Below are 55,261 nucleotides of genomic sequence, written 5' to 3' on the forward strand. Positions count from 1 at the left end.
CGAGGCGACGGGGCGCGCGGGACCGGTCCGCCGCGCGGCCGCCGAAACCGGTCTCGCGGAGGGCGCGTCTCGAAGCGCCGACTACGGCGACGCGCTCCGGGCGGTCGTCGGCCCGACGCTCGCGCGCTCCCGCGTCGACCCCCGCCCCCCAGCCGACGGGCGACTCGTCGGGACGACCGACCTCGACACCGGCGCAGTCGCCCGCCGGTACGAGTGCCCGCGCGGCCCCGTCTACCACCTCACGCCGCCCGAATCGACGCTCGACCAGCGCGCCGCGCGCACGCTCGAAGCCGCCCACGACCAACTCGCCCGCGGCGCTGTCGATGCCGGCCCGCGCGCGCCGGGGCGCGCCGTCAGACTCGTCGCAGAGCCGGACGACCCGGTCGAGACGCTCGCGGCGATTCTGGCGAAGCACACCGCGGGCCACGGCGTCCTCGACGACCTGTTTTCGGACCCCGCGGTCTCGGACGTGTACGTCTCGACGCCCGCCGACGAGAATCCGATTCGCGTCGTCGCCGACGGCGTCTCGATGCCGACGAACGTCCGCCTCGCGCCCGACGGCGCGGAGTCGCTCGCCTCTCGCCTGCGGCGCGTGAGCGGCGCGTCGTTCTCCCGCGCCGACCCGACGCTCGACACCGTGGTCGAGGCCGGCGGCGCGAGCGTCCGGGTCGCGGGCGTGACCGCGCCCGCCAGCGACGGTCTCGGGTTCGCGTTCCGCCGTCACGACGAGACGCCGCTGACGCTCCCCGCGCTCGTCGCCAACGGAACGCTGTCGGCCGACGCCGCGGCGCTCTGCTCGCTCGCGGTCGAACGCGGTGCGTCAGTCCTCGTTGCCGGCTCCCGCGGGGCCGGCAAGACGACGTTCCTCGGGTCGCTCCTGTGGGAGCTCCTGCGCGACGTTCGCACGGTTCTCATCGAGGACACGCCCGAGCTTCCGGCGTCGAGCCTGCTGGACGCCGGCCGCGACGTGCAGACGCTCCGAACCGATACGACCGGCGGCCCGGAGCCGACGCCGCAGGAGGCGCTCCACGCGGCGCTCCGACTGGGCGACGGCGCGCTCGCGCTCGGTGAAGTTCGCGGCGCAGAGGCCGCCGTCCTCTACGAGGCGATGCGAGTCGGCGCGAACGCCAACGCGGTCCTCGGAACGATTCACGGCGACGGAGCCGCCGACGTGCGCGAGCGCGTCGTCTCCGACCTCGGCGTCCCGGCGTCGTCGTTCGCCGCCACCGACCTCGTCGTCACCTGCGAACACGCGGACGCACACCGCGTCGCCCGCGTCGAGGAGGTCCGCCCCGTCGGCGACGACGCGGCGTTCGAGACGCTGTTCGAACACGACGGTCGCGCCCTCGAACCCACGGGGTCGGTCGCGCGCGGCGACAGTCTCGCGGTCGAATCCGTGGCCCGCCCCGGCGAGTCGTACGCGGACGTGCTCGACGCGCTCGACGCCCGCGCCGCCCACCTCGATTCGCTCGCCGCGACGGAACGGACGACGCCAGACGACCTCGCCGCGGCCCGCGCGGAGCGTGGTTCGGGATGCTGAACCCGGACACGACCACGAGCGCGAGCGCGGACTCCGGTGCGAACCACTTGCTTCACTCGGCCGCGACGACGCTCACGCGGCTTTCGCCCGACTCCATCGACGCCGACCCGAGCGACGAGCTCTGCCGGTCGCTCGCGTTCCTCGGCTCGAACCTCGCCCCCGAGACGGTCGTCGCCGCGGGCTACGGCGCGGCCGCCCCCGCCGGACTGCTCGGCGGACTCGTCGCCCTCCTCGCTCGGCTTCCGACCGTGACGGTCGTCTTCGTCGCGCTCGCGGCCGCGCTCGGTGCGGCGCACGCGATTCACACGCTGCCGGTCTGGCTGGCGACCCTCCGCCGGACGCGGGCGCTCGGAAACGCGCCGGAACTCGTCGGTCGCATCGCGCTCCGGATGCGCGTCGAACCCTCTGTCGAGCGGGCCAGCGCGTTCGCCGCGCGCGGCGGGGACGACCCGCTTTCGGCCTCACTCGCCGCGCACACCGACCGCGCCCGCGGGACGCCGACCGCGGGGCTCTCCGAGTTCGCCGACGCGTGGCGCGCGTGGTTCCCGGCGCTCGACCGCTCGACTGCGCTCCTGCAGACCGCCGCGGACGTTCCCGCCGGCGAGCGCGACCGGGCGCTCGACCGGGCCCACGAGGTCGTCCGCGAGGGGACCCGCGACCGCCTCGCCGACTTCGTCGGCTCCGTCCGCGGGCCGGTGACGGCGGTCTACGCCTTCGGCGTCCTGCTCCCGCTCGCGCTGGTCGGCGCGCTCCCGGCGGCCCGCGTCGCCGGCGTCGGCGTCACCGCCGCACACGTCGCCTTCGTCTACGACGTGGCGCTTCCCGCGTGTCTCCTCGCCGCGGTCGGGTGGGTGCTCGTCCGCCGGCCGGTCGCGTTCGCGCCGCTCTCGGTCGATGCGTCTCACCCCGCGGTCGACGACCACCGCCACGTCGGCATCGTCGGTGGCGCAGTCGCCGGTGTCGTCGGCTTCGTCGCCGCCGACGCGCTCGTCGCGCCGTGGCTCGCGCCGCTCGCCGCCGGCGGCCTCGGAACCGGGACCGCGCTGTTCGTCGCGGCCCGCCCGGTCGTGGCGCTCAGAGCCCGCGTCCGCGCGGTCGAAGACGGCCTCTCAGACGCGCTCTACCTCGTCGGCCGCGCCGTTAGCGAGGGCGAAGCCGTCGAATCCGCGCTCGCCCGCGCGGCGACCTCGGTCCCGGGCGAAACCGGCGACCTGCTCGACGAAGCCGTCGGCGTCCAGCGCCGCCTCCGCGTGGGCGTCGTCGAGTCGTTCTGCGGCGAGTACGGCGTCCTCGAATCGACGCCGAGCCCACGCGTCGCGGGCGTGGCGACGCTTCTCGGACTCGCCGCCAGCGAGGGCCGACCCGCCGGTCGCGCGATCGTCTCGATGGCCGACCAGCTCTCGGCGCTCTCCCGACTCGACGCCGAGGCCCGCCGCGAACTCGCGTCCGTCACGGAGACGCTGTCGAACACGGCCGCCGTCTTCGGGCCGCTCGTCGCCGGCGCGACCGTCGCGCTCGCCGACGGGATGGGCCCCGCGAAGTCGCTCGACCAGACGGCCGTCGCCGCGCCGCTTTCGACCGCCGACCTCGGGCTAGCCGTCGGCGCGTACGTCCTCCTCTCGGCGGTCATCCTGACGACGCTCTCGGTCGGCGTCGAACACGGCCTCGACCGTCATCTCGTGGCCTCTCGCGTCGGCCGCGCGCTCGTGTCGGCGACGACGACGTTCGCGCTCGCGTTCGCCGCCGCGGGAACACTCGTCTGAGCCGCAGCGAGTTCGTGCTGAGGTTTATATACTCGAACGGGACCACCCCGGTCTATGCTCGACGCACCGCTCGATACGCTCTACACGTGGGCCGCGCTCTCGCTGGCCGCGACCGTCCTCGTCGGGGCGGTCGCTGGCCTCCCGACGACGCCCGCGCCCGACGCCTCGGGAGTCGCCGACGCCGTCGACGCCGTGGCCGTTGCCGAGTACGACGCGACCGCCGAACACGACCTCGAAGCCGACGCTGTCCGCCTCGGCGCGCACCGAATCGGTCTCCGAAACGACGGCGGCGCGGCACACGCCACGTTCGCCTTCGGCCCGGTGACGCCGGCGACGCCCGACTCCCGACTCGGGTCGGTCGCCGCCGGCGCGTCCCCGAGCGCCGCCTTCGACTCGCCCGCCGCGTTCGCCGCCGCGGCCGAGACCGCCCGCGACCGGAACGCCTCGTGGCACCCCGTCAGCGAACCGCTTGTCGTCCGCCACATCAGTTGGGAGGGAACGGATGTCACCGTCGTCTCGGCGTAGGGCGCAGACCTCGCCCGTCGCCGCGCTCACCGCGCTGTTCGTCGTCTGCGCGGCGATTTCGGGCTACGCGACGGTCCTCGACGACTCGTTACCGACCGCCGACCGCGACCTCGCGCCCGCGACGCTGTCGAACGTCGAGTCCGCCCTCGCCGACGACTCGGGCGTGGTCGTCAGTTCGCGGCTCTCGGACGCGCTCGACGCCTGTCCGGACGGGTTCTCGTGTCGCGTCGTCGTCGCGGTCGACGGCGACCGCCGCGCTGTCGGCCCTGATTCGCCAACCGACGCCGACGCCGACGCCGATTCGACTCGCGTCAGCGTCCGCGTCGAACCCGGTCGCGTCGGCTTCGGAACGCTCCGGGTCGAGGTGTGGCGATGACCGACCTCGTCTTCGACGTGACGGTGTGTCTGTTACTCGTGAGTGCGAGCGTCGGCCTCGTCGTCACCGCGGACGCCGGCGCGAGTACAAGCGCCGACCACGCCGCTATCGACGCCGACGGGGTCGCCTCGTCGCTGGCGACGAGCACCGCCACGGTCAACTACTCGCTCGCCCCCGGCGTCGAAGTCGCGGACCCGTCGCTCCTCGATGCCGGCGGCGTCGACCCCCGCGAACTCGACCGGACCGCCCACGGCAGTCTGGCCGGTCTCCTCGCCCGCGCGACGCTCGGTGCGACCACCATCGACGGCGTTCGCCTGACCCGCGCCCGCGACGATTTCCGGACGCGGACCGCCGCTCGCGTCGCCTCCGAACTCCCGACCCGCGGCGTCTCCGTCGCCGTCGCATGGACGCCGTTCCCCGGTGCGCCGGTCCGCGCGACCGACACGCTCGGTCCCGAACCGCCGTCCTCGACGACGGTCCACTCCGCGACGCTCGACGTGCCCAGCGGGTTCCCCGCGGCGCGAGACGACGCTGTCGCCGCCAGCGACGACGGCTTCGACGCCGTCGCTCGCGTCGTCGCAAATCGAACCGTCTCGGGGCTGTTTCCGCCCGCGCTCGCTCGCCTCGCGCTCCGCGGCGACGAACCGGTTTCGACGCTGATGACCCATCGGTACGAACGGGCCGGGGCGCTGGTGAACGCTTCCGTCGCGCCCGAGGTCGCCCGCGAGGAGACTCGCGTCGCCAACGCCGACCTCGCGGCGGCGCTGGCCCCGCGCTTCGCCGACGCGATGCGCGCCCGGTACGACACCCCGCGCGCCGCCGCCGAGGCCGTCTCGGTCGGACGCGTCACCATCGTCGTCAGGACGTGGTCGGCGTGAGGCTCGCCGACGACGACCGCGGTCGGGTTCCCTTCGCCCTGCTCGGCGTGTTGCTCCTCGTCGGGAGCGCGACGTTCTCCGGCGCGCTCGCGGGTCACGACCCCGTGGCCGACCGCCGGGTCGACGACGCGATGGACCGCGCGACCGCACAGGCCGACGCCGCCGTCCGCGCGGCTGTCGGCGACGCGGCGCGCGAGGCCGCGGCGAACCCCGTCACCTCGCCCGCGAACACGACCGTCGGACGACTGCTCTCCGAGGAGCGCCCCTTCCGCGACTATCTCAGGCTCCGCATCGCTCTCGCTGCGACGGAGCGACTTCGGGCCGTCTCCGTCGCCCGCGGCGGCGTGAACGCGACCGCGAGCCTGCCGCGACCGACCAACGAGTCGGCTCTCCGCGAGGCGATGGACCGCGTCTCCATCTCGGGCCGCGAGAACGGCACCGTCCTCGTCGCGACCGTCGACAACGTCTCGGTCGAAGTCGTTCGCGGCGGTCGCACCGTCGCCACCGAGTCCGTCACCGCGACGGTCGGCGTCCGAACGCCCGTCCTCGCGCTCCACGACCGAACCGAGTCCTTCGAGTACCGTCTCGACGCGAACGCGCTGGACGGCGGGACGCTCGACGCGACGGTGACGACGGCGCTGTGGGCGTCGGCGTGGACTCGCGGTTGGAGCCAGTACGCCGGCGCGCCCGTGGACAACGTCGTCTCGAACGACCACGCCGCGCTGGCGACGAACGCCGGCGTCCTGCTCGCCGAACAGCAGGCGTTCGGGGCGACTGACGCCGACGCCCGCGGGGCGACCGGTCGCGCCGCCGTCCACGCCGGTGCCCAGAGCCTGCTCTCGCAGACCGGCGTCCCTGCCGCGCCCGAACTGGCGAACGCGCTCCCCGCACCCAATCCGTCTGCCGAGTCAGCCGCGAGCGAGGTTCCGACGAACCGGACCATCAACGCCTCCGTCGGCTCCGCGGCCGACCACGCGCTGGTCGGCCTTCTCGACGGCCACGGCGACGCGCCCGCTTACGACGACGTGGTCGCGGACGCGCACCGGGCCGCAGTCGCAGTCGAAGCCGACGCGACCGTCGTCGCCCGGAGCGACGACCCGCCGGTCGACCTCGGCCGCGAGTGGGACCTCGTCGAGACGACGACCGAGACGGCGTCGTCGGTCGAGACGGTGGCGACGCGAACGCCGGCGCTCGAAGCCGACACAACCGTCGTCGTCGCCGGCTCCCGAATCGTGACGACGAGCGAGACGACCACCCGAACGTGGCGGCGGGGTAACGAGACGTTCCACACCGACGAGACGACGGAGACGAAGACGCGCGTTGACCTCGCGGCCGTCGTCGACCCGACGGACCTGTCCGCCCCCGCGCGACCCATCGACCCGGCGGTCGAACCCGGCGGCGCGCTCGACGGCGAGAACTTCGCCGCGGCCGCCGCCGCCGCCGAGGACGCGGTAGCGACCCGCGGCGGGTTCGACGACCTCGCCCGCGACGTTGCCGAGGGGGACGCGCCCGAATCGAATTACGCCACCGCACCGACGGCTCCCGGCCTCGACGGCTGGATTCGCGCTGACCTCGTCGCGCTCGCCGACCACGTGAAAAACCGGAGCGTGACGGTGTCTGCCCGGCGGGTCGCCGCGGGCGAGCTGAATCCCGCCGCAGAGCTCGCGTCCGACCTGCGCGCCGACCGCCGCGAGCTCGTCGGCGCACCGGCCGCCTACGACGGCGTCGCCGACCGGGCGCGAGTCGCGGTTCGCGCCGCCTACCTCGACCGCGTGCTGGCGGCGCTCGACCGCCGGGCGAACCGGACCGCGGCGGCGACCGGCGCGGCCGACGACGCGAGCACGGACGCAGCTATCGGGTCGCTCTCGAAGGCGGTCCGTGCCGAGGAGGTCGCCCGCGCGGCGCTCGGTGAGACGCGAGCAGACGGCGCGAACGGAACCGGCAACGAAACCGGCGTCCGGTTCGTCCCCGACGCGGACCCGATGTACCTCTCGCTCGGCGGTCTCTCGGGGGCCGCGATTCCGACCGTCTCCCGCGGCGGCACCTACCACTCGCTCGTCGCCCGCAACACCAACCTGTTCACGCTTCCCTACGGCGATGCCGCAGACACCGTCCTCGAACCGGTGTTCGGCGCGAACCGCCGCGTCCCGCTCCGCGTCGCGGCCCGCGCGCTGCTCGCCGCCGACTCGACGCTCGCGGCGACGAACGGGACGAACGAGACGCTCGCCGACCGGCGCGACAGGCTCGAAACCGCGGTCGACCGTTCGACCGTCCCCGCCGAAGAGGCCGCTGAGGACGCGCTCCGCGTGCACACCAACCGCTCGGTGACGGAACGCCAGCGGATTCTGGAGCGCTCGCTCGGCGCGTGGGACGACCCGGCCCACCGGGCGCTGGCGGTCACGAACGGCTCCGCGGCGCGCGCAATCGCCGTCGAGACTGCCGGGGCGGGAACCGTCGAAGCCGACCTCCTCGAACGACGCCTCGACGAGGCGTTCCGAACCGTCCGCCGGGACCGCTCGACGACGGTCTCACAGCGGCTCACGAACCGGACCGTCGAGACGACGCGAACCGCCCGCCAGCAGGCCCTCGCCGACATGGCGACCGATGCGGCGATGAACGCCACTAAGGATGCGGTCGCCGACCGCGTGAACGACACGCTCGACTCGCGGTTCGGGAAGTCGTTCAAGCGCGTCCCCGCCGGGATGCCGGTCGCGCCCGTCCCGGGGTACTGGTACGCGACGGTCAACGTCTGGGACGTGTCGGTCGCCGGCGAGTTCGCGCAGTTCCGCGTCCACGCCCGCGGCGACGCCGAATCCCTCACGTACGCCCGCGACGGCTCGACCGTCGCCCTCGACTGGGACGACGACGGCGTCGCGGAGACGCTCGGCCGCGGCGACCGCGTCGCGTTCGACGTGGAGACGGCAATCGTCGTCGCGGTACCCCCGTCGGGCGTCGGCGTCGGCGACATCGACGGCGACGCGGACGAGCGTTCCGAGGGCTGGGCGGGCGGTCCGGGCTGTACCGTCGCGGCCGACTGCCGCGCGACCGAGTAGCCGCCAATACGACCCGAGTGGCAACCGTTTTGCCGCCGGAACGCCCAACCCGCGGTATATGTTGCACGACGCCGCCGCGGAGCCCGGAACCCTCTCGGCCGACGAGTTGCGAGCCGCCTACGAGGACGAGATTCGCCGCGCAGTCGACGCTACAGGGCCGGAGACAGCCGCCGAGGCCGCCGGCGTCTCGGAAGCCGCGCTCTCGAACGGCGTGTTGGACCTCACGCTCGAACAGGCCGCCGCGGTCCTCGAACTCGCCGACGACAACCCCGACGCCGACGCCATCGTCTGGGAGTTCCGCGACCACCTCCTCATGGGCATGACGAGCGGCATCCTCGACGTTGACACGCTCGCGTCCGAGGTCGACCTCGACCTCTCCGGACAGGAGATTCAACAGGCAATCGAGGGTCGCACCGCCGCCACGCTGAACGAACTGGCCGCCATCCACCACGTCATCGCCGTCCGAAACGAACGATGAACGTCGCCATCCTCGGCTGTGGCTACGTCGGCCTCGAACTCGCCCGCACGCTCGTCGCCGACGGCCACGACGTGTGGGGCGTCCGCCGCTCCGACGACGGCCTCGCCGCCATCGAAGCGACCGGCGCGGAGGCGGTCCGCGCCGACGTGACGGACGCCGACTCCCTCGGGGCGGTCCCCGACGTGGACCACATCGTCTTCGCCGCGAGTTCCGGCGGGCGGGGGGCCGACGCCGCCCGGACCGTCTTCGTCGATGGCCTCCGAACGGCAATCGACCACTTCGCCGCCCGCGACTCGCCGCCCGAGCGCCTCGTCTACACGTCGAGCACGGGCGTCTACGGCGACCACGACGGCGACTTCGTGGACGAGTCCACACCGCTCGACCCGACGACCGACAAGACGCGCGTCCTCGCCGAGGCCGAGCGCGTCGCCCGCGAGCACGCCGCCGAGCGGGGAATCGAGGGGACCGTTACTCGGTTCGCCGGGCTCTACGGTCCCGACCGCTACCGACTCGACCGCTACCTGACCGGCCCGGTCACGGCGGGCTACCTCAACATGGTCCACCGGGACGACGCCGCGGGCGTCGTCGCGTACCTCCTCGAAACCGGCCGCGCCCGCGACGACACCGTCCTCGTCGTCGACGACGAACCCGTCTCGAAACACGAGTTCGCGGATTGGCTGGCCGACGAGTGCGGCGTCCCGCGCCCCGAAAAGCGCACGAAGGAAGAACGCCTCGACGCGGGCGACCTCTCGGAGGCCGCTCGCCGCCGCATCCTGACGAGCAAGCGCTGTTCGAACGACTACCTCCGCGAACTCGGCTATTCGTTCTCGTATCCGACGTATCGGGAGGGCTACCGGGCCGCAATCGACGCCTACCGGGCGGGCGACGACTGAGCGTATTCGCGGCTCGATAGGTTCGAACCGCCGAAATTCTGTCAATCAGGACAACTCGATTAGGGGGAATATTCATACGGTAGGCCCCGGTCGTGTTGTGTATGTTCGGTCCGGTGGGGCAGTTCGACACGGGTGCTATCTTCGAGTCTATCGACTCGTTCGTGCGCTCGCACCCCGAAATCGCGGCGGCGCTCGTCGTCGCGCTCGGTGCCCTCGCGCTCGTCGTCTACGCCGCGATTCGGTTCAAGCGGCCGATGGGCACGCGCTTCGCCGAGGCGCTGGAGGACGTCGACGAGGTCGCCGTCCTCATGCACCCGAACCCGGACCCCGACGCCATGGCCGCGGCAATCGGTGTAGCCTGTCTCGCAGAACAGGTCGGGACCACACCGACAATCCAGTTCGCCGGCCAGATTCGACACCAGGAAAACCGCGCGTTTCGCACCGTTCTCGACCTCGACTTAGACCCAATCGACCACGTGAGCGACCTCGCCGCCGAGGCGGTCGTCCTCGTCGACCACAACTCCCCCCGCGGCTTCGCGGGGGCCGAGGGCGTCCTCCCTTACGCCGTCGTCGACCACCACCCCGGCGACGGGACCGGCGAGGCGTTCACCGACGTGCGGACCGACTACGGCGCGTGTTCGAGCATCATCGCCGAGTACTTCCGCGACGTGGGCGCGAAACCCGTCCCGCCGGACATGCACGCCAGCGAGGTGAACGCCTCGTACACCGTCCCGTCACAGGTCGCGACGGGCCTCGTCTACGGGATTCTCACGGACACCAAACACCTCACCGCGGGCTGTTCGGCCGCCGACTTCGACGCCGCCGGCTTCCTCTTCCCCGGCGTCAACGAGGACCACCTCGACCGCATCGCCAACCCCGAGGTCTCCCGCGAGGTGCTGGAGGCGAAGGCGCGGGCCATCGCCGGCCGCGACGTGCGCGGTCCCTTCGCCGTCGCCGACATCGGCACCATCTCGAACGTCGACGCCATCCCGCAGGCGGCCGACGAACTCATCCAACTCGAAGGCGTCACCGCGGCGGTCGTCTGCGGCGAGCGCGAGAGCAACGTCTACCTCTCGGGGCGTTCCCGCGACGACCGAGTCCACATGGGCCGGACGCTGGAGGCCGCGCTCGACCACTACCGCGGGGCGAGCGCCGGCGGCCACGCCCGGATGGGCGGCGGCCAGATAATCCGCCCCGACGCCGTCACCGACGGCGGCAACGGCGAGTCCATCGCCCGCGACGAACTCCTCGAACACATCTTCGAGGCGCTGTCGGGCGATATCTAATCCGCAGACCGCCGTCCCGGACCCGGACCGGTGGCCCTTAACCGTCGGCCGCCATAGGCCCGCCCATGGCTACAGGACGGGCGACGTGGGCCTACCGCGACCGGTTCGGCGACAGTTTCGGCCGCACCTTCTACCGCCGGTTCGGCCCCGGCGTCGTCTCCAGTATCGGCATCGGAACCTACCTCGGCGAGCCGACCGACGCGGTCGACGACCGCTACCGCGAGTCGCTCGTCTCCGCGCTCGAACACGGCGTCAACCTCATCGATACCGCGTCGAACTACCGCCACGGCCGCGCCGAACGAGTCGTCGGCGACGCGGTCCGCGGGGCCGACGTCGACCGCGACGCCGTCGTCGTCGCCTCGAAGGCCGGGTTCGTCCCCTTCGACCGCGAGCGCCCCGACGACCCCGGCGCGTACGTCCGCGAGACGGTCCTCGACGCCGGTCTCGCCGACGCCGACGAACTCGCCCACGGCAGTCACACCATCGCGCCCGCCTTCGTCGACGAGATGGTCGACCGCTCGCTCGACCTGACGGGACTGGACCACGTCGACTGCTACTACCTCCACAACCCCGAGACGCAACTGGCAATCGCCGACCGCGAGACGGTGTACGACCGCGTCGAGGCCGCCTTCGAGGTCCTCGAACGCCGGGTCGCCGGCGACGACATCGGTCGCTACGGCGTCGCAACGTGGGAGGCGCTCCGGGTCGCGCCCGACCACGACGCGTACCTGTCGCTCCCCGAACTCGTCCATCGGGCCGAGCGCGCGGCAGAAACCGTCGGCAACGACGAACACTCGCTCGAAGCGATTCAGCTCCCGTTCAACGTCGTGATGGCCGACGCGTTCACCGTCGAGGCCCACGACACCGACGCGGGCGAGGCGATGAGCGCGCTCTGGTACGCCCACGAACACGGCCTGCACGCCTTCACGAGCGCCAGCCTCGCGCAGGGCGACCTCGCGGCGGAGATTCCGGCGTCGGTGAACTCGGTGCTCGCCGGCGACACGGCGGCCCAGCGGGCGCTCAACTTCTCGCGGAGCGCGCCCGGCGTGACCGCGGCGCTCGTCGGCGCGTCGTCGGTAGCACACGTCGCGGAGAACATCGCGGCCGGCACGTTCGACCCCCTCGGGGCGCGGACGTTCGATTCGGTGTTCGAGTGAGCGGACGCCGGTGCCCGTCGAGCGCCCGCAGTCGGTCGGTTCGTCTTATCTGAGCTCTTTCCACTCGCGCCCGCAGTCGGCGCAGATGCGAAGGGAAAACACCTCGTCCGGGTCGTTCTTCTTCTTCAGCGACTCGCCGCACTCGGAACAGGTCAGTCGTCCGTAGGTATCCTTCTCCAACTCCCCGTCTCGAAGCCCCTTCCGCGTTGTCTTCATAAGCGTCCGTTTGTGCAACGAACATAAAAACCCGACGACGACCCCCCGTTTTCGTCCCGCACGACGCCCCGACGGCCTCGTTCAGTCGAAAGTGTTGTCACCTCGCGGCGCGCGCTTTCGTCCGTGTCACGTGGCCGCCTCTTCGGAACCCTCTGTGGGATGGTGCTGCTCGTCAACCTCGCACGGGTCGTCTTCGCACCGCTTCTCGGGGAGTTCATCACGTTTTTCGAGGTCGACCGCGCCACCGTCGGCATCGTCGCCACCCTCGTCTGGCTCGGGAGCGCCGCCCTCCGCGTCCCGACCGGCTGGCTCCTCACCCGCGTTCCGAGACACCGCGTGGTGCTCGGGACCGGCGTCGTCCTCGTCGTCGCCTCGGGCGTGACCGCCAGCGCGACCACCGTCGAGACGCTGATGATTGGCGCGGTCTCGATGGGTCTCGCCTCGGGCGCGTACTTCGTCGCCGCCAACCCGCTCGTGAGCGAACTGTTCCCCGACCGCGTCGGCCGCGCGATGGGCATCCACGGCACCGCCAGCCAGCTCGCGGCCGTCGGCGTCGCCCCCTTCGTCACGCTCGTCCTCGCGGTCGGTCCCGACCTCGTTCCGCGCCTCCCGTTCGTCTCCGCGGCGTGGCAGCTCGTCTTCGTCTGCGTCGGCCTCGCGGCCGCCGCCGTGACTCTCGCGCTGTTCTTCACGGCCCGCTCGACGGACCTCCCCGACGCGGGCGCGGCCGACCGCGACCTCCTCGGCGCGGCCCGCACCGAGTGGCGCGTCATCCTCACCGGCATCGTCATCCTCGGCTTCACCGGCTTCGTCTGGCAGGGCCTGTTCAACTTCTACGAGCTGTACATGGTGTCGAAGGGGCTGCCAGCCACGACGGCGCGCAACATGCTGACGGTCATCTTCGGCGCGGGCGTGCCGGCGTTCTTCCTCTCGGGGCGACTCGCCGACAAACTCCCGCGTATCCCGTACATCCTCGGCGTGCTCGTCTCCTTCGTCGTCTCGGTGTTCGTCCTCACGATGACGACGAGCCTCGTCGGCCTCCTCGTCGTCACCGCGGTCGTCGGCTACGTCATCCACAGCCTCTTTCCGGCGCTCGACGCCTACCTGCTCGACACGCTCCCCGACGAGAGCCGCGGGAGCGCCTACTCGGTGTACTCGTTCGGCATGATGATATTCCAGGCCAGCGGGTCGGGCGCGGTCGGCACCCTGACCGACTTCGGCTACGCGTTCGACGAGGTGTTCTTCTGGTTCTCCGTTGGGCTGGCGGTCGTCGTCACGGGCCTCATCGCCTTCCAGCGCGCCGGGCGCATCCCGAACTGAGCGGCCCGGCGGCGGTCGAACGAAGTCGGCAGACGACTCGGCTCTCGCCGCACTTTTGCTCGCCCGGTCCCACGACCGACACGATGGAGTACGTACAAGAGCGGGTCACGACGCTCCACGACCTCTCGGGCGCGGTCCCCGACGCCCCGACCGACCGCGCCGCCGTGGTCGTGCCGATGACGGAGCGGGAGTACGCCGGCCTCGCCGCCGAGCGGGTGCTCTCGACGCTGGAGTCGCTCTCGCCCGCGCGGGTCGTCGTCCCCCTCCGCGCGCCCGCCGACCGGGTCGCCCCGTTCGCCGACTGGCTCGACGAGTACGACCTGCCGCTCGACGTGCTGTGGTGCGACGGTCCCCGCGTCGCCGACCTGCTGGACTCCCACGACCTTGACGGCGAGCGCGGCAAGGGCCGCGACGTGTGGCTCGCGCTCGGCTGCGCCGCCCGCGAGGAGTACGTCGTCGTCCACGACGCGGACACGAAGACCTACGACGAGCGCTACGTCCCGCGGCTCCTGTTCCCGCTCGCGCACGGCCACGACTTCTCGAAGGGCTACTACGCCCGCGTCGAGGAGGGGCGGCTCTACGGCCGGCTGTTCAGGCTGTTTTACGCCCCGCTCGTCCGGGCACTCGAGGACGAGACCGACGCACCAATCGTCCGGTATCTCGACTCGTTCCGGTACGCCCTCGCCGGGGAGTTCGCGGCCACGTCCGACCTCGCGTTGCAGATGCGGTCGCCGCGGAAGTGGGGCCTCGAAGTCGGCACCCTCGGCGACGCCTTCGCCCACGCCGGCTTCGACCGGAGCGCGCAGGTCGACCTCGGCGAGTACGAACACGACCACCGCTCCGTGAGCGGGCCGACCGGCCTCTCGGACATGAGCGAGTCCGTCGGGCGGACGCTCCTCAGAGCGGTCGTGGAACACGGCGGAAGCGTCGAGTTCGACACGCTCGCCGACCGCTACCGCGAGGCCGGGAACAGACTGGTCGAGCAGTACGCGGCCGACGCGGCGTTCAACGGCTTCGACTACGACCGGGGAGACGAGCGCGAGCAGGTCGCCACCTACGCCGAGGCCATCTCGAAGCCCGGCGAGGACACGCGGCTCCCGGCGTGGCGGGACACCTCGCTGTCGCCCGACGAGGTGCTTTCCGCCGCGAGCGACGACCTCGACGACGTCCGGGAGGCTGCGGGCCGATGAGCGAGGCCACCTACGACGACCTCGCGGGCGTCGTCGACCTCTTCGGCGCGCTCACCCGCGAGGAACTGGAGACCGCGCTCGACGAACTCGCCTTCAAGCAGGGCCGCGAGACGGACGGTGACGCCCTCTCGGGCGCGATTTCCGACGCGGTCGACGCCTACTACCTCGTCCCCTACGAGGACGACGAGACGGACGCGGAACTCCTGACGGTCGGTCCGATGGCGTTTCCGACGCTCCCCGACCGGGCGGAGGACCTGCCGCACATCCTCGACTACCCGACCCGCGAGGTGCCGCGGGACGAGTTGGCGACGCAGGTCGAATCGCGTCTCCGGGCGGCGGCCGCGAGCGCGGTGCAGACGGGCGACGCCGACGAAATCGAGCGTCTGCTGGACGTGACGTACGACCTCGAAGCGTGGGCCGACACCGACGTGGGGTCGATTCGCGAGCGCCTCGACGCCGCGCTGGACGCGGAGGGGCAGGCCTAAGTCCCGGCATCGCTTTACGAATCGTGACGATGGACCTCGCGGGTGTCACCCGACACGAACCGGTGACCGTCGAAGCGGGCCGGCGGGCGGCCGTCATCGCCCCCGTCGTGTTCCGCGACGAGCGGCCGCACATCCTCTTTACCAAGCGCGCCGACCACCTCGGCGAGCATCCGGGACAGATGAGCTTCCCCGGCGGCGGGCGCGAACCCAGCGACGCCGACCTGCGGGCGACCGCGCTCCGCGAGTCCAACGAGGAAATCGGCCTTCGAGCCGAGGAGGCGGCGTTTCACGGCCGACTCGACGATATCCGGACCGTGACCGACTACGCCGTCTCGCCGTTCGTCGCCACGGTGCCCGACCGCGAGTACGAACCCGACCAGCGCGAGGTGGCCGAAATCGCGGTGCTCGCGGTCGACGACCTGACCGACCGCGCGAACTACGAGTCGGAGCGCCGGGACCACCCGCAGTACGGCGAGATTCGGCTCCACTTCTTCCACGTCGACGGCTACACCGTCTGGGGCGCGACCGGGCGGATGCTCGTGCAACTGCTCGAACTCACGACCGACTGGCGCGTCCCCGAGGAGGTCGACCGCGTGGTCGACCCCGACGCAGACTACCCGGTGTAGCGTCCCCACTCGACGTCTCGTTCTCCTCGGCGTACTGCCCCCAGCGCGCCCGCCCACGGTGTCTGAGTCAGTTCCGAAAAACAAAACCGCGTCAGCGTGTCGTCGTCCCCACGGCAACTCCCTTTCTGCCCCCCGAGTACCCCCTCAGCCGAGGAGGTACTTGAGCGCGGGGCGCTGGCGGACGAACTCCATCTTCTCGATGATGGCGTCGAGGCCGAGGATGCGGCCCGCGGCGAGGGTGCCGACGATGGCGAACATCATCAGCCCGAACAGGTCACCGTTGACCACGCCGTGGCCCCAGTCGGCGTTCCCGAGGTAGAAGAACACCATCAGGACGCCGCCGAAGAAGGCGGCGAGCCGGACGAGTGCACCCACGATGAGCCCGAGGCCGATGAGGAACTCGCCCCACGGAATCATGAAGTTCGTGAGGTCGAGGAGCCACGGAGTCGCGGCGGCCCACGCGAAGAAGCCCTGTAACGGCGAGGCGGCGGGGGCGTTCGCGAGGTAGCCCGCGGCGCTGAACGGCTCACCGGTTATCTTCCCCAACCCCGCGTGGAGGAACCAGTAACCGGTGATGAGGCGGGTCAGCACGAGCACGTAGCCCGTGACGCCCCGCGAGTAGTCGAAGTCCATTCTGTTCCCCAGCATCTCGATTTGTGCGTTAGCGGGCATCTCGGTTCACCTTACATCTGAATCGTCGGCCGCGAACCCCATATAACGGCGACGCGATTTCCGAATCTATAGAACTGGGAATCACCGAAAACGGGCGTTTGAGACTGTCACGATTCGTTTTCGACTACTAATCGAGGTCTAGAATTGTGTCCTAAATACAATCGTGTTGGCACGGCGGTGAACACGGCGGGATTTCACCGCGAGATACGTTGTCGCACGGTTCGACGTGGCTCTTCGCTGCCCTCGATGTGGGGTATATAAACGCCGACGGGAGAGCCAGCATCGCCGTCACCGACAGGGTTTTGGCCTCCTCCGCGCTACTCGTTCTCACATGGTCGCACAGACGATGGATCGCGTTCCGCGACGGTACTGAAATTTCTGTGGTGATAGTATGTTGACCGCCGAGCGTGCGGTCTCGAAAGCCGGTCTGGACGCCGTCGCACTCAAACCCGCCGAGTGCGACGTGCGCGAGGCGCTGTCGGTCCCGCTCGACATCGTGGCTATCGACTACGAGGGCCGCGAGCGACTCCCCGACGAGGACGTATTGCGCGAACTCACGGCCGAAAAAGAGGTCCGTCTGACCACGCCGGTCCGCGCCGACGGCTTCGACCCCCTCGGCGACGACTCGCTGTACGAGTGGCTCCCCGACGGGATTCGGCAGGTGCTCGTGGCCGGCCACGGCGCGTATCTGACTGACGACGAGGTGGGCCGCGCGGTCGCCCCCCGGCTCCGCGCCGCCCGAGAGCGCGCGCCCGACGCGTGGGTCGGCACCGAGGGCATCGAGCGAATCGCCCTCGCCGCCGGCGGCACGCAGTACGAACTCCTCTCGCGGTCGACCCGCAGGGACGTCCGGGCGCTCCGGGCGGCCGGCTTCGACGGCGAGGTCGCGCTCTACGCCCCGACCGCTCTCACCGACGACGACGACGAGATTCTCGACGCCGTCGGCGCGTACGTCTCACGTCGCCGCCCCGTCGCTCGCGCGCTCCCCGACGACGCCGCGACCGACGCCTCGGCGCAGGGTCGCGCCCGCGAGGTGCTCCTGAAGGCCGCGCGCGACTACGCCCTCATCGGCTCCGTGGCCGACGTGCGGCGGCGAATCGACGACCTCCGCGACGCCGGTATCGACCTCGTGGTCGGGTACCCCGCCCGCGGCGTCGACGAGTTCGCCGAGTAGTCCGTCGCGCCGCCCGCGCTCGTCCCGTCTCCGAACCGAGCACCGGAGGCCTTTTACGCGGTCGCCGGAGAGGACAGGTGACGGCACGGTCAGGTGGCTCCTTTCGGACCCACGTGGTTTCCACGTGGGCCACGGCCGGCTGACCTACCCCGTCTCTCTACACATCCTGAGCGACTGCGCCGCGCGCATCGACCGACTACGCGCCCGACGACTGGCGGCGACTGACGACGACCACGAGACCCAGAGCAACCGCCATTCAAGTCGGTCGCCGACCCAGACGAGGTATGGACACACCAGCGCGCGTCGCCGTCGTCGGCGCGGGCGCGGTCGGCCTGACGACCGCCTTCGACCTCGCCGAGCGCGGGGCGCGAGTCACGCTGTTCGAGCGCGACACCCCGGGCGGCGGGTCGACGGGCCGCGCTGCAGGCATCTGCTACGACGCCTATGCCGAGGATATCGACGTGGCCGTCGCCGATAGCGCGATGGCTCGATTCCGGCGTCTCTCGGGCGAGGGCGGATTCACTCTCCACGAGACGCCGTACGTCTTTCTCGCGCGAGAGGGCGACGACGCGGCGGCCGCGGCGCTCGAAGAGTCGGTCGAGCGAATGCGCGTCCACGACCGCGCGGTGTCGCTCGTCGGAGCCGACGAACTGGCCGACCGGTTCCCGATTCGGACCGACGACGTGCTCCTCGCGGGCGTCGCCGAGAACGCCGGTTGGGCCGACCCCGCGGCCTACGTGGACCTGTTCGCCGAGAAGTGCGAGTCGGCCGGGGTCGAGTTCCGCGTCGGCGACGCGGTGACGCTCCGAACCGACCCGCCGGGCGTCGCCGTCGACGACGTGGTGACCGCTCGCTTCGACGCCGTCGTCGTCGCGGCCGGCGTCCACTCGCGCCGCCTGCTCGCCGAGGCGGGCCACCCAATCGCGCTCAAACCCTACCGGGCGCAGGCGCTCGTCGCCGGCTGCGACTACCGCGGGCCGACCGTCTACGACGCGACCGACGAGTCGTACCTGCGGCCGCACCCCGCGGGCGTCCTCGCGGGCGACGGCGTCGAACCGGTCGAACCCGACCCCGACGACTGGGACCCGACCGCGGACGACTGGTTCGTCGCCGACGCCCTCGACGCGGTTCGACACCGGACGGCGGTCGGCGACGCGGGCGAGTCAGAGCCTCCGAGTGCGACTGACCCGGAACTCGACCGCGCGTGGGCCGGCCTCTGCGGGGCGACCCCGGACCGGAACCCGCTCGTCGGCGCGGTCGCCGAGGGCGTCTACGTCGCCGCCGGCTGGCACGGCCACGGCTTCATGTGGGCTCCGGCAATCGGCGAGCGACTCGCGGAGGCCGTGCTCGGCGACGGTCAGGAAGCGATTCCGGACGCGTTCGACCCCCGTCGCTTCGACGGCGACGAGGAGTTCGCGGTGGTCGAGGGGATGACGCTCGACGACTAACGAGAAAAGGAGGCGCGTCGCGGGCGTCGCCGCCGAAACGTAGCTCAGGCGTCTTGGTCGTCCACGTCGCCGAAGTCGTCGGCTTCGTCGTCCACGTCGGACTCGATTTCGGCCTCGCCGTCGTCTTCTTCTTCGGTCACGGCGATGTCGCTCGCGCGTTCGTCCTTGGGAATCCGAATCTGGAGCGTGCCGTTCTTGCCGACCGTGGCGGTTCCCTCGGCGGCTTCGACCGAGGCGTCGGAGGGGATAGTCGCCTTCCCCGAGAGGGTGAGACCGCGGCCGGGGAACCGCATCTCGTAGCCCTCGTGGAAGTCGCGGAAGCGGTCGATGCGAATCTCGACTTCGCCGTCGAGGAAGCGGACCTGCACGTCCTCGGCGCGGGCGCCGGGCGCGTCGAAGACGACGAGGTAGGCGTCCTCGGATTCGAGCAGGTCGTGGGCGAGCGGCTTGCGCTCTTGCATCTGGCTGACGCCGCGGCCGACTCGTTCGAGGACGGCGTTCGCCGCCGACTCGCCGTACTTCCGCAGGTCGCTCATAGCTGTATCTCCTCCAGGTCGCGGGACTCGCCGCAGTACGGACAGGAGAAGTCCGCCACCGTCACGTCGTCGGGCATGTCGTAGGTGTAGTGCAGCTCGAACATGTCGAGTTCGCAGTCCTCATTGGCGCACTTGACTTCGAGGGTCGCGGGCATGGCCGTCAGTTACGCTCCCACGCTCATAAACGCGCGGGAGGCGGAAGCGGCCCCACGACGCGGCGCGGGGCCGCGACCGCCGACCGGTTGCGTTTTCCGCGTCGAACCCGAACCGCGACCGATGACTGACCCCGCCGACCTCACCGTGACTATCGTCGACGGATACGTCGACGAGCCGGCGCACTTCGGCGTGCCGCCGTACATCTCGACGTATCCGAGGTTCACCGCGGGTGCGGTGGTCGACGCGGGCGTCCCCGAGTCCAACGTCGTCTACCACACCATCGACGAACTCCGCGAGGACAGACAGAAGTGGCGCGACGTGGCCGACGCCGACCTCATGATTTACATCGGCGGCATGACCGTCCCCGGCAAGTACGTCGGCGGGACGCCCGCCGAACCCGACGAGGTGCGCGAACTCGCGTGGGTCGCCGAGGGAACCGCCCTGATGGGCGGGCCGATTCGCTTCGGCGTCGGCGACGAGAACGCGGGCGGCCAGGACATGGAGCGCAAGAACCTCGACTACGACTTCGTCGCCAAGGGCGACATCGAGGCGGCCGCCTACGACCTCGTCGACTCCGGGCTCGAAGGCTTCGGCAACCGCATGCGCGACAACGAGGAACTCGACCGCTGGGCCGCCATGGGCGCGTTCGTGGTCGAACAGCACCCGAACCACCCCGACCACCTCATCTGCGAGATGGAGACCTCGCGGGGCTGTGCCTACCGCTGTTCGTTCTGTACCGAACCGCTGTACGGCAACCCCGCGTTCCGCACCGCCGACTCCGTCGTCAAGGAGGTCGAGAACCTCTACAACCGCGGCGCGCGACACTTCCGGCTCGGCCGGCAGGCCGACATTCTCGCGTTCGGCGGCGACGGCGAGGCTCCGAACCCCGACGCGCTCCGCCGGCTCTACGGCGGCATCCGAGAGGTCGCGCCGGACCTCGGCACGCTCCACCTCGACAACGTCAACCCCATCACCATCGTCGGCTGGCCCGAGAAGTCCCGCGAGGCGCTCCGCATCATCGCCGAACACAACACGGCCGGCGACACCGCGGCGTTCGGCCTCGAATCCGCCGACCCGCTGGTCCAAGAGGAGAACAACCTCAACGTCTCCGCAGACGAGTGTTTCGAGGCGGTCAAAATCGTCAACGAGGTCGCCGGCTGGCGGCCCGGTGACGACCCCGCGGACGCGCCGACCCACGGTTCGGACGCCGCGAACCGACTGCCGAAGCTCCTCCCCGGCATCAACCTCCTCCACGGGCTGAAAGGCGAGCGCGAGGAGACGTTCGAGCACAACAAGCAGTTCCTCCAGCGCGTCTACGACGAGGGCCTCATGGTCCGCCGCATCAACATCCGGCAGGTGATGGCGTTCGACGGCACCGACATGTCCGACACGGGTGCCGACATCGCCCGCGACCACAAACAGCTGTTCAAGACGTACAAAAAGGAGGTCCGCGAGGAAATCGACCGGCCGATGCTCCGCCGGGTCGCGCCCGCGGGGACGGTCCTCCCGAACGTCCACCTCGAATACCACCAGGACGGCCGGACGTTCGGTCGCCAACTCGGCACCTACCCGCTTTTGGTCGGGATTCCGGGCGAGCGCGAACTCGGGAAGACAATCGACGTGGCCGTCGTCGACCACGGCTACCGCTCTGTCACCGGGGTTCCCTACCCGCTGGACTTCAACGAGGCGTCGATGGACGAACTCACCGCCATCCCCGGCATCGGTCGCTCGACCGCCGGCGACATCGTGGTGAACCGTCCCTACGCCGACGCGGCCGACGTGGGCGTCGACGCCGACGTGACGAAGTACGTTCAGTAGTCGCTTCAGGACTCAGAAGCTCATTCTTCACGTGCAATCGCGCTCTCTCTGTGCGCCTGACGCGACCGGCGTGTTCACTCGCAAGCGTGGTGCGTGATTCACTTGCAGTCGTGGTCTGTCGGCGGCGGGAGACACGTCCCGGCGAGGCGAGCCGCGTCGAACGAAAAGAGCGCCGTCAGAAGTCGTCTTCGACGACTTCGCCGACGGCGAAGTTAGACTTGACTTCGGTGATTTCGACCTTCACGCGCTCGCCGACTTCGGTGCCGGGGACGATGATGACGTAGCCGCGTTCGACGCGGGCGATACCGTCGCCCTGCTTGCCGATGTCCTCGATTTCGACGTAGCGGAGTTCACCGGCTTCGACGGGCGGTTGCGGCTCGTTCGTGGGCGTCGGTCCGGCGTTCGGTTCGGACTCGGCGGGTTCGTTCGACTCGCGGGAGATGAGCGCGACGCGGTACGTCTCGCCGGGTTCGACGGTCCCGGTCTCGACTTCGCGGCGCGGAATTTCGACGACGTAGCGGTCGTCCTCGGTGCGAACGTCAGCATTGAACAGACACAGGAGTTTATCTGAGATTTCCACCGTAAGACCTCCAATATGTGGTCAGGCCGGAGTGTTAAAGATGTACCGCAGTCACCGGGATTCGACTACTGAACCCGCGTCCCGTCGGGCCGTTTCGCGCCCTCCGAGTCGTGGACGACGACCTCGCCCGGACCGGTCTCGACCGGTTCGTAGGCGTCGGTGACGCCTCGCGCCTCGCGGAGCTCTCGAATCGCCCGCTCTTTCAGCGCCCGTGCCAGTTCCTCCGCGTCCTCCCGGGAGATGTCCCGGCCGAGGCCCTCGCACTCGTGCGCGCGGACGACGCCTTCCTCGTCGACGGCCTCGCCCATCGGCTGGCTCGTGCCGCCGAGGGCGACGCTGAACGGGTAGGTCTCGCAGATGAGCGGGCGGTCCTCGTGAACCTGACAAGCGCCCCGCCCGGAGTCGTCTTCCTCGTAGAATCGGCAGTCGCCGCAGGCGGTCGTCTGGAGCGCCCACTCGAACGTCTCGCCCTCGGGGCCGTCGTCGCCCTCGGCGAGGCCGTAGGGCATCGGTCGGGCCACGTCCCGCCACTCCATCGGTTCCGGTCCGGCGTCCTGCAGGGCGCGCACCTCGTCTGGGAAGACGGTCGCCGTGTGCGGTTCGGGGCCGTCGTCGCCCTCGTAGCCCTTGCAGCAGGCCCCGCAGCGCGTGCACTCGAAGCCGATGGACTCGATGGCGTCGGCGAGTTCCGACACGTCGAGGTCGCGGGCGCGGTCCAGTTCGGCGTCGAGGTCCATACCCGCGATGCGGGCGCGAGCCCAAAGAGGGGCGCGGTTTTTCGCGGGGGAGCGGACTCCGAATCGGCGCGCGCCCTATCGCGGTTCGACTCGTTCGGCCTCGGAGTCCCAGCGGACCCGACGCTCTGCGGCGAGTTTCTCGATGTGCGCGACGACCGTCGCGCGGGCGAGGTCGCGCACGGCGGACACGTCCTTGTCGTAGGCGGCGTCGGTCACATCGTCCGGGGTCGCGTTCCCGGCGCGCACCGCGTCGAGGACGGCCCGCTCGCGGTCGTTTCGGTGCGCGACGAGTCGCGCGAGCGTCGCCCGCGGGTCCGTGATTTCGGGGCCGTGACCCGGAAGCAGTCGCTCGGGACCGCGCGCGTGGAGTCGCCTGAGCGCGACGAGGTAGGCGCGAACGTCGCCCTCGGGCGCGCCCACGACGACGCTCCCCTCGGCGACCGCGAGGTCGCCGCAGAGCACGTCCTCGCCGGCGACGAAGCTCACGTGGTCGCGGGCGTGCCCCGGCGTGTCCAGCACCTCGACGCCCGCGCCGACGGGGACGGTCGTCCCCTCCGCGAACGTTCGGTCCGGTTCGATTCCGGTCGCGGCCGAAAAGGCGCGCTCGCGGCCGCGACGACACCAGACCGTCGCGCCGGTCTCGCGGGCGTAGGCGGCCACCGCGCCGACGTGGTCCGCGTGGGTGTGGGTGACCGCGAGATGGTCGACGCCCTCGCGCGCGACGAGTTCGTCGAGGTCGTCGGTGCGGGCCGCGGGGTCCACGAGCAACGTGTCGCCGCCGTCGGCGACGAGATAGGCGTTCGTCGCGCCGGTCGGCGCGCGGGTGGCGACGGGGACGGAGACGCGTGTGACGTGCATGGCGGCGGCTACGCTCGCCGCTGGGTTAGGTGGTTCGAGAGAAGTGGTGGCTTGGTCTGCGGGAGTGCGCCCCCGCGGGCGGTGGTCTGTCGCGCTATCGGTGGACCGCGCGCTTACGTGTTGAGGAAGTAGACCTGCTTTCGCGCGTCCTTGAAGGAGTAACGCGAGCCGACGAGGTCAGACTCTTCGAGACGGTTGAGCGCGTAGCGGACGGTGCGGTCCGGCAGCAGCGACTCCTCCGCGAGCTGGCCCTGCGAGAGGGGCGCGTCGCTTTCGAGGACTTTTGCGACGAGCTTCGCGCTCGGGGGAAGCTCGCGGAGGCGCTCTCGGAACTCGGCTTCCGAGAGCAGGTCTTCAGTATCTGGCTCTGCAGTGGTGGTGCTCATACCCGTCACAGTCGGTTGCTCCGTGTTAAGGGTTAGCTACAAGTGTGTGAAAAGAATCCAGACACATAATACACATATTAATATCGTGCGTTTGTTGGAAAATCGCCCGCGAGTGGGCTTCTCACTCCACGTTTCGCATCGTATCGACCGATGGAGTGCCGAGTCGATAGCTCCCGAGCGGCGCGTGGCACTCCGGGCAGTGGACGACGAGCCACCCTTCGCTGACGTGCCGTGTTAACTCGTCGGCCTCGCAGGTCACGCCGCAGTTTCTACATGTTGGCATATAACATGCTACGCGCTCAGTAGAGGAAAGCCTCTCTCTCGCCGCCCGCCGAACCCCGCTTCCGCACCGCGTATCCAGTACCGTTTTAGGCTCCCCCCCGCGAGTATGCGTAGCGTGAAAGGAAAGGAGTGGTACCAGGCCGACGAGGTCGCCCAGGAGTACGACTCGAAGCGGTTCTCCAAGGGCGGTCGGCTCATCGACCGGCGAGAGAAGGAGGCGGTCCTCGCGGCACTCGGCCCCGTCGAGGACAAGAACATCCTCGAAATCGCCTGCGGGACCGGCCGGTTCACCGTGATGCTCGCCCAGGAGGGGGCGAACGTCGTCGGACTGGACATCTCGCGGGCGATGATGGTACAGGGGCGGGAGAAGGCCCGCAGAGCGGGCGTCGCCGACCGCATCGAGTTCCTCCGCGGCGACGCGGCGCGGCTGCCGTTCCCGGACGACCACTTCGACGCGGTGTTCGCGATGCGGTTTTTCCACCTCGCGGACACCCCGGCGAAGTTCTTAGCCGAGATGGCCCGCGTCTCGAAACAACAGGTGTTCTTCGACACCTTCAACGACGGGAGCCTCCGGGTGGCCTACAACTGGCTGCTCCCGATGGGGTCGCGGCTCTACTCGGAAGGCGACGTGCGGCGACTGCTCGGCGACGCCGGACTCGACCTCGCCGACGCGAAACACGATTTCGTCATCCCGTTCGGCTTCTACCGGAAGGTCCCCAACGGCATCGCACAGCCCTTCCGCTCGCTCGATCTCGCCGTCGGCGACTCGCCGGTCGGCGACGACCTCGCGTCCGTGTCGTACTGGAACGCGCGGGTCGAGTCCGCCGACGAGCCGTCCCGCGCGGCGACTCGGGCGAGCGACGCCGAGTGAGCCGTTCTCACGGCAGATTTTAACACGGTTCTCGATTCACATTTAAGTACGTCCACCGCAACTGTCGGGTATGGATCTCTCGGTTGTGCTCCCGACGCTCAACGGTCGGGACCGGCTCGCCACCAGCCTCGACGCGCTGGCCGAGCACGCCCCCGACGCGGAAGTCGTCGTCGTCAACGGCCCCTCCGCCGACGGCACGACCGGGATGGTGAGAGAGCGCGACGACGTGGACGTGCTGGTCGAAATCTCCGACCGCAACCTCAACGTCGCCCGCAACGCCGGCCTCGAAGTGGCCGGCGGCGACGTGGTGGCGCTTCTCCGATACGACCTCTCCGTCGAGTCGTCGTGGCTGTCGGCACTCGAAGACGGCATCGGCGACGCCGACGTGGTCACCGGACCGATGCACCAGACGCTCCGCAACGGCATGACGACCGAATCCCTCGAACGGAACGCCATCGGCGGTCGCACGGTGACGTACTTCAACGGCGGCAACGTCGCGTTCCGCCGCGAGGCAATCGACGCCCTCGACGGCTTCGACGAGTACCTCCAGACGGGCGGCGCGCGCGACGCGGCCCACCGCCTCGCCGGCTTCGACCGCTCCGTCGCGTGGGCACCCGAGATGTGCGTCCGCCGCGAGTTCGAGGCCGACGGCGGCATCTCCGAGCGCGACTGGGGCTGGAAGTACCGCTCTCTGACCTATCGACTCGTGAAGAACTACGGGGTCAGACCGGGGACGGTCAAGCGGACGGCGAAACACGCGATTTCGGACGGTGTCGACGCCGCCCTCGGCGTCGTGAAAGGCGACGTGACGCCCTCGGGGTGGGCGGGGACCGGCCGCGACGTGGTCGGCGGCATCGCCACGGGCGTCTCAGACGGGTTGGTCGCCCGCGCCCGCGACCGGACCAGAGCGCGCAACCCCCACGGCCAGTCGAAGCGCGCCGACCGCGCCGTCGCCCGATACGACTGGCGCTGACTCGTTTTACCGCTCTCCGGGAGCGAGCGCCTCGATGACCCGCGCCGCGTTCTTCGAGAACGCCTTCGCCAGCGCGTCCTCCGACACGTCGAGCGTCAGAATCTCCATGACGCCCACGTTCGGGTGGGTCTCCGGTGCGCCGCTACCGAACAGCACGCGGTCCGGGTGTTCGAGGAGCGCGCGTTCGAGCACGCTCCGATAGCGGACGAAACTCGTGTCGAGGTAGAGGTCGTCGTGGTCGTCGAGGAGGTCGATGGCCTCGTCCATCAGCCCGCGGTCGAGCGGGAAGCCGCCGAAGCTCGATAGGATGACCGGGAACCGGCCGAGGAGCGACTCGGCGACGGCGCTCGGCTCGAACACCTGTCCGCCCTCGACGAAGACGGGAAGCCCGACGTCCTCCAGCATCGCGAGCGTCTCGTCGTCCGGGAGCCCGTCGACCGCCGGCGCGAGCGAGAACCCGTGGAAGCGGTCGTCGTAGGCGTACTGCTCGATGTCGTCGGGGTCGGCGTGGTGGTCCGCCCGCGACGACGTGAGGTTCCGGAGCCGCGCGGAGGCCCGGCCGCTCGGGTCGCGCGGGCCGTTGATGCGGGCGAACGCCAGGAACGGCCGGTCGACGCTCATCCGCGCGACCGCGTTGTTCGGGCGGAGGTAGCTCCCCTCGACCCGCTGTGCGCCCGGCGAGACGACGGCGCGAACGACGCCCGCCTGATGCAGTTCGCGCTCCAACCGCTCGGGGCTAATCTCCCGCCCGCGCGCCGCGACCGACTGTTCGTCGGGGTCGAGGCGGGCGTTCACGTCCACGACCCTGAACCCGTGTTCCAACTCCAGCATTGTCGAGTCACTCACCGGTGTGCGCCAAATAGGTTGCAGAATCCGCCGCCGTCGTTTCACCGAGCCCACAGTTCCGGGTCGTTCGTTCACCGACGCGTGACGTTCATTCCTTCACGACGGTACGGAGAGACGCTGAGACGCAGTTTTTTGGCCTACCCCGCGCATCTTCAACGCGTGTGCCTCATCGTCGAGGTCGTCGCGCCGTTGTCCGCGCTCCCGTTCGGGCCCGCGGTCGAGGAACACGACGTCGAACTCGAACTGGAACGCTCCGTCCCGACCGCCTCGCAGGCGGCGTCATTCGTCTGGGTTCGCGGCCCCGAGGCGGCGTCGTTCGGAGAGGCGGTGCGGTCGCTCCCGAGCGTCGACGACCTCACGCTCGTCGAATCCGTCTCGGACCGGGCGCTCTACGGCGTCACGTGGAACGTCTCCGAGACGCCTATTCTGGCGGCGTTGGTGGCGCGGGACGCGGTTCTCCTGGAGTGCCTCTCGACCGCCGACTCGTGGTGGCTCAAACTTCGGGTCTCCTCGCACCGCGTGCTGACCGACCTCAGACGCGAGTGGGCGGCCCACGGCATCGACACCGAGTTCGACCGCATCACGTCGGTCGCGGCCGAGGAAGCCCCGGCGAGCGACGGACTGACCGACACGCAACTGGAAGCCCTGCTTCTCGCGCTCGAACGCGGCTACTTCGACGAGCACAGAGACACCTCGCTGGACGAACTCGGCACGGAACTCGGCATCTCGCGGCAGGCGGTCGCCGCCCGCCTCAAACGCGCCTACCGGACGCTCGCAGAGCGGATTCGGGACGAGCGACCCCCACAATAACGGGTTACATAGTCAACCCACACCAATAGGTACTACACTACCGATTCGGACTGTATGGACGACCCGCTCGAAGATGGAGCCGGGTCCGTGGTAACCACCTCCGTCGAACGGTACGACGAGGTGGCGGTCGCCATCGCCTCGGCGGTCGCGACGGCCACGGAACTCAGCCCACTCGAACTCCCGCCGCTCTCGGAGATCGGCGTTGACCCCGAAGCTCTCGACGTTCTCTTTCACCCTTCTCACGACCCGTCTCGACGGTTCTCGTTCCAGTACGCTGGCCATCTCGTCTCGCTGTTCGGCGACGGGACGCTCACCGTCGATCCGCTCGACGACTAGCGACGCGTCCGAATCGAGCGCCGTCCGAGCGCGTCGTCGCCCGAGTCCGGTCGTCCAACGGTCTCGTCGTCCAGCCGCCACCATCGTCCGCACACCGCCCACTCCAGCGTGACCTCGTGCTCCCGAACGCGCCCTCGTTCAGCCGGCGATTCGAACCACGGTCGCCTCGCATTCGAATCCGAAAACCGTCGCCCTGTCGTGCGATTTCGTAGCTCACTCTCGCCGAAACGTATTTATAGAACTGCAATCGTTGATAGCGGTTGAGGTTTCAACATGGCTTCACGAATGCAGCAACCGTTATACATTCTCGCAGAGGGGACGAACCGAACGCACGGCCGCTCCGCGCAGGATTCCAACATCCGCGCTGGGAAGGCTGTCGCCGAAGCCGTACGGACCACACTCGGCCCGCGCGGCATGGACAAGATGCTCGTCGACTCCTCGGGCGAGGTCGTCATCACGAACGACGGCGCGACCATCCTCGAGAAGATGGACATCGAGCACCCCGCCGCGCAGATGATCGTCGAAGTCTCCCAGACCCAAGAGGAGGAAGTCGGCGACGGCACGACCACCGCGGCCGTCCTCACCGGCGAACTCCTCGCGCACGCCGAGGACCTCCTCGACGACGACCTCCACCCGACGGTCATCGTCGAGGGCTACACCGAGGCCGCCCGCATCGCCCAAGACGCCATCGACGACATGGTCCTCGACGTGACGCTCGACGACGACCTGCTCCGCAAGGTCGCCGAATCCTCCATGACCGGCAAGGGAACCGGCGACGTGACCGCCGACGTGCTCGCTAAACACGTCGTCAAGGCGGTCCAGATGGTCCACGGTGACGGCGACGGGGCCTTCCACCGCGACGACGTTCGCGTGCTCACCCGCACGGGCGCGTCCTCCTCGGCGACCGAACTCGTCGAGGGCGTCGTCCTCGACAAGGAACCCGTCAACGAGAACATGCCCCGGGCCGTCTCCGACGCGACCGTCGCGGTCCTCGACATGAAACTCGACGTCCGCAAGGGCGAGGTCGACACCGAGTACAACATCACCTCCGTCGACCAGCTCACCGCGGCCATCGACGCCGAGGACAAGGAACTCCGCGGCTACGCGGCGGCCCTCAAGGACGCCGGCGTCGACGTGGTGTTCTGCACCAAGTCCATCGACGACCGCGTCGCGGGCTACCTCGCCGACGCGGGCATCCTCGCGTTCAAGAGCGTGAAGAAGTCCGACGCCCGCGCTCTCGCCCGCGCGACCGGCGCGAAGCGCCTCGGCTCGCTGTCCGACCTCGACGAGTCCGACCTCGGCCACGTCGACTCCGTGAGCATCCGCACCTTCGGCGACGACGACCTCGCGTTCGTCGAGGGCGGCTCGGCGGCGAAGGCCGTCACGCTGTTCCTCCGCGGCGGCACCGAACACGTCGTCGACGAACTCGAACGCGCCATCCAAGACGCGGTCGACGTGGTCGTCGCCGCCATCGACAAGGGCGGGGTCGTCCCCGGCGCGGGCGCGACCGAAATCGCCATCGCCGACCGCATCCGCTCCGAGGCCGCCGGCATCGAGGGCCGCAAGCAACTGGCCGTCGAGGCCTACGCCGACGCCGTGGAGGCGCTCCCGCGCACCCTCGCCGAGAACACCGGCATGGACCCCATCGACGCGCTCGTCGACCTCCGCGCCCGCTACGAAAACGAGGGCATCGCCGGCATCATCTCCTCGGGCCGCAGCGGCGAAATCGGCGACCCCGTCGAACTCGGCGTCATCGACCCCGTCGCGGTCAAGCGCGAAGCCATCGAGTCCGCGACTGAGGCCGCGACGATGATCGTCCGCATCGACGACGTCATCGCCGCCAAGTAACCGAACCGCCCGCAGAACACTCTCCCCCACCCACCGGCGGTGCGTTCTGCCGCCGGGCCACTTCGTGTCGCTTTTTCCGTCGTTTTGCGTTCCTGTGGCACCTGTTCGACACCGAGTGCGAAGCCAACGCAGACGCGGGCCGCTCTGTCGAACGGCACCTGTGACACGAGCGAGCGAGAATCGGCTATCGGTTTCTATCCTCCGCTGCGCCGGCTCAGACCCGCGGCAACCGCCAGTCGTAGCGGAGCGCGAGCAACCGCACCGAGAAGACGACCGCGGCGCACAGCCCCGAGGGGACGCCGGTCGGCGCGCCGACCGCGCGGGCCGCGAGGAAGGCGAGGCCGCCGACGACGGCGGGCGTCGCGTAGAAGTCGTCGCGGAGGACGACCGGCACGCGCCCGATGAGGATGTCGGCGATGGAGCCGCCGCCGACGGCCGTGATGGTCGCGAGGACGACGACGCCGAACGACGTGACGCCGGCGTCGACGCCGACGAGCGCACCGGTCGCCGCGAACGCCGACAGCCCGACCGCGTCGGTGGTCAGGAACGCCGGATGGTCGCGCACGCGCCCCTCTATCGAGTGGATGAGGACGATTGCGAGGGCGACGCCGACGAGCGCGACGCTCATGTCCCACGTCCCCGCGAGCGAGGCCGGTAGCCGGTCGACCAGCACGTCGCGGGTCGTCCCGCCGCCGAGAGCGGTCACGACGCCGAGGACGGAGACGCCGAACACGTCGAGACCGGCTTCGGCGGCCTTGAGCGCCCCCGCGACCGCGAACGCGAGGAGACCGACGACGTTCATGACGGCGAAGGGGTCGATTTCGGGGACGACGACGGAGGCGGGGGCGACGGCGGAACTGAGGGCGGGGACGGAGACGAGAACGCCCATCAGTCGACCCGGAGTTCGACGCGGTCGCCGGGCGCGAGGCCGAACGCCTCGTCGCCGCGGCCGTGGTTCACGTCGCACTCGACGTTGCCGTGACTGCCGACGGTGAGCAGTTTCTCGCCGCGCGGGACGGCCTCGAACGTGCGACCGACCGGAACCGACTCGCCGTTTACTGAGACGGCCTCGACCGCCGCGTCGCGGACGAACTCGCCCGGGACGTTGGTGATGCAGTTGCCGAAGTCGTCGACGACGAGCACCTCGCCCGTCGCCTCGCGGCCGTCGGCCGAGACGGTCGCCTCGGGGAGACGGCACTCGGCGAGCGAGTCGAGCGCAATCGGGTCGAAGCGGTCGACCGACCCGAGCGCCGACGCGCCCGCGACGTGGGCGTCGGCGGCCGCGGGCGCGAACACGTCCCGTCCGTGGAAGGTCGTCGAATCGGGGTTCGGAACGTCGATTTCGTAGGCCTCGGCGGGCGCGCCGTCGGCGAGTTCGGCGGCGACGCGTCGCGCCGGCGGGCGGAGGACGCCGTTGTCGGGGCCGACGAAGACGTGGTCGCCGACGCGGAGAACCACCGCGCGGCGGTCGGTCCCGACGCCGGGGTCGACCACGACGAGGTGGACCGCGGGCGGGAAGTACGGAAGCGTCTCGCGGAGCCAGAAGGCGGCCGCGCGCACGTCCTGCCGCGGGAGGTCGTGGGCCACGTCCACGAGTCGGGCGTCGGTCCGCGAGAGGACGACGCCCTTCATCGCGGCCGGGTACGCCAGTCCGAAGTCGGACGCGAGGGTAATCATCTCAACAGGGGTTCGGGTCGCGGTCCTCGTCGTCGCCGAGGCGCTCCGAGCCGTCGGTGGCCGTGACGCGCTGGAGGCGCTCGATGCCGTCGATTTCGCGGACCACGTCGGCCACCTCGTCGGGGACGAGCGACTCCCAGTCGCGGTCTTCTATCATGCGCTGGCGGACCTCCGTGCCCTCCAGCACCTCGCGGTTGAACATGGGCGACTGGTGGACCTCGACGCCCGCCTCTTTGAACAGTTGGATGACGAGCGGGTTGTTGGAGTACGCCACCTCGAACGCGGGGGACATCGACTGGACGTGACTGACCCACACCGAGTTGCGGTCGAGGTCCTCGATGGGGACCGCGTAGGTCGTGATGTCGAAGTCGGAGACGGCCTTGTTGACCATCATGATTCGCTCGCCCGCGGTGAACGGGTTCCGCGGCGAGTGCGAATCGCCCGCGGACCCGATGCCGAGGACGAGTTCGTCGACTTCGGTGGCAATCTCTTCGACCATTCGGTGGTGGCCGTTGTGGTACGGCTGGAATCGGCCGATGTAGAACCCCCGCATGCGTCGGGCGTTAGTCCGGATTACTTATAAATACGCCGAGTTACGAGAATTCCGGTATTCCGGTGGTAGGACGGTCGAAACCCGAGGTTACGGCAAGGTACGCCGGATGCACCCGGGGAGAAAGTATATCAGTCGCAGGGCCTACGTTAGAAGTAGCGACGACAGTTCTATGAGTAACGATACGAACACCGACGACAGCCTCCACGAGCGGGAGGATTCACCCGACGACGCGCCCTCGGAAGAGGGTATCGACGACGGGGGGACGCTCCAGCACGACGAGGCCGAAGAGGTCGATAAGAAGACGATCGACGACCTCGGGAGCGATGTCGAAATCGACGCCGACGTGGCCGAGAACGTGGACGAGGACGACCTCCTCGGTGGTCTCCAGATAGAGACGACCGACGAGATTCCCGTCCCGGACCGCCTCGTCGACCAGGTCATCGGGCAGGAGCACGCCCGCGACGTCATCATGAAGGCGGCCAAGCAGCGCCGCCACGTCATGATGATCGGCTCCCCGGGGACGGGGAAGTCGATGCTCGCCAAGGCGATGTCCGAGCTTCTCCCCCGCGAGGAGCTTCAGGACGTGCTCGTCTACCACAACCCCGACGACGGCAATCGCCCCAAGGTCCGCACGGTCCCCGCGGGCAAGGGTGACCAGATCGTCGAGGCGCACAAAGAGGAGGCACGCAAGCGCAACCAGATGCGCTCGTTCCTCATGTGGATCATCATCGCGGTCGTGCTGGGCTACTCGCTCATCATCGCCCAGCAGGTCCTGCTCGGCATCCTCGCCGCGGGTATCATCTACCTCGCGTTCCGCTACGGCTCGCGCGGCAGCGACGCGATGATTCCGAACCTCATCGTGAACAACGCCGACCAGAAGTCCGCGCCGTTCCAGGACGCGACGGGCGCTCACGCGGGTGCGCTCCTCGGCGACGTCCGCCACGACCCGTTCCAGTCCGGCGGCATGGAGACGCCCAGCCACGACCGCGTCGAACCCGGCGCGATTCACAAGTCGAACAAGGGCGTCCTGTTCATCGACGAGATCAACACCCTCGACGTGCGCAGCCAGCAGCACCTGATGACGGCCATCCAGGAGGGCGAGTTCTCCATCACGGGCCAGTCCGAGCGCTCCTCGGGCGCGATGGTCCAGACCGAACCCGTCCCGACGGACTTCATCATGATTGCCGCGGGTAACCTCGACGCGATGGAGAACATGCACCCCGCGCTCCGCTCCCGTATCAAGGGCTACGGGTACGAGGTGTACATGGACGACACCATCGAGGACACCCCGGAGATGCGCCGCAAGTACGCGCGCTTCGTGGCCCAGGAGGTCACCAACGACGGCCGGCTCCCGCACTTCACCGAGGAGGCGGTCGAGGAGCTCATCCTCGAAGCCCGCCGCCGCGCCGGTCGCAAGGGTCACCTCACCCTCGAATTCCGTAACCTCGGCGGCCTCGTCCGCGTCGCGGGCGACATCGCTCGCGGCGAGAACGCCGAGCTGACCACCCGCGACCACGTGCTGCAGGCGAAGCGCCGCGCGCGCTCCATCGAGCAGCAGATCGCGGACCAGTACATCGAGCGCCGCAAGGACTACGAGCTGTCGGTCAACGACGGCTTCGTCACCGGCCGCGTCAACGGCCTCGCCGTCATGGGCGAAGACTCCGGTATCATGCTCCCCGTGATGGCCGAAGTCACGCCCTCGCAGGGCCCCGGACAGGTCATCGCGACCGGCCAGCTCAAGGAGATGGCCGAGGAGTCCGTCCAGAACGTCTCGGCTATCATCAAGAAGTTCTCCAACCAGGACCTCTCGGAGATGGACGTGCACGTGCAGTTCGTCCAGACCGGCCAGCAGGGCGTCGACGGCGACTCCGCGTCCATCACGGTCGCGACCGCCGTCATCTCCGCGCTGGAGGACATCCCCATCGACCAGTCGGTCGCCATGACCGGCTCGCTGTCGGTGCGCGGCGACGTGCTCCCGGTCGGCGGCGTCACCCACAAGATCGAAGCCGCCGCGAAGGCCGGCTGTTCGACGGTCATCATCCCCGCCGCCAACGAGCAGGACGTGATGATCGAAGACGAGTACAAGGAGATGGTCGACATCATCCCCGTCTCGCACATCAGCGAAGTCCTCGACGTCGCCCTCGAAGGCGAACCCGAGAAGGACTCGCTCGTGGACCGCCTCAAGAGCATCACCGGCTCCGCCCTCAACAAGGGCCAGGGCGTCAAGGGGCCCTCCAGCCCCAGCCCGCAGTAACGCCGGATGACCGATTGGGCGGCGTTCGCAGGCTTCACCGGCCTCGTCCTCGTCGTCTTACTCTCTCTCGCGCACTTTTCTCGCGGCGTCCCGCACGCTGAGGGGACCGACTCCGACGCGCCCGTCGCTCCCGACGACGACGATGCCGACTCCAACCACAATGCCGACTCCGACCCCTCCCAAAACACCCGAGTCGATACGCCGGACGACTCCGTTTCGCCTCCCACCGAACCAACCGATTCCGACGAATCGGCTGCCCCCGACACCGTCTCGCTGGCCTCCTTTTCGGTCGATTCGACCGGCGCGTCGCCGCGACCCGAGTCGCCGACGCTCGCCGAAGGCGACGTTGGGGACGACGCCGACCCCGACGCGAAAGCCGGTTCCGAACCCGACACCAGCCGGGCGACCTCTCACGGCGTCACTACGGCCCCCGTCTCGGCCGTCTCGGAGCGCTCCGCGTCCGCCGGGGACCTCCCGCCGCATCTCCTCCTCGCCAACGTCGCGCTCTCACAGGCGTTCCTCGGTGGCTTTCTCGGCCTCGGCGCGTGGTACGCCGGCGTACCGGCCGCGGCGCTCGGGCTCTCCGTCACCGACCTCCCGACGAAGCTCGCTATCGGCGTCGGGCTCGGCATCGCGCTCTACGGGGCCAACCGGGTCGGTTCGACGGTCAGCGAGCGATTCGGCATCGCGCCCGACGAGGCGGTCCGCGAGTCGCTGACGCCGCGGACGACCGCGGGCTGGGTGTTCCTGTTCGCGGTCGCGCTCCCCCTCATCGCCGGCTTCGAGGAACTGCTGTTCCGGGGCGCACTCGTGGGGGCGGTCGCCGCCGGCTTCGACGTGTCGCCGTGGTTCTTGGCGGCCGTGTCGTCGGCCGCCTTCGGTGCGGGTCACGGCGCACAGGGTCGACTCGGCATCATCGTCACGGGCCTCCTCGGGTTCGTTCTCGCGGCGGCGTTCGTCCTCACCGAGAGCCTGCTGGTCGTGATCGTCGCCCACTATCTCGTGAACGCGCTGGAGTTCGCGGGACACGAGCTGTTCGGCTGGTAGCGGGGCCTCGCCGCATCGGCGACGACTGCCGAACCGCCCGCCGTCGCGGCCGCGGCGCGGGGATGCGTTCAAGTGTCCGCATCACGCGTAGCCAGTATGGATCTCGACACGCGGCAGTTGACGCAGGCGGGGCTCATCGGCTATCTGGCGCTCGTCGTCGCGGCGTTCGCCACCGGGAACCCGACGCTCCGGCTCGCGGCCGACGCCGCCTTCGGACTGACGGCGGTTCTCCTCGGCGTCGTCACGCTTCGAATTCCGGTGGACAGCCGACTCAAGTACGTCGCCGGCGGCGGGTTCGTCCTCGCCGGCCTCTCGCAGTTCGCCGAACTCGCCACCGGCGTGCAGTCGGTCGGACTCGCGAGCACGCTGTTCCTCGTCGGCGGCCTGCTGGGCTACCTCGCGCTCCGGCGCGAGACCGACGCGATGCCCTTCTGAACTCCGGTGACTGCGGTGGTGACGGTGACAGCGACGACCGAAAACTAGATTCCTTCCGACTTCCGGAGCGCCTCGACCACGTCGTCTGGCGCGGCGCTCGGACCGTCTGTCACGCGGTGGTCGGGGACGACGACCGGAACGGGATTGGCCGCGAGCGCCTTCCGGACGACGCGCTCGGAGTCGTCGTCTTCGGGGTCGAGCCCGGACATGCGGACGAGCAGAGCCACGTCGACGGTGTCGCCCTGTGGGACGTTTCGAAGCGACTCCAGCACGCTTCGCTGGTCGGTCGGGACGGTCAGACCGATTGGGACCGACGAGAGGTCCGTCTCGCCCCGGTCGATGGCGGCCAACACGGCGTCGAGGTGGTCGTGCTCTGACTCGGCGTCCGCCGGTAGCGAGTCCGGGAACGAGACGTTGATGACCTTTCCGCTGACCACGCCGACCTGAACCGGGCGGCCGAGCGTGGACGATTCGCGCGCGTAGATTCCCGAGACGGGCATACGTTCGGCTCCCGTCGCCGGACGCTTGACCCTTCCGGCGACGGCGTGGAGTCCGCCCCCTTCGACGGCGCGCTCTCGCCCGCGCGCACGCGCCAAACGGTGAGTGTCCCCGCCGACGCAAGCCTTATGTACAGATACGTGCGTTAGTGTACATCAATGAACGCTAGTGGAGACGAATTAGCTCCCGACGTGCGCGCCATCTTGGAGAGCGCGCGGGAGCGACCCGGCGGGGAGACGCGCGTGTCGGTCGACGCGCGGTCGTTCCCCGAGGCCGTGGCCGAGACGGAGGCCGCGGGCCGGGTCCCCGTCATCGCTGAGGTGAAGCCCACGAGTCCGACGACAGCGGGCGTCCGCGAGGACGACCCGGTCGAACTGGCCCGCGAGATGGTCGCCGGCGGCGCGACGGCGCTGTCGGTTCTCACCGAACCCGAGCACTTCGGCGGCTCGACCGAGTCCCTGCAGCGCATCCGCGAGGCCGTCGACGTGCCCGTCCTCCGCAAGGACTTCATCATGAACGAGGCTCAACTGGACGTCGTCGAGTCCGACCTCGTGCTCCTCATCGCGCGGTTCGTCGGCGAGGACCTCCCGGACCTCGTCGAGGCGGCTCGCGACCGCGGCTTCCAGCCGCTCGTGGAGGTCCATACGCGCGAGGAACTCACGGCGGCGCTCGCGGCCGGCGCCGACATCGTCGGCATCAACAACCGCGACCTCGGACGGCTCGAAGTCGACCTCGGCACGTTCGAGGAACTCGCGCCCGAAGCGCCCGAGGACGTGCTTCTCGTGGCCGAAAGCGGCGTGAAGACGGTCGAAGACGCGCGACGGATGCGCGAGGCCGGTGCCGACGCCCTCCTCGTCGGGACGGCCATCATGGACGGCGACGTGCGACAGAACACGGAGACACTTACACAATGAGCGCAGACGGCAAATTCGGCGACTACGGCGGACAGTACGTTCCCGAGGCACTCATGCCGGCCATCGAGGAACTGAACGACGCGTACGAGCGGTACGTCCTCGACAACGAAGACGGGTTCATGGACGACTTCCGCGCGCGACTGCGGGACTTCGGCGGGCGGCCGACGCCCCTCCAGCGCGCGGACCGACTCTCCGAGCGCTACGACCGCGAGGTCTACCTTAAGCGCGAGGACCTCCTCCACGGCGGCGCGCACAAGCTCAACAACGCCCTCGGACAGGTCTTGCTGGCGAAGTACATGGGCAAAGAGCGCATCATCGCCGAGACCGGCGCGGGCCAGCACGGCACCGCCACGGCGATGGCCTGCGCCCACCTCGATATGCCCTGCGAGATTTACATGGGCGAGCGCGACATCAACCGCCAGCGCCCCAACGTCTTCCGGATGAAGCTCAACGGCTCCGAGGTGAACCCCGTCACCGTCGGCCGCGGCACGCTCAAGGAGGCTATCTCCGAGACGATGCGCGACTGGGCGACTAACGTCGAAGACACCCACTACGTCATCGGCTCCGTCGTCGGCCCGCACCCGTTCCCGAGCATGGTTCGGGACTTCCAGTCGGTCATCTCCGAGGAGGCCCGCACGCAGGCCAGAGAGAAGCTCGGACGGCTCCCCGACGCCGTCGTCGCCTGCGCGGGCGGCGGTTCGAACACGATGGGCGCGTTCGCCGAGTTCGTCGACGACGAGGAGACCGCGCTCTATGCCGTCGAGGCCGGCGGCTCGACGCTCGAAGTGGACGAGGAAGCCGGCGTCGCACCTAACTCGGCGTCGCTCACGACCGGCACGGAGGGCATTCTCCACGGCGCGCGCACCCGGCTCTTGCAGGACCGCGACGGCCAGATTATGGAGTCGCATTCGGTGTCGTCGGGCCTCGACTACGCCGGTGTCGGCCCCGAACTCGCACACCTCGTGGACACCGGTCGCGTCACCGCCGTCAACGTCGACGACGACGAGGCGTTGACCGCGTTCCACCGGCTCTCCCAGATGGAGGGCATCATCCCCGCGCTGGAGTCGGCCCACGCGTTCGGCTACCTCGAATCGGTCGCCGGTCCCGACGCGCCCGACTCCGAGGAAGCGGACGGCCTCGGCGAGTACGTCGTGGTCAACGTCTCCGGCCGCGGCGACAAAGACCTCGAATCGGCCATCGAGGAGACCTACGAGCGCGACATCGATATCGCGCCGAACATGGACGAGTTCACGGGGGGCCTGTGATGTCGCTCGAAGACGCCTTCGCCGACGGCCCGGCGTTCGTCCCCTACCTCGCCGCCGGCGACCCCGACTACGAGTCCTCGCTGAAATACGTCGAGGCGCTCGAACGCGGCGGCGCGGACGTCATCGAACTCGGGCTTCCGTTCTCGGAGCCCATCGCCGAGGGGCCGACCATCCAGAACGCGGTGGTTCGGTCGCTCGAAGGCGGGATGACGCCGACGCGATTCTTCGAGTTCGTCGAGGACCTCGACGTGTCGGTGCCGCTGGTCTGTATGACCTACTACAACCTCATCTACCGCTACGGCGACGAGAGCGAGGCGCAACGCGCCTCGAACACGAGCGGTGAAACCGTGAGTAACGGCCCGCGGCCGTTCGTCGAGAAGGCCGCCGAAGTCGGCATCGAGGGCTTCGTCGTCCCCGACCTGCCGGCCGAGGAGGCCGACCCGCTCCGCGAGGCCTGCGACGAGTTCGGCCTCGACCTCGTCTTCATCGTCGCGCCGACGACCCGCGGCGAGCGTCTCGACCGCATCATGGAACAGGTCTCGGGTTACGTCTACGTGCAGGCGCGCCTCGGCACGACGGGCGCGCAGTCGAGCGTCTCCGACCAGACCGGTTCGTCGCTCGAACGACTCACCGACTACGACGTGCCCAAGGCGGTCGGCTTCGGCATCAGTAGCGGCGACCACGCCGAGCGCATCGTCGCCAGCGGTGCCGACGGCATCATCGTCGGGAGCGCGCTCGTGGATATCGTCGCCGAGGGCCACGAGAACGGCGACGACGCCGAAACAGTCGCCGACCGCCTCGAAACGCTCGCCCGCGAGCTGAAAGACGGTGCGGTAGCGGGCGCGTCGCAACGCCCACCGCATCCGGAACGCACATAACCACTCTGCCACCCTTTCTCATACATGAACACCGACATCGGACTCTCCGCACGACTCGAACGCATCTCCACAGACGGGCGATACCTCATCGTCCCGATGGACCACGGCATCACCCTCGGCCCGGTCACGGGCCTCGTCGATATCGAATCCACCATCGACGGCATCACCCGCGGCGGCGCGGACGCCGTCCTCACGCACAAGGGCACCGCGCCGCGCGTCCACCCGAACAAGAACGGCAAAGGCTACATCGTTCACGTAAACGGCTCGACCGTCATCGGTCCGGACGAAAACGACAAGCGACTCACCGGCACCGTCGAAGACGCCCTCCGCGTCGGTGCCGACGCCGTCTCCTTCCACATCAACGTCGGCTCGAACTACGAGCCCGACCAGATGACCCAACTCGCCGACCTCTGTTCCCGCGCCGCCGACTTCGGCGTGCCCGTCCTCGCGATGTCCTACGCCCGCGGTCCCGGCATCGACGAACAGGACCCCGAGGCGCTCGCCCACGCCGTCCGCCTCGCCGAGGAAGTCGGTGCCGACGTGGTGAAGACGGCCTACAGCGGCGACGCGGAGTCCTTCGGTCGCGTCGTCGAGGCCACGCGCCTGCCGGTCGTCATCGCCGGCGGCAGTCGCGGCACCGACCGCGAGACGGTCGAGATGGTCCGCGGCACGATGGACGCCGGCGCGGCCGGCGTCTCGATGGGCCGTTCCATCTTCCAACACGAGAACCCCGAGGCCATCACCCGCGCCGTGAGCGCCGTCATCCACGACGACGCCGACGCCGATACGGCCCTCGAACGCGCCGGTCTCGGTATCGAGGCGTAACGCGGCTCGCGGCTTTCCGACGACGGTTCTGTTTTCTCCACATCGCCGGCCTACAGATAGATACCCGCCGAGCGCGAACTCCAAGTATGCGCGTCACGATGTGGGAGTTCGCGGTCGACGTGGACGAACGACTCCTCGGGTGTTCTCCCGAGTCGCTTCGCGAGCAACTCGCCGAGTACGAACGCGGAGAGCGCCGCGAGTTCGACGTGGACGTGCGGTTCCCGACTCCTTTACCGGCGACGTGATGCGCGTCATGGCGTCGATTCCGCACGGCGAGACGCGCACCTACGGCGAGGTCGCGGCCGAACTCGACAGCCACGCGGTCGCCGTCGGGCAGGCTTGCGGGCGGAATCCGGTCCCGCTCGTCGTCCCGTGTCACCGCGTCGTCGGCGCGGACTCCCTCGGCGGCTTCTCCGCGGCCGGCGGCGTCGACCTGAAGCGCGCGCTCCTCGACCACGAGGGCGGCACGGTCCAGACGGGGCTGGACGCGTTCTGACTGTTTTCATATCGCCGTAATTGGTTTATCGGCTACCGATTCAGACGAGACGACGGCCTGCTGGAGACCGGTCGGTGTTTTTCGACGACTCGGCTGGACCACACACTCGGCTCTCCGCTTGATTCTCTGCTCGCCGAGTGGCCCGTGGGATTCGAACTTCGCGTTCGATTGACGCCCACTGGCCTGCGTCGGCGACAGCGTCCACCCTCGGAAAGCGAACTAGATCACCGACCCACCGCGTCGATGGCGGTTGACGGAGTCGGTCTTCCCGACCGTTACCCCCCGGGGTTTCGTACGGGATATCGGGTCGCACGTGTGCCGACCGGTTCTACATCTGCGAGTCAGTTATCCTCGATAGCCCGGGCGAACTCGCCAGAGGGCGGACTCACAATCGATTCCACGGTGTGCAGTTGACTCGCCTCTCGACCAAGTGCCACGGCTGACCAGTCTCGGCCGGGAACTCTCTCCGAACTGCGACCCAATCACCGTCCCGTCGAAGTGTCGTTCTCGAACACCCGTGTCGAAGCCTTCGACTCGACCGCAGGTGCTGTCCTCCGAACTCCGTCGCAATCACCGCGCCCTCCCAAGCCTGTGTCTCAGACTCAACAGCCCCAATCGAAGTCTTCGACTCGCGCCAGCGCGTTCGAATCGGTCGTTCAATCGCCGCATTTCGACCCGCATTACAGAAATAAACTCTATGGCGCGATATAGAATTGGTAGGGTTCCGGCCTCGTCGTCCCGGCGCGACCCGTTCGCCGTCCGTTGATTCATCCGCCACGTTCAAGCCCACCCACCGAGTGAAGTCGATAATGACACGAAGCGTCTGGCTCAAAGCCGACGACGCGGTCGGCGACTGGGAGACGCGGAAGCGACGCATCACGGCCGGACTGGAAGCCGGCGTCGACTGGGTTCTCGTCGACGAGGCCGACGTCGAGAAGGTGCGCGAACTCGGCGACGTCAACATCGCCGCGTTCCGGACCGACGCCGACGTCCACGTGATGGAAGCAGAGGAAGGCGACGAAGAGCCCGAGGCGCTCGCAGACGCCTACATCGTCGGCAAGGACGGCGAGGGCGACGCGACCGTCGAACTCCCCTCCGACTTCTCCGGGTCCGCCGACCTGACGACGCTCCGCCGCGGCGACGACCTCGCAAACGGGTCGTACGTCCGCATCCTGAGCAAGGACTACGAGGCGTTCGCCGAGGAGGCCGCCCGCGACGGCGATTACACCATCGTCATCGGCGAGGACTGGACCATCATCCCGCTGGAGAATCTCATCGCCCGCATCGGCGAGGAGACCGACCTCATCGCGGGCGTCACGACCGCCGAGGAGGCCAAGACCGCCTTCGAGACGCTCGAACTCGGCTCCGACGGCGTCCTCCTCGACAGCGACGACCCCGACGAGATTCGAAAGACCGTCGAGGTCCGCGACGAGGCCGAACGCGAGTCGCTCGACCTCGTCTGGGCCGAGGTCACGGAGGTCGAACGCACGGGTATGGCCGACCGCGTCTGCGTCGACACGGGAACCATCATGGACCACGACGAGGGGATGCTCGTCGGCTCGATGGCACGCGGCCTTTTCTTTGTCCACGCCGAGACGGCGAAGTCCCCGTACGTCGCGTCTCGGCCGTTCAGAGTCAACGCCGGCGCGGTCCACGCCTACGCGCGGACCCCCGACGGCGGCACGGTCTATCTCTCCGAACTCGAAAGCGGCGACGAGGTGCAGCTCATCGACACGAACGGGAACACCCGCGAGGCCATCGTCGGGCGCGTGAAGATAGAAAAGCGACCGATGTTCCGCATCTCCGCCGACTACGAGGGCGACCGCGTCACCACGCTCCTGCAGAACGCCGAGACCATCAAGGTCCACACCCGAGAGGGTCGGACCGCGGTCACCGATCTCGAACCCGGCGACGAGATGCTCATCTACTACGAGGACACGGCTCGTCACTTCGGCGAGGCCGTCGAAGAGAGCATCATCGAGAAGTAGTCCCGGAGAACCGTTTTTTCGAGGCGAACCGCCGACGGGAGCGAGTTATTCTTCGACCGTGTACCATTCGAGTTCCGTCGCACACCACGGACAGAAGTCGAGGTTTCGGTCGAGTTCACCGCCGCAGACCGGGCAGGTCGGCTCCCCGTTCGCGTTGCGGCCGCGCGGGCGACTTCCGACGCGGTAGGCGTCGAACGCGCTCAGGAACAGCAGTCCGAGGACGGGGAGCATCACCTCTCTCGGAACCGAGTCCACGGTCACGGTCGCCGGGTCGGCGAACGTCGAGAGCAACACCAGCCCCGCGCCGACGACGAAGGTGAACCACGCGATCGCGCGTCGCCACTCGCGGAGATAGACGTGGCCAGCCCCGGCGATTCCGAGCGAGGCACCAACCACGCCGACGAGGGCGGCGACGACGGCGCGACGACGAGCATCGGGCATTGTTCGTTGGCGTCGTCGTCCGCGCTCTTAAACGTCTGGATTGTCGGACAGTCAGCCAATGCGTACTGAAGGACGTCGATACCCGCCCGAACGCCCCGTGTTCGACCGTTCCGAGGTTAGTCAGTCGTCTGCACGTCTTCCGAAGTCGGCGACGTCCCCGCGGCGCTGGTGGCCTCCGCCCCGTCGTGCGGTTCGTGTTCGACGGTGAACTCGCGGTCCGCCCCGTCGGCCGACGCCTCGACCGACGACACGCGGTACAGGCGGATGCGTCGCTCCTGTTTAGTCACGACCGGGAAGTCGTAGTGTTCGGCGTCGTGGCCGGGTCGCTCGTCGCGGTCGGCGACGAACTCCCGGTGGTCGTCGAGTCGGCGTTCGACCTCCGCGAGCGAGCGCGCCGGGAGGTCGTCGAGTCGGCGTTCGAACCCGGAGACGAGGTCGGCGTCGAGGTCGTAGCCGACCGAGTTCCGCCCCGCGAGCATGGCCGCGAGCGTCGTGGTGCCGGTGCCGACGAAGGGGTCGAAGACGGTGTCGCCGTAGACGGAGTACATCCGAATCAAGCGAAGCGGCAGTTCGACGGGGAACGCCGCCGAGCGCTCTCTGTCGCCCGAATCGAGGCCCTGGCCGGTCCCGCCGAACTCCCAGAGGTCGGAGAACCAGCGGTTGCGCTCCTCCCAGAAGAAGGCGCTCTCGTAGCGCCGGTCGTCGCCCGGCGGGAACGACCGGGGTTCGCCCTTCCGAACCACCAGCACGTACTCGTGTTCGAGCGTGACGTAGGCGTTCGTCGGGAGCGTCCCCGAGCCCATGAACTTCGTCAGGCGGTTCGTCGGCTTCCGCCAGATGGCGTCGGGAAGTGGCGTCAGCCCTCGCTCACCGAGCGCGGTGAGCACGCGGGCGTGGTTGGCGTACTGGCGAAACGACCCGTCGAGGCTCCGGGTCGCGTCGCCGACGTTCACGCAGGCGATTCCGCCGGGTGCGAGCACGCGAGCCACCTCGTCCCAGACGGCGTCGAGTTGCTCGTGCATCGCCTCGAAGGCGGCGTCGCCGTCGCCCGAATCGAGCGCCGCCGCGACGGCGTCGTCGCGCGCCGAAAACAGGTCGTCCCACATCTCTATCATGGGGTACGGCGGCGACGTGACGACGAGGTTCACGCTCTCGTCGGCGAGTCCGGTGTCGGCGGCGTCGCCCACCGTGAGGGCGTGAGTCGTGCGCATCGTACGGACGTGTTCCCCCCGAAACAAAACCCTTCGCCTCGGCGGGAGGCCGGTCGGGTCGCTCGGTCGAACGGCTTTCGGGACTACCTCCGGCCGGCCGTCCCGACCAGCGCCGCCGCTGGCGGGCGAATAACCGAAAACTGAGTCGCTTCGTCCGGCTCGAACCGTCGTCCGGCGCGGGCGTCCGAATCGGAATCGGTCCTCAGACGAGGCCGAGGTTCTCCTCGGCTTCGAGGAGTTCGTGGTAGCGGTTGCGGATGGTGACCTCGGAGATGTCGGCCACGTCGCTGACGGCGGCCTGCGTCGTCTTCTCGTTGGTGAGGAGGGCGGCGGCGTAGACGGCGGCGGCGGCGAGGCCGACCGGCGACTTGCCGGAGTGGACGCCCTTCTCCTTGGCGTTCTTCAGGAGCTGGCGCGCGCGCATCTTCGACTCGTCGGAGAGGCCGAGTTCGCTGGCGAACCGCGGGACGTACTGCTCGGGGTCGGCGGGCTTGACCTCGAGCGAGAGTTCGCGCGCGATGTAGCGGTAGGTGCGGGCGACCTCGCTCTTCTCGACGCGCGAGACCTCCGCGATTTCGTCGAGCGAGCGCGGGACGCCGGCCATGCGGGCGGCGGCGTAGGTACACGACGTGGCGACGCCCTCGATGGAGCGGCCGGGGAGCAGGTCGTCGTCGAGCGCGCGGCGGTAGATGACCGAGGCGGTCTCGCGGACGTTCTCGGGCAGGCCGAGCGCGGAGGCCATGCGGTCGATTTCGCCGAGCGCCTGCTTGAGGTTGCGCTCCTTCGAGTCGCGGGTGCGGAACCGCTCGTTCCACTTGCGGAGGCGCTGCATCTTCTGGCGCTGGCGCGCGCCGAGGGAGTTCCCGTACGCGTCGCGGTCGCGCCAGTCGATGTTCGTCGACAGACCCTTGTCGTGCATCGTGTTGGTCGTCGGCGCGCCGACGCGGGACTTCTCGTCTTTCTCGCGGGCGTCGAACGCGCGCCACTCGGGGCCGCGGTCGACGGAGTCGGCGGTCACGACGAGGCCGCAGTCGTTACAGACTGTCTCGCCGTGTTCGTCGTCGGTGACGACGTGACCGCCGCACTCGGGGCACTGCAGCGTGTCGCCCTTCGTGTCTTCCTGTTCGGTCTCGGCCTCCTGTCGGCCGTTCTGCGTGTCTCGTTCCTGCTCCTGTGCGCCGGGGTTTCGGGTCCAGATTCGTTCACTCATGGATACGACGGCGGGTGCTCCGGGATGGGGTGGTTAGAGGCGGCTAGAACCCGGATGCTGTCCGTAACACCAGCAACCGCAGACGACCGCATAAATGGTTTGGTATCGCTTTCGGCGAGCGGCCTCGTTTGGCTGTGTGAGGCCGTCGCACGGGTAATTGAGGTTCGTGAGGGATTCGGCGATTCGCCGGTCACTCCCGGCGGCTTCCCGGCGACCGGTGACGCGATACATACTTTTCGCGAAGGGACGTTGCTCCGACCACGCATGGCCGCGAACCCTCGCGTCGTCTCGCTCGCGCCGAGCGCGACGGCTATCCTCGACGCCGCCGGTCTCGACGCCCACGTCGTCGGGGCGACCGTCCACTCGCCGACCGACAAGCCGGTCGTCGGCGGCTGGCTGAACCCCGACTTCGACCGAGTCGACGAACTCGACGCCGACGCCGTCTGCACCTGCGACGACCTCCAGTCGGACGTCGCGGCGGCGGCCCGCGAGCGCGGCTACGACGTGGTCCACGTCGCGCCCACGACGCTCGACGAGGTGTTCGACTCGTTTCCCGTCGTCTGTGCCGCCGCGGGCGACGCCAGCGCCGGCGCGACGCTCGCCGAGGACTGCCGCGACCACCTCGCCCGCGTCGCCGACGCGGTTGCGGGTCGCGACCGCCCGACGGTCTACTGCGAGGAGTGGGCCGACCCGCCGATGGCCGCCGGCAACTGGGTTCCCGACCTCGTCCGCGCCGCAGGAGGCTCAGCCCCGTTCGTCGCGCCCGGCGAGCGGTCCGCCGAAGTCGACCCCGAGACTGTCGCGGCCGCCGACCCCCACCACGTGATTCTCCACCCCTGCGGGAAGGGCGAACGCGGCGACCCCGAGGCGTTCGAGGCCCGTGGGTGGAACCTCGACGCCGCAGTCCACGCCGTCGATGACTCGCTTCTCAATCAGCCGAGCCCCGCCGTCGTCTCGGGCGTCGACCGCCTCGCGCGACTGTTGCATCCCGACTGCGACCTCCCCGAGCCGTGGGCGGCCGCGACTGCGACCGCGCCCGCGACCGAATCCGACGAAGGGAAATAACCGGGCGACGCGCTTCCGACATGGACATCGCGGTCGGAAGCGGCAACCCGGTGAAGCGGCGCGCGGTCGAACGAACCTGCCCCGACGCGGCCGTCACGGCGGTCGCCGTCGACTCGGGCGTCTCCGAACAGCCGACGGGCCACGACGAGACCATCGAGGGCGCGGTCACCCGCGCGGAGCGGGCGCTCGCCGCGGGCGACTACGACTTCGGCGTCGGCATCGAGGGCGGTGTCGCATCGTTCTCCTCGGGCGACGGCACCGACGAACGCGACACGTATCTGGTGATGTGGGCGGCCGTAACCGACGGCGAGCGCGTCGGTCGCGCGGCGGGGCCGAGCCTCGCGCTCCCCGCCCGCATCGCGGACCGCATCGACGCAGGCGAGGAACTCGGTCCGGTGATGGACGACGTGCTCGGAACCGACGATATCGCGAAAAACGAGGGCGCGGCCGGCGTGTTCACCGGCGGCCGACTCACCCGCACCGACGCGCTCGAATCCGCCGTGACGGGCGCGTTCGCGCCCTTCCGGTGTGAGTTGTACTGAGTCGCTCTGTCACTCCGATTCGGCGAGTTCGCGGTCGCGGTCGCGCACGTCCGCGCTCTCTTCGACCGCGGTCGTCAGCGAGACGTTGAGCGACAGCATCGAGCCGACGCCGCCGACGATGGTGACGGCGTTTTTCACCGCGTGGTCGAGGACCGCCGCGGCGAGCGCGGCGGCGGGCGTAATCGGCGCGAGCGCGGCCATGAACACGGTGAAGGCGATTTCGTAGAGGCCGACGCCGCCGGGCGAGAGCGGGAGCACTTTCGCGAGGTTCCCGACGCTCACGGCGAAAAACGAGACGCCGACGAGGACGACGGGGTCGATGTCGACGCCGAGCGCGAGCAGGACGACGACGGCCGTCACCACGTCGACGGTCCAGATGGCGAGGCTCGTCAGGCCGACGCGGCCGAAGGCGGCGCGGTTGCCGGCGACCGCCTGCAGGTCGGAGACGAACTGCTCGATGACGCCCGCGACGAGTTCGACGTAGGAGTCCGACGAGAACCGGCCGACGAACGCCCGGACGACGTTCCGGTCCGCGCGGGCCGACAGCGCGATGCCGAGGACGCCGAGGATGGCGACGACGCCGACGCCGGTGGCGACGTAGGCGACGGTGCGCACGTCGTCGGCGGACACGTCGACCGAGCCGCCGCTCACGCCGGTCGCCAGCACCGTGGCGATGTCGTCGAGGCCGCCGGTGGCCGCGAGACCGACGAGGACGAGTCCCGCGAGCCCCGCGATGGTGAGCAGGTCGAAGACGCGCTCGACCGCGAGCGACGCGAAGCCCGAGGGGTACGGGATGTTCCGGCGCGCCTTCACGACGTAGGCGCGCACGGCGTCGCCCGCGCGGGCGGGGAACACGAGGTTCCCGGTCTGACTGATGAATATCGCCCCCGTGAGGAAGCCCGCCTTCTCGCGGTAGCCGAGTTCGGCGAGGATGTCGCGGTAGCGAATCCCACGGAGCGGCCACGAGACGACGTAGATGAGCGCCGCGGCCGCGACGAGCGCGGGGTCGGCGTCGCCGAGGACCTCGATGACCTCCGAGGGGTCGATGTAGAGCGTCATCAGCGCGAGCGCGAAGACGGTCAAGAGCAGGCCGGCGACGATGGTCACCCGGCGGGTGATGCGCGGCCGGACCGTGAGTTGCCACCACGTCCGCAGAATCTGGCTTCCCATCCCGAGGATGTCGCGGACGAGGTCGACTTTCGTGTCGCCTTTCGGCTCCCAGTCGACGGGGAACTCGGCGACCCGGAAGCCGGCGCGCTGGGCGCGGACGAGCATCTCCGTGTCCCAAAACCAGTGGTTGTCCTCCACGTCGTCGCGGAGCGCCTCGAACGTCTCGCGGCTGAAGGCCTTGAAGCCGCACTGGTGGTCGCGGAGGTCCGAGCGGAGAAACAGGCGGACGAGGCCGTTGTAGGCCCGGCTCGGCACGCCGCGTTTCCGCGGGCGGTCGGCGACCCGGTCGGGCATCCAGCGCGACCCGGTCGCGGCGTCGTACTCGCCTGAGCGGACGCGCTCGACCAACTCTTCGAGGTGGCGCATGTCCGTGGCGAGGTCCGTGTCGAAGTAGACGAGCGTGTCGCCGTCGGCGGCCTCGAAGGCGCGTTCGAGTGCGCCGCCGCGGCCGAGGCGAGCGTCGCTGTGATAGTGGCGAATCCGGTCGTCCTCGGCGGCCAACCGATCGGCTATCTCCGGCGTCTCGTCGTCGCAGCCGTCTTCGGCCACGATGACTTCGAAGGCGTCGGCGGGGAGGAACGATTCGAGCGTCTCGACGGTGACGCGGACCGTGTTCTCGATGGTCCGCGCCTCGTTGTAGGCGGGGAGGACGACGCTCACTTCGACGCCGGCCGCGGTCGCGGCGGTCGGGCGTCGTTCTGTCGGGCGACCCATTGTCGTCGTATGGCCGCTATCCGCGTATGAATTTTCTGTCTTGGAACAGGTACGGTCCGTGAGACGGACAGTTCGGAACGTTCGGGTGTTCGGCGGCCGGCCGTCGCGCGCCGGCGTGTCTCGATGCGCCCCGACGCGTCCCGACGTGTCTCGCCGCTCCGACTGTCTCCCCGGTTGGTGTGTCCGCGTCGCGTGGGTGTTAGGCGACTGTACCTGCGACGGTACGGTGGGGCCGCCCCGACGCCCCGATTTTGGTAAAAACCGCAAGACAGCGACGTGTTAAGCTCCCGTACCAAACCCCTGATAGGCGTCTCGTCTCTCTGTGTAGGTATGAGCACGACCGCCTCCGCGACCGCAGTCGAGGGCGAGGTCCTCGACACCACCCGCAGCCTCTCGGAGAAACAGCGCCGCATCCTCGACTACCTCCGCTCCAACGCCGGGGCGAAGACGTACTTCAAGTCCCGGCTCATCGCCGACGACCTCGACCTCTCGGCGAAGGAGGTCGGCGCGAACATGCGTCCCATCCTCGACGGCGACTTCGACGTGAGCGTCGAGAAGTGGGGCTACTCCTCGGGTACCACGTGGAAGGTGACCGTCTGAACTCCCGCTGACGCTTCACTCCGGCCCCGCCGCACGCCGTCTCCGGCGTGCACCCCGGCGCGTCCTCCCTCGCGCCACCCCACCCGGAACGCCGTCGTCTCCCACCCTACGTCGTTCCACCCCGCTTTTCCGGTTTTCTCGCGTCTTAGTGCCGCCGCTGCGAGTCGGAATAGACACGGAACCGTCACAGGTACAGCGTCAGTCGCACGTCTCGCTCGCCGACTTCAACTCGTCCGCTCCCGTCAGGGGTCGAAGCGGATGAGTTCGGCTGCGTCGTCGGCGAACGCCGCGGCGTCGGAGCCGAAGGAGTCGGCGTAGCGAATCAGGAGCGTGATGACCGTCTCGGGGTTGCGGACCGCGTAGCCGTCCTCGCGCGAGAGGAGGCCCACGGCGTCGAGTTCCTTCGCGTAGGTGCTCACCGTCGCCCGCGAGACGCCCAGACGGTCGGCGAGTTCGCTCCCCGTCGCGTCGGGGTCGCGGAGCAGGTGGACGAGCATCCCGCGCGGCGTGTCCCGGCGGAGGTAGCCGAGGGCGACCTGCTCGAACTCCGAGAACCGGCTCGCGGGGAAAAACCGCTTGTAGTCGCCGTCGCGGCGCACTTCGAGCGTGTCGTCGTCGACGAGGTTCCGGAGGTGGTACTGCGTCTCGCCGGTTCCCAACTGGAGGTCGTCGCGGACCTTCGAGAAGTGCGCGCCGGGCGTGGACGCGACGTAGCCGACGATGGCGTCCCGCGCGTCGCTCGACCCGGAGGAGTCGTCCTCGCCGTCGTCGCCGCCCCCGAGGCCCACGAGTGGCGTCGCGGCCCCGAGCGCGGCGAACCGACGGAGGGTCGCGCGCTTGTCTTCGTCTACCCGGCGATTCGACATCTACTCCCACATACGAGACGGCGCGAAGAAAAGGGCTTCGGCATTTACAACCGTCCGAATCCGGGACGGTCCGCCGACGCGACTATTCGAGGTCCTTCTCGAAGGACATCTCGTTTTCGTCGTCGTCGCCGTCGTCAGCGTCGGTGGCCGGTTGGCCGTTGCCCGCGGTGTTCGTGCTCGCCGATTCGTCGGTCGCGGCCGCGTCGCCCGCGCCCTCGCTTTCCGCGACGACCTCGTCCGACGACTTGATGGGTTCTTCGTCCTCGTCGGCCTCGGCGATGACCTCGTCGGGCGATTTGATGTCGTTGACCTCCGCGCCGGCCTTGATGGCCTCGGCCTCCTGTTCGAGCTGTTCGACGTCCATCTCGGCGGCCTGGTCTATCTGGCCGAGAATCTCCTCGATGTCGTCGAGCCCGATGAGTTCGCGGGTCTCCTCGTCGAACTGCTTGCTCGACAGCCCCTCCATGTCCTGTACGTCGGAGCCGGTGAGCTGTTTGCCGTAGCGACCCACGAGCGAGGTGAGTTCCTGCGGGAGGACGAACGTCGTGGACTCGCCCTGACCGATGCGTTCGAGCGTCTCCATCCCCTTGTCGATGATGGCGCGTTCACCCATCGACTCGGCGGACTTCGCGCGGAGGACGGTCGAGATGGCGTCACCCTGCGCTTCGAGAATCTGCGACTGCTTTTCACCCTGCGCGCGGATGATGTTCGACTGCTTTTCACCCTCCGCGGTCTCGACGGCGGAGCGACGCTCACCCTGCGCTTCGAGAATCATGGCGCGGCGGCGGCGCTCGGCGGAGGTCTGCTGTTCCATCGCCTGCTGCACGTCGGCGCTGGGGTTGACCTCGCGGACCTCGACGGACTCGACACGGACGCCCCACTCGTCGGTCGGCTCGTCGAGTTCCTTGCGGATGCGCGCGTTGATTTCCTGCCGCTTGTTGAGCGTGTCGTCGAGTTCCATGTCGCCGAGGACGGCCCGGAGGGTCGTCTGGGCGAGATTGGAGACGGCGCGCTTGTAGTTGTCGACCTCGAGGAACGCCTTCTTGGCGTCCATCACCTTGATGTAGACGACGGCGTCGGCGGTCACCGGCGAGTTGTCGCGGGTGATGGCTTCCTGCCGGGGCACGTCGAGCGTCTGGGTCCGCATGTCGAACGCGTAGGTCCGTGAGACGAACGGCGGGATGAAGTTGATACCCGGTTCGAGGAGGCGTCGGTACTCCCCGAACACCGTGAGCGCCTTCTTCTCGTAGGCGTCCACGATTTCGACCATCTGGTACACCGTCACGATGGCGAGGACGAGCACGAGGAGGCCGGCGACGACGCCTCCGATGCCCAGCCCAGCCTGGAGGGCAAGTAGGTCCATAAGCCCGCCTTGGGTTGGCAGAATGATAAGTATTCGTGTGGTCCGGCCGTCACGTCGGACGATTTCGGGGGGAATGACGCTCAGTTACTCCGAACTGGGCCGTCGCCGACGGTCAGACACCTTCCGTGCCCTCTCGTTCGAGTTCTTCTTCCCGCTCTGCGGACTCCTCGCGTCGCTGCCGCGCCCGCTCGCGGGCGAGTTCGCGGTCGATTTCGTCCTCGCCGGGGCCGACGCCTTCGACGGTCACGACGTTGCCGCCGCCGGGGTCGACGACGATGACCTCGGTTCCCTCTTCCAGTTCGCCGTGGACCGACCGGGCGGCGTAGTAGGGGTTGAAGCCGCCCTCGTCGAGTTTGACCTCGCCGCTGGTCGGCGTGACGCGCTCCGTGACGCGCCCCATCTTGCCCGTCAGCGCGTCCGAGTCGCTCGTCTTTCCTTCTCCCTTCCCGCCGTAGATGTCGAGTTCTCGGTAGCCGTAGAGCGCGAGCGCGCCGAAGACGAAGACGAGCAGGCCGAGAACGATTGGGCCTGCCAGCGGCGGGATAAAGAGGCCGACCAGTCCCGCCGCGAGGAGGGCGACGCCGAGGACGACGAAGTGCGCGCCGGGGGCGATGGCCTCCGCGAGCGACAGGCCGAGCCCCGCGAGCACGAGCAACAGCGGGAGCGTCTCGGGACTGACGAGACCGGTCTGTAACAGGAACGGCGGGTGTGCCATACCGGGTCTAGGGCCGTCGCCCGATTAAGGATTGAGGGTCGAACGCGGCGCGAGGGCCGCGGTCGATGCGGGGTTCCCGCGGCCGGTCGGAGTCGCCCGCGCTCAGTCGTCGTCGTTGGGGTCGGTCGAGACGGTGTCGTCGTGGACGAACGCCACGGTGTCCTCGTTGGTCGGCTGGACGAGGACGGTCCCGGTGGTCGCGTTCCTCGGCACGGCGAAGACGGTCCAGACGTGCGTGCTCTCGCCGGGGGCGAACAGCGCGCCGTTGTCGAAGCCGGTCACGTTCGAAAGCGGCTGGTGGCCGTAGCTGACCCCGTCGGACTCGAACACGAGCGCCGACTGTGGCAGGGTTCCCGGCGAGCCGCTCGCGGCCGTCGCGTTGAGGCCGACGACGACGAACTGCTCTCCGTCCGGCGCGGCGTACGTCTGATTGCCCACCTGAAGCGAGTCGGTCGTCCGGGCGTTCCACCGCGCGACCAGATCGGCCGAGTCGGCGGTCGCGCCCGAGAGCGCGGAGACGGCGACCCCGCTTCCGCCACCGCCCACCCCGCCGAGACCGTCCACCATCGGTCCGAGCACGGCGACGGAGCCGAGCGCGAGGACGAGCAACAGGACGGCGACGACGACGACGCGGACGCTCGGCGGCGACCCCGATTTCAGGTCGTCCACCGACGACGGCAGTCTGTCGCGGAGCGAGCCTCCCGAGGAGTCTTCGCCACCGTCACCGTCGCCGTCGCCGCCGGTGAGTCCGGCGAGGCGTTCGCGCACGGCGGCTATCGGAAGCGACGAAAGCGCCTCTTCGACCGGCTCTGGAAGGTCGAACGGCAGGCCGAACTCGACTTCCGCCGTCTCGAACACGTCGCCGTCGGTGTACTGTTTGACCGTCTGTTCGAGGCCCTCCTCGGCGACGGTCTCGCCGAGTTCGTCGCGATCGAGCAGCGTCACGTCGTGGTTCGTGGCGAACCCGCGGACTGCGTCGTCGAACTCGCCCTGCGTGGCGACGACGACGGTGTCGATGCCGCGCTTTTTCGCGTGCGCGACGAAGCCCTTGACGTGTCCCTTTCCGACCGTCGTCTCGACGGCCGGGAGCACGAGCATGAGCCCCTTCGTCCCGTCGCCGCGCTGGCCCTGCACGAGGTAGCGTCCCTCGCCGCGGGGCTGGGCGTTCGTCTGCCAGTTCCGTTGGGTCCAGAGGTCCGAGAGGAAGCGGACGAACTTCGTCGGTTCGAGTTCGACGAGTCTCGTCACTGTTCGCGTCCCTCCGGGCCGTCGGGGGCGGGTCGTCGGTCGTGTCCGCGTCGGTCGTGTGTCATCTTGTCGCCTCGGTGTTCGTCAGCGCCGCAGTCGCCGCGCGACCAGTCCGGTGAGGACCAGCGCGACGACGGCCAGCCCCGGCGAGAACGGGATACTGGTGTTCGTTCCGGCGGCGGCCGGTTCCAGCGGCGTCCGCTCGACGACCGGGAACGGCGTCTCCGTCGTCGTCGCCGGGGTCGATTCCGTCGCGGTCCCGGTCGGCGTGGCCGTCGGCGTCGGTGTCGGCGTCTTCGCGCCGGGTTCGAGCCGGACCATCGCGTCGTCGGCGACGATGGTGCCGGCCGTCTGGTTGCCGTCGGTCGCGTTGCCGTCGGTGTCGGTACTGTCGTCTCCGGTCCGGTACGGTGCATCGACCGCGACCGAGAAGTTCCCGTCGCGGTCGCGGTCCGCGTAGGCGATGGCGAGCAGTTCCGCGTCGACCAACTGCCGCCGGTCGAACTCCACGACGACGTTTCGGTGCGTCCCCGGCGGGAGGTGCGCGCTCGTTCCCAGCGGCTCCTCGTCGGCGGTCTCGACGGCGACGAAGCCGCCGACGGAGAGGTTCACCCGGCTGACGGTGACGAACGTCCCGTCGGTCTCCTGGTCGAGGAAGCGGAGGTTCGCCTCGGAGTCGAGGATGCGCATCGTGTGTTCGGTCTCGTCGCGGTAGTCGCGCACCCACAGGGGGAACGTGAGCCCGCGGTCCTCGGGCGCGAACGTGAGGTTCTGCGAGACGGTCCGGTTCGCCGTGACCGTCATCGGCACGAGTTTCAAGAACGGCTGGCCGGGGGCGCGCGCCCGGAGTTCGACGACGCTGTTCGGCGCGAGCGTCGTCTCGCCGGTGACGTTCACCCGCAGGGACTCCCACGGGTACACCGTCTCGTTTCGCACCTCGATGGAGACGATCGGCTCGACGAGTCGCACCCGCGAGCGCGCCGTGATGGTGTCCTCCTCGACGAAGTCGCTGTGGTCGCCGCGGAGCGTCACCTGCAGTTCGTAGTCCTCGGCGTCGCCTTCCAGCGGGAGGTCGGCGGTGTCCCAGACGAGGAACACCTCGTCGTTCTCGAAGTCGGTGACGACGGTCGTCCCGTTTTCGGGCGTCGCGAGGAACGTCTGCTGTTCCC

General features: G+C 69.4%; 56 protein-coding genes and 1 pseudogene (1 of these 57 cut by a window edge). 34 read left to right on the forward strand and 23 right to left on the reverse strand.

Features of this window, described 5'->3' with window-relative positions:
* The 10 genes from AUR65_RS00005 to AUR65_RS00050 form a co-directional block, all read left to right on the forward strand.
* Positions 1–1,540, forward strand: a 1,540-nt coding sequence (locus AUR65_RS00005; protein ID WP_058565775.1) for an ATPase, T2SS/T4P/T4SS family, incomplete at its 5' end; no start/stop codon positions are given.
* Entirely contained in the window at positions 1,534–3,303 is a 1,770-nt protein-coding gene (locus tag AUR65_RS00010) for a hypothetical protein (protein ID WP_058565776.1), read from the forward strand. The genes AUR65_RS00005 and AUR65_RS00010, both read left to right, overlap by 7 nt.
* A gap of 54 nt (positions 3,304–3,357) precedes the next feature.
* Entirely contained in the window at positions 3,358–3,828 is a 471-nt protein-coding gene (locus AUR65_RS00015; RefSeq protein ID WP_058565777.1) for a DUF7283 family protein, read from the forward strand.
* Complete coding sequence (locus tag AUR65_RS00020) at positions 3,806–4,204, forward strand: DUF7285 family protein (protein ID WP_058565778.1); 399 nt, start codon at positions 3,806–3,808, stop codon at positions 4,202–4,204. The genes AUR65_RS00015 and AUR65_RS00020 overlap by 23 nt, the downstream gene beginning before the upstream one ends.
* Positions 4,201–5,082: a DUF7284 family protein gene (locus AUR65_RS00025; protein ID WP_058565779.1), complete on the forward strand. Its 882-nt coding sequence runs from the start codon at positions 4,201–4,203 to the stop codon at positions 5,080–5,082. The genes AUR65_RS00020 and AUR65_RS00025 overlap by 4 nt, the downstream gene beginning before the upstream one ends.
* Positions 5,070–8,135: a DUF7286 family protein gene (locus tag AUR65_RS00030; RefSeq protein ID WP_058565780.1), complete on the forward strand. Its 3,066-nt coding sequence runs from the start codon at positions 5,070–5,072 to the stop codon at positions 8,133–8,135. The genes AUR65_RS00025 and AUR65_RS00030 overlap by 13 nt, the downstream gene beginning before the upstream one ends.
* A gap of 58 nt (positions 8,136–8,193) precedes the next feature.
* Positions 8,194–8,613 carry a DUF5791 family protein gene (locus tag AUR65_RS00035; RefSeq protein WP_058565781.1) on the forward strand — a complete coding sequence of 140 codons (420 nt, stop codon included), beginning with the start codon at positions 8,194–8,196 and terminating at the stop codon, positions 8,611–8,613.
* Entirely contained in the window at positions 8,610–9,506 is an 897-nt protein-coding gene (locus AUR65_RS00040; RefSeq protein WP_058565782.1) for an SDR family oxidoreductase, read from the forward strand. Before AUR65_RS00035 ends, AUR65_RS00040 begins: the two co-directional genes overlap by 4 nt.
* Positions 9,507–9,607: 101 nt before the next feature.
* Positions 9,608–10,792: a DHH family phosphoesterase gene (locus AUR65_RS00045; RefSeq protein ID WP_058565783.1), complete on the forward strand. Its 1,185-nt coding sequence runs from the start codon at positions 9,608–9,610 to the stop codon at positions 10,790–10,792.
* 65 nt (positions 10,793–10,857) lie between these two features.
* The gene (locus AUR65_RS00050; RefSeq protein ID WP_058565784.1) at positions 10,858–11,949 is read left to right on the forward strand and encodes an aldo/keto reductase; all 1,092 of its coding nucleotides are present in this window, start codon (positions 10,858–10,860) and stop codon (positions 11,947–11,949) included.
* Positions 11,950–11,994: 45 nt separating this feature from the next.
* Here the strand turns inward: AUR65_RS00050 and AUR65_RS19795 are convergent, their stop codons facing one another.
* On the reverse strand, positions 11,995–12,165 hold the full coding sequence (locus AUR65_RS19795; protein ID WP_004972738.1) for an HVO_0758 family zinc finger protein: 171 nt from the start codon (positions 12,163–12,165) through the stop codon (positions 11,995–11,997).
* 159 nt (positions 12,166–12,324) lie between these two features.
* Here AUR65_RS19795 and AUR65_RS00055 point away from each other — a divergent pair, with 159 nt between their 5' ends.
* The 4 genes from AUR65_RS00055 to AUR65_RS00070 all read left to right on the forward strand — a co-directional run bounded on the left by AUR65_RS00055 (position 12,325) and on the right by AUR65_RS00070 (position 15,786).
* Positions 12,325–13,485: an MFS transporter gene (locus AUR65_RS00055; protein ID WP_058565785.1), complete on the forward strand. Its 1,161-nt coding sequence runs from the start codon at positions 12,325–12,327 to the stop codon at positions 13,483–13,485.
* An 83-nt stretch (positions 13,486–13,568) separates the two neighbouring features.
* Complete coding sequence (locus AUR65_RS00060; protein ID WP_058565786.1) at positions 13,569–14,675, forward strand: glycosyltransferase family protein; 1,107 nt, start codon at positions 13,569–13,571, stop codon at positions 14,673–14,675.
* Entirely contained in the window at positions 14,672–15,160 is a 489-nt protein-coding gene (locus AUR65_RS00065) for a DUF7109 family protein (protein ID WP_004044176.1), read from the forward strand. The genes AUR65_RS00060 and AUR65_RS00065 overlap by 4 nt, the downstream gene beginning before the upstream one ends.
* A 29-nt stretch (positions 15,161–15,189) precedes the next feature.
* On the forward strand, positions 15,190–15,786 hold the full coding sequence (locus AUR65_RS00070; protein ID WP_058565787.1) for an NUDIX hydrolase: 597 nt from the start codon (positions 15,190–15,192) through the stop codon (positions 15,784–15,786).
* Between the two features lie 144 nt (positions 15,787–15,930).
* Here AUR65_RS00070 and AUR65_RS00075 read toward each other — a convergent pair whose 3' ends face one another.
* The gene (locus AUR65_RS00075; protein ID WP_058565788.1) at positions 15,931–16,419 is read right to left on the reverse strand and encodes a DoxX family protein; all 489 of its coding nucleotides are present in this window, start codon (positions 16,417–16,419) and stop codon (positions 15,931–15,933) included.
* Positions 16,420–16,849: 430 nt separating this feature from the next.
* Here AUR65_RS00075 and AUR65_RS00080 point away from each other — a divergent pair, with 430 nt between their 5' ends.
* Positions 16,850–17,632, forward strand: coding sequence for a DUF7388 family protein (locus tag AUR65_RS00080; protein WP_058565789.1), 783 nt, complete (start codon positions 16,850–16,852; stop codon positions 17,630–17,632).
* A gap of 284 nt (positions 17,633–17,916) precedes the next feature.
* Entirely contained in the window at positions 17,917–19,080 is a 1,164-nt protein-coding gene (locus AUR65_RS00085; protein WP_058565790.1) for an NAD(P)/FAD-dependent oxidoreductase, read from the forward strand.
* 44 nt (positions 19,081–19,124) lie between these two features.
* On the opposite strand, the gene AUR65_RS00090 is transcribed toward AUR65_RS00085, so the two are convergent.
* Together AUR65_RS00090 and AUR65_RS19800 are read right to left on the reverse strand one after the other, a co-directional pair.
* The gene (locus AUR65_RS00090; protein WP_058565791.1) at positions 19,125–19,616 is read right to left on the reverse strand and encodes an Hsp20/alpha crystallin family protein; all 492 of its coding nucleotides are present in this window, start codon (positions 19,614–19,616) and stop codon (positions 19,125–19,127) included.
* Positions 19,613–19,771, reverse strand: a complete 159-nt coding sequence (locus AUR65_RS19800; RefSeq protein ID WP_199180541.1) for a DUF7559 family protein — start codon at positions 19,769–19,771, stop codon at positions 19,613–19,615. The genes AUR65_RS00090 and AUR65_RS19800 overlap by 4 nt, the downstream gene beginning before the upstream one ends.
* A 121-nt stretch (positions 19,772–19,892) precedes the next feature.
* Here AUR65_RS19800 and AUR65_RS00095 point away from each other — a divergent pair, with 121 nt between their 5' ends.
* Positions 19,893–21,590: a radical SAM protein gene (locus AUR65_RS00095; protein WP_058565792.1), complete on the forward strand. Its 1,698-nt coding sequence runs from the start codon at positions 19,893–19,895 to the stop codon at positions 21,588–21,590.
* A gap of 175 nt (positions 21,591–21,765) precedes the next feature.
* Here the strand turns inward: AUR65_RS00095 and AUR65_RS00100 are convergent, their stop codons facing one another.
* The 5 genes from AUR65_RS00100 to AUR65_RS19805 form a co-directional block, all read right to left on the reverse strand.
* Entirely contained in the window at positions 21,766–22,170 is a 405-nt protein-coding gene (locus AUR65_RS00100) for a TRAM domain-containing protein (protein ID WP_004044168.1), read from the reverse strand.
* Between the two features lie 65 nt (positions 22,171–22,235).
* Positions 22,236–22,907 carry a YkgJ family cysteine cluster protein gene (locus tag AUR65_RS00105; protein ID WP_058565793.1) on the reverse strand — a complete coding sequence of 224 codons (672 nt, stop codon included), beginning with the start codon at positions 22,905–22,907 and terminating at the stop codon, positions 22,236–22,238.
* Positions 22,908–22,982: 75 nt separating this feature from the next.
* Positions 22,983–23,765: an MBL fold metallo-hydrolase gene (locus AUR65_RS00110; protein WP_058565794.1), complete on the reverse strand. Its 783-nt coding sequence runs from the start codon at positions 23,763–23,765 to the stop codon at positions 22,983–22,985.
* A 113-nt stretch (positions 23,766–23,878) separates the two neighbouring features.
* Positions 23,879–24,151, reverse strand: a complete 273-nt coding sequence (locus AUR65_RS00115) for a winged helix-turn-helix domain-containing protein (protein ID WP_004044165.1) — start codon at positions 24,149–24,151, stop codon at positions 23,879–23,881.
* Between the two features lie 121 nt (positions 24,152–24,272).
* Positions 24,273–24,434, reverse strand: a complete 162-nt coding sequence (locus tag AUR65_RS19805) for a hypothetical protein (protein WP_199180542.1) — start codon at positions 24,432–24,434, stop codon at positions 24,273–24,275.
* 114 nt (positions 24,435–24,548) lie between these two features.
* Between AUR65_RS19805 and AUR65_RS00120 the strand changes: the two genes are divergently transcribed.
* Entirely contained in the window at positions 24,549–25,304 is a 756-nt protein-coding gene (locus AUR65_RS00120) for a class I SAM-dependent methyltransferase (protein WP_058565795.1), read from the forward strand.
* Between the two features lie 70 nt (positions 25,305–25,374).
* On the forward strand, positions 25,375–26,277 hold the full coding sequence (locus AUR65_RS00125) for a glycosyltransferase family 2 protein (protein ID WP_058565796.1): 903 nt from the start codon (positions 25,375–25,377) through the stop codon (positions 26,275–26,277).
* Between the two features lie 6 nt (positions 26,278–26,283).
* Here the strand turns inward: AUR65_RS00125 and AUR65_RS00130 are convergent, their stop codons facing one another.
* Positions 26,284–27,108 (reverse strand): amidohydrolase family protein, encoded by an 825-nt coding sequence (locus AUR65_RS00130; protein WP_058565797.1) that lies wholly within the window; start codon positions 27,106–27,108, stop codon positions 26,284–26,286.
* Between the two features lie 174 nt (positions 27,109–27,282).
* On the opposite strand from AUR65_RS00130, the gene AUR65_RS00135 reads away from it, so the two are divergent.
* The 3 genes from AUR65_RS00135 to thsA all read left to right on the forward strand — a co-directional run bounded on the left by AUR65_RS00135 (position 27,283) and on the right by thsA (position 30,117).
* Positions 27,283–27,933, forward strand: coding sequence for a helix-turn-helix domain-containing protein (locus AUR65_RS00135; protein WP_058565798.1), 651 nt, complete (start codon positions 27,283–27,285; stop codon positions 27,931–27,933).
* Positions 27,934–27,987: 54 nt separating this feature from the next.
* Complete coding sequence (locus tag AUR65_RS00140) at positions 27,988–28,269, forward strand: HalOD1 output domain-containing protein (RefSeq protein WP_058565799.1); 282 nt, start codon at positions 27,988–27,990, stop codon at positions 28,267–28,269.
* Between the two features lie 285 nt (positions 28,270–28,554).
* Positions 28,555–30,117 carry a thermosome subunit alpha gene (gene thsA / locus AUR65_RS00145; protein WP_058565800.1) on the forward strand — a complete coding sequence of 521 codons (1,563 nt, stop codon included), beginning with the start codon at positions 28,555–28,557 and terminating at the stop codon, positions 30,115–30,117.
* A 214-nt stretch (positions 30,118–30,331) separates the two neighbouring features.
* On the opposite strand, the gene AUR65_RS00150 is transcribed toward thsA, so the two are convergent.
* From AUR65_RS00150 to AUR65_RS00160, 3 genes are read right to left on the reverse strand one after another with little or no spacing between them, the layout of a single operon-like run.
* Positions 30,332–31,006 carry a trimeric intracellular cation channel family protein gene (locus AUR65_RS00150; RefSeq protein ID WP_058565801.1) on the reverse strand — a complete coding sequence of 225 codons (675 nt, stop codon included), beginning with the start codon at positions 31,004–31,006 and terminating at the stop codon, positions 30,332–30,334.
* Complete coding sequence (locus AUR65_RS00155) at positions 31,006–31,794, reverse strand: SAM hydrolase/SAM-dependent halogenase family protein (protein ID WP_058565802.1); 789 nt, start codon at positions 31,792–31,794, stop codon at positions 31,006–31,008. The genes AUR65_RS00150 and AUR65_RS00155 overlap by 1 nt, the downstream gene beginning before the upstream one ends.
* Position 31,795: 1 nt before the next feature.
* Positions 31,796–32,347: a nicotinamide-nucleotide adenylyltransferase gene (locus AUR65_RS00160; RefSeq protein ID WP_058565803.1), complete on the reverse strand. Its 552-nt coding sequence runs from the start codon at positions 32,345–32,347 to the stop codon at positions 31,796–31,798.
* Between the two features lie 169 nt (positions 32,348–32,516).
* Between AUR65_RS00160 and lonB the strand changes: the two genes are divergently transcribed.
* The 3 genes from lonB (at position 32,517) to AUR65_RS00175 (ending at position 36,083) form a co-directional block, all read left to right on the forward strand.
* Positions 32,517–34,601, forward strand: coding sequence for an ATP-dependent protease LonB (gene lonB / locus AUR65_RS00165; protein WP_058565804.1), 2,085 nt, complete (start codon positions 32,517–32,519; stop codon positions 34,599–34,601).
* A gap of 6 nt (positions 34,602–34,607) precedes the next feature.
* A complete protein-coding gene (locus tag AUR65_RS00170) occupies positions 34,608–35,648 on the forward strand; it encodes a type II CAAX endopeptidase family protein (protein WP_058565805.1) in 1,041 nt (346 codons plus the stop codon).
* A gap of 96 nt (positions 35,649–35,744) precedes the next feature.
* Positions 35,745–36,083, forward strand: a complete 339-nt coding sequence (locus AUR65_RS00175) for a hypothetical protein (protein WP_058565806.1) — start codon at positions 35,745–35,747, stop codon at positions 36,081–36,083.
* Positions 36,084–36,127: 44 nt separating this feature from the next.
* Here AUR65_RS00175 and AUR65_RS00180 read toward each other — a convergent pair whose 3' ends face one another.
* Entirely contained in the window at positions 36,128–36,583 is a 456-nt protein-coding gene (locus AUR65_RS00180) for an MGMT family protein (protein ID WP_058565807.1), read from the reverse strand.
* A gap of 156 nt (positions 36,584–36,739) precedes the next feature.
* Here AUR65_RS00180 and trpC point away from each other — a divergent pair, with 156 nt between their 5' ends.
* From trpC to AUR65_RS00210, 6 genes and pseudogenes are all read left to right on the forward strand, one after another.
* Entirely contained in the window at positions 36,740–37,495 is a 756-nt protein-coding gene (gene trpC / locus AUR65_RS00185; RefSeq protein WP_058565808.1) for an indole-3-glycerol phosphate synthase, read from the forward strand.
* Complete coding sequence (gene trpB, locus AUR65_RS00190; RefSeq protein WP_058565809.1) at positions 37,492–38,760, forward strand: tryptophan synthase subunit beta; 1,269 nt, start codon at positions 37,492–37,494, stop codon at positions 38,758–38,760. The genes trpC and trpB overlap by 4 nt, the downstream gene beginning before the upstream one ends.
* Entirely contained in the window at positions 38,760–39,638 is an 879-nt protein-coding gene (trpA, locus tag AUR65_RS00195; RefSeq protein ID WP_058565960.1) for a tryptophan synthase subunit alpha, read from the forward strand. The genes trpB and trpA overlap by 1 nt, the downstream gene beginning before the upstream one ends.
* Before the next feature lie 24 nt (positions 39,639–39,662).
* Complete coding sequence (locus tag AUR65_RS00200; protein WP_058565810.1) at positions 39,663–40,463, forward strand: 2-amino-3,7-dideoxy-D-threo-hept-6-ulosonate synthase; 801 nt, start codon at positions 39,663–39,665, stop codon at positions 40,461–40,463.
* Positions 40,464–40,549: 86 nt separating this feature from the next.
* Positions 40,550–40,959 (forward strand): annotated as a pseudogene (locus tag AUR65_RS00205) (methylated-DNA--[protein]-cysteine S-methyltransferase).
* An 809-nt stretch (positions 40,960–41,768) separates the two neighbouring features.
* Positions 41,769–42,947 (forward strand): 3-dehydroquinate synthase II, encoded by a 1,179-nt coding sequence (locus AUR65_RS00210; protein ID WP_058565961.1) that lies wholly within the window; start codon positions 41,769–41,771, stop codon positions 42,945–42,947.
* Positions 42,948–42,992: 45 nt separating this feature from the next.
* Here the strand turns inward: AUR65_RS00210 and AUR65_RS00215 are convergent, their stop codons facing one another.
* The 3 genes from AUR65_RS00215 to AUR65_RS00225 form a co-directional block, all read right to left on the reverse strand.
* Positions 42,993–43,388, reverse strand: a complete 396-nt coding sequence (locus AUR65_RS00215) for a DUF7575 domain-containing protein (protein WP_058565811.1) — start codon at positions 43,386–43,388, stop codon at positions 42,993–42,995.
* A gap of 116 nt (positions 43,389–43,504) precedes the next feature.
* Entirely contained in the window at positions 43,505–44,599 is a 1,095-nt protein-coding gene (locus AUR65_RS00220; RefSeq protein ID WP_058565812.1) for a DNA-methyltransferase, read from the reverse strand.
* A 202-nt stretch (positions 44,600–44,801) separates the two neighbouring features.
* Entirely contained in the window at positions 44,802–45,809 is a 1,008-nt protein-coding gene (locus AUR65_RS00225) for a transcription initiation factor IIB (RefSeq protein ID WP_007275131.1), read from the reverse strand.
* 264 nt (positions 45,810–46,073) lie between these two features.
* On the opposite strand from AUR65_RS00225, the gene AUR65_RS00230 reads away from it, so the two are divergent.
* Both AUR65_RS00230 and yjjX read left to right on the forward strand, forming a co-directional pair.
* Positions 46,074–46,874, forward strand: coding sequence for a helical backbone metal receptor (locus tag AUR65_RS00230; protein ID WP_058565813.1), 801 nt, complete (start codon positions 46,074–46,076; stop codon positions 46,872–46,874).
* Positions 46,875–46,894: 20 nt separating this feature from the next.
* Positions 46,895–47,416 (forward strand): inosine/xanthosine triphosphatase, encoded by a 522-nt coding sequence (gene yjjX, locus AUR65_RS00235; protein WP_058565814.1) that lies wholly within the window; start codon positions 46,895–46,897, stop codon positions 47,414–47,416.
* A 9-nt stretch (positions 47,417–47,425) separates the two neighbouring features.
* Here yjjX and aglD read toward each other — a convergent pair whose 3' ends face one another.
* Positions 47,426–49,300: a flippase domain-containing glycosyltransferase AglD gene (aglD, locus tag AUR65_RS00240; protein WP_058565815.1), complete on the reverse strand. Its 1,875-nt coding sequence runs from the start codon at positions 49,298–49,300 to the stop codon at positions 47,426–47,428.
* Positions 49,301–49,630: 330 nt separating this feature from the next.
* Here aglD and AUR65_RS00245 point away from each other — a divergent pair, with 330 nt between their 5' ends.
* Entirely contained in the window at positions 49,631–49,900 is a 270-nt protein-coding gene (locus AUR65_RS00245) for a DUF7123 family protein (RefSeq protein ID WP_058565816.1), read from the forward strand.
* A 242-nt stretch (positions 49,901–50,142) separates the two neighbouring features.
* On the opposite strand, the gene AUR65_RS00250 is transcribed toward AUR65_RS00245, so the two are convergent.
* The 5 genes from AUR65_RS00250 to AUR65_RS00270 form a co-directional block, all read right to left on the reverse strand.
* Positions 50,143–50,766 carry a winged helix-turn-helix transcriptional regulator gene (locus tag AUR65_RS00250; protein ID WP_058565817.1) on the reverse strand — a complete coding sequence of 208 codons (624 nt, stop codon included), beginning with the start codon at positions 50,764–50,766 and terminating at the stop codon, positions 50,143–50,145.
* Between the two features lie 82 nt (positions 50,767–50,848).
* Entirely contained in the window at positions 50,849–52,129 is a 1,281-nt protein-coding gene (locus AUR65_RS00255) for an SPFH domain-containing protein (RefSeq protein WP_058565818.1), read from the reverse strand.
* A 112-nt stretch (positions 52,130–52,241) separates the two neighbouring features.
* Positions 52,242–52,844, reverse strand: coding sequence for an NfeD family protein (locus AUR65_RS00260; RefSeq protein WP_058565819.1), 603 nt, complete (start codon positions 52,842–52,844; stop codon positions 52,242–52,244).
* A gap of 102 nt (positions 52,845–52,946) precedes the next feature.
* The gene (locus AUR65_RS00265) at positions 52,947–54,092 is read right to left on the reverse strand and encodes a restriction endonuclease (protein ID WP_058565820.1); all 1,146 of its coding nucleotides are present in this window, start codon (positions 54,090–54,092) and stop codon (positions 52,947–52,949) included.
* 84 nt (positions 54,093–54,176) lie between these two features.
* On the reverse strand, positions 54,177–55,261 hold the 3' portion of the coding sequence (locus tag AUR65_RS00270; protein WP_058565821.1) for a DUF7282 domain-containing protein. Its footprint extends 673 nt past the window's final position; 1,085 of the gene's 1,758 nt are visible here — the last part of the coding sequence; its start codon lies beyond the right edge, outside the window — the gene reads right to left on this strand; the stop codon is at positions 54,177–54,179.

The sequence above is a fragment of the Haloferax marisrubri genome (genome assembly GCF_001469875.2).
GTDB lineage: Archaea > Halobacteriota > Halobacteria > Halobacteriales > Haloferacaceae > Haloferax > Haloferax marisrubri.

Coding starts and splice junctions, on each gene's coding strand:
- AUR65_RS00010 (WP_058565776.1), top strand. CDS start 1,534: ATGCTGAACCCGGACACGACCACGAGCGCGAGCGCGGACTCCGGTGCG.
- AUR65_RS00015 (WP_058565777.1), top strand. CDS start 3,358: ATGCTCGACGCACCGCTCGATACGCTCTACACGTGGGCCGCGCTCTCG.
- AUR65_RS00020 (WP_058565778.1), top strand. CDS start 3,806: ATGTCACCGTCGTCTCGGCGTAGGGCGCAGACCTCGCCCGTCGCCGCG.
- AUR65_RS00025 (WP_058565779.1), top strand. CDS start 4,201: ATGACCGACCTCGTCTTCGACGTGACGGTGTGTCTGTTACTCGTGAGT.
- AUR65_RS00035 (WP_058565781.1), top strand. CDS start 8,194: ATGTTGCACGACGCCGCCGCGGAGCCCGGAACCCTCTCGGCCGACGAG.
- AUR65_RS00040 (WP_058565782.1), top strand. CDS start 8,610: ATGAACGTCGCCATCCTCGGCTGTGGCTACGTCGGCCTCGAACTCGCC.
- AUR65_RS00045 (WP_058565783.1), top strand. CDS start 9,608: ATGTTCGGTCCGGTGGGGCAGTTCGACACGGGTGCTATCTTCGAGTCT.
- AUR65_RS00050 (WP_058565784.1), top strand. CDS start 10,858: ATGGCTACAGGACGGGCGACGTGGGCCTACCGCGACCGGTTCGGCGAC.
- AUR65_RS19795 (WP_004972738.1), bottom strand. CDS start 12,165: ATGAAGACAACGCGGAAGGGGCTTCGAGACGGGGAGTTGGAGAAGGAT.
- AUR65_RS00055 (WP_058565785.1), top strand. CDS start 12,325: ATGGTGCTGCTCGTCAACCTCGCACGGGTCGTCTTCGCACCGCTTCTC.
- AUR65_RS00060 (WP_058565786.1), top strand. CDS start 13,569: ATGGAGTACGTACAAGAGCGGGTCACGACGCTCCACGACCTCTCGGGC.
- AUR65_RS00065 (WP_004044176.1), top strand. CDS start 14,672: ATGAGCGAGGCCACCTACGACGACCTCGCGGGCGTCGTCGACCTCTTC.
- AUR65_RS00070 (WP_058565787.1), top strand. CDS start 15,190: ATGGACCTCGCGGGTGTCACCCGACACGAACCGGTGACCGTCGAAGCG.
- AUR65_RS00075 (WP_058565788.1), bottom strand. CDS start 16,419: ATGGACTTCGACTACTCGCGGGGCGTCACGGGCTACGTGCTCGTGCTG.
- AUR65_RS00080 (WP_058565789.1), top strand. CDS start 16,850: ATGTTGACCGCCGAGCGTGCGGTCTCGAAAGCCGGTCTGGACGCCGTC.
- AUR65_RS00085 (WP_058565790.1), top strand. CDS start 17,917: ATGGACACACCAGCGCGCGTCGCCGTCGTCGGCGCGGGCGCGGTCGGC.
- AUR65_RS00090 (WP_058565791.1), bottom strand. CDS start 19,616: ATGAGCGACCTGCGGAAGTACGGCGAGTCGGCGGCGAACGCCGTCCTC.
- AUR65_RS19800 (WP_199180541.1), bottom strand. CDS start 19,771: ATGCCCGCGACCCTCGAAGTCAAGTGCGCCAATGAGGACTGCGAACTC.
- AUR65_RS00095 (WP_058565792.1), top strand. CDS start 19,893: ATGACTGACCCCGCCGACCTCACCGTGACTATCGTCGACGGATACGTC.
- AUR65_RS00105 (WP_058565793.1), bottom strand. CDS start 22,907: ATGGACCTCGACGCCGAACTGGACCGCGCCCGCGACCTCGACGTGTCG.
- AUR65_RS00110 (WP_058565794.1), bottom strand. CDS start 23,765: ATGCACGTCACACGCGTCTCCGTCCCCGTCGCCACCCGCGCGCCGACC.
- AUR65_RS00115 (WP_004044165.1), bottom strand. CDS start 24,151: ATGAGCACCACCACTGCAGAGCCAGATACTGAAGACCTGCTCTCGGAA.
- AUR65_RS19805 (WP_199180542.1), bottom strand. CDS start 24,434: ATGCCAACATGTAGAAACTGCGGCGTGACCTGCGAGGCCGACGAGTTA.
- AUR65_RS00125 (WP_058565796.1), top strand. CDS start 25,375: ATGGATCTCTCGGTTGTGCTCCCGACGCTCAACGGTCGGGACCGGCTC.
- AUR65_RS00130 (WP_058565797.1), bottom strand. CDS start 27,108: ATGCTGGAGTTGGAACACGGGTTCAGGGTCGTGGACGTGAACGCCCGC.
- AUR65_RS00140 (WP_058565799.1), top strand. CDS start 27,988: ATGGACGACCCGCTCGAAGATGGAGCCGGGTCCGTGGTAACCACCTCC.
- thsA (WP_058565800.1), top strand. CDS start 28,555: ATGCAGCAACCGTTATACATTCTCGCAGAGGGGACGAACCGAACGCAC.
- AUR65_RS00150 (WP_058565801.1), bottom strand. CDS start 31,006: ATGGGCGTTCTCGTCTCCGTCCCCGCCCTCAGTTCCGCCGTCGCCCCC.
- AUR65_RS00155 (WP_058565802.1), bottom strand. CDS start 31,794: ATGATTACCCTCGCGTCCGACTTCGGACTGGCGTACCCGGCCGCGATG.
- AUR65_RS00160 (WP_058565803.1), bottom strand. CDS start 32,347: ATGCGGGGGTTCTACATCGGCCGATTCCAGCCGTACCACAACGGCCAC.
- lonB (WP_058565804.1), top strand. CDS start 32,517: ATGAGTAACGATACGAACACCGACGACAGCCTCCACGAGCGGGAGGAT.
- AUR65_RS00170 (WP_058565805.1), top strand. CDS start 34,608: ATGACCGATTGGGCGGCGTTCGCAGGCTTCACCGGCCTCGTCCTCGTC.
- AUR65_RS00175 (WP_058565806.1), top strand. CDS start 35,745: ATGGATCTCGACACGCGGCAGTTGACGCAGGCGGGGCTCATCGGCTAT.
- AUR65_RS00180 (WP_058565807.1), bottom strand. CDS start 36,583: ATGCCCGTCTCGGGAATCTACGCGCGCGAATCGTCCACGCTCGGCCGC.
- trpC (WP_058565808.1), top strand. CDS start 36,740: ATGAACGCTAGTGGAGACGAATTAGCTCCCGACGTGCGCGCCATCTTG.
- trpB (WP_058565809.1), top strand. CDS start 37,492: ATGAGCGCAGACGGCAAATTCGGCGACTACGGCGGACAGTACGTTCCC.
- trpA (WP_058565960.1), top strand. CDS start 38,760: ATGTCGCTCGAAGACGCCTTCGCCGACGGCCCGGCGTTCGTCCCCTAC.
- AUR65_RS00200 (WP_058565810.1), top strand. CDS start 39,663: ATGAACACCGACATCGGACTCTCCGCACGACTCGAACGCATCTCCACA.
- AUR65_RS00210 (WP_058565961.1), top strand. CDS start 41,769: ATGACACGAAGCGTCTGGCTCAAAGCCGACGACGCGGTCGGCGACTGG.
- AUR65_RS00215 (WP_058565811.1), bottom strand. CDS start 43,388: ATGCCCGATGCTCGTCGTCGCGCCGTCGTCGCCGCCCTCGTCGGCGTG.
- AUR65_RS00220 (WP_058565812.1), bottom strand. CDS start 44,599: ATGCGCACGACTCACGCCCTCACGGTGGGCGACGCCGCCGACACCGGA.
- AUR65_RS00225 (WP_007275131.1), bottom strand. CDS start 45,809: ATGAGTGAACGAATCTGGACCCGAAACCCCGGCGCACAGGAGCAGGAA.
- AUR65_RS00230 (WP_058565813.1), top strand. CDS start 46,074: ATGGCCGCGAACCCTCGCGTCGTCTCGCTCGCGCCGAGCGCGACGGCT.
- yjjX (WP_058565814.1), top strand. CDS start 46,895: ATGGACATCGCGGTCGGAAGCGGCAACCCGGTGAAGCGGCGCGCGGTC.
- aglD (WP_058565815.1), bottom strand. CDS start 49,300: ATGGGTCGCCCGACAGAACGACGCCCGACCGCCGCGACCGCGGCCGGC.
- AUR65_RS00245 (WP_058565816.1), top strand. CDS start 49,631: ATGAGCACGACCGCCTCCGCGACCGCAGTCGAGGGCGAGGTCCTCGAC.
- AUR65_RS00250 (WP_058565817.1), bottom strand. CDS start 50,766: ATGTCGAATCGCCGGGTAGACGAAGACAAGCGCGCGACCCTCCGTCGG.
- AUR65_RS00255 (WP_058565818.1), bottom strand. CDS start 52,129: ATGGACCTACTTGCCCTCCAGGCTGGGCTGGGCATCGGAGGCGTCGTC.
- AUR65_RS00260 (WP_058565819.1), bottom strand. CDS start 52,844: ATGGCACACCCGCCGTTCCTGTTACAGACCGGTCTCGTCAGTCCCGAG.